Origin of the sequence: Thauera linaloolentis 47Lol = DSM 12138 (assembly GCF_000310205.1) — a bacterium.
Classification (GTDB): Bacteria; Pseudomonadota; Gammaproteobacteria; order Burkholderiales; family Rhodocyclaceae; genus Thauera; species Thauera linaloolentis.
In genome coordinates, this window is record NZ_AMXE01000016.1 from 1 (window position 1) to 56,138 (window position 56,138).

The 56,138-nt window shown below is 68.4% G+C and carries 48 protein-coding genes; 23 read left to right on the plus strand and 25 right to left on the minus strand.

Going from position 1 to position 56,138, the window contains the following annotated elements; translation table 11 throughout:
- Positions 1 to 45: 45 nt before the first annotated feature.
- The 6 genes from C666_RS06550 to C666_RS19685 all read right to left on the minus strand — a co-directional run bounded on the left by C666_RS06550 (position 46) and on the right by C666_RS19685 (position 7,589).
- The gene (locus tag C666_RS06550) at positions 46 to 351 is read right to left on the minus strand and encodes a DUF2149 domain-containing protein (protein WP_004335775.1); all 306 of its coding nucleotides are present in this window, start codon (positions 349 to 351) and stop codon (positions 46 to 48) included.
- Positions 351 to 857 carry a MotA/TolQ/ExbB proton channel family protein gene (locus tag C666_RS06555; RefSeq protein ID WP_004335777.1) on the minus strand — a complete coding sequence of 169 codons (507 nt, stop codon included), beginning with the start codon at positions 855 to 857 and terminating at the stop codon, positions 351 to 353. Before C666_RS06555 ends, C666_RS06550 begins: the two co-directional genes overlap by 1 nt.
- 22 nt (positions 858 to 879) lie before the next feature.
- On the minus strand, positions 880 to 4,776 hold the full coding sequence (gene cobN / locus C666_RS06560; RefSeq protein WP_004335779.1) for a cobaltochelatase subunit CobN: 3,897 nt from the start codon (positions 4,774 to 4,776) through the stop codon (positions 880 to 882).
- Entirely contained in the window at positions 4,776 to 6,764 is a 1,989-nt protein-coding gene (locus C666_RS06565) for a TonB-dependent receptor domain-containing protein (protein ID WP_004335781.1), read from the minus strand. The genes cobN and C666_RS06565 overlap by 1 nt, the downstream gene beginning before the upstream one ends.
- A 46-nt stretch (positions 6,765 to 6,810) precedes the next feature.
- Entirely contained in the window at positions 6,811 to 6,960 is a 150-nt protein-coding gene (ykgO, locus tag C666_RS06570) for a type B 50S ribosomal protein L36 (protein ID WP_004335783.1), read from the minus strand.
- A gap of 173 nt (positions 6,961 to 7,133) precedes the next feature.
- The gene (locus C666_RS19685; RefSeq protein WP_004335785.1) at positions 7,134 to 7,589 is read right to left on the minus strand and encodes a LysR substrate-binding domain-containing protein; all 456 of its coding nucleotides are present in this window, start codon (positions 7,587 to 7,589) and stop codon (positions 7,134 to 7,136) included.
- On the opposite strand from C666_RS19685, the gene C666_RS06580 reads away from it, so the two are divergent.
- The 4 genes from C666_RS06580 (at position 7,552) to C666_RS06595 (ending at position 11,601) form a co-directional block, all read left to right on the plus strand.
- Positions 7,552 to 8,235 (plus strand): MFS transporter, encoded by a 684-nt coding sequence (locus C666_RS06580; RefSeq protein ID WP_004335787.1) that lies wholly within the window; start codon positions 7,552 to 7,554, stop codon positions 8,233 to 8,235. The two genes, C666_RS19685 and C666_RS06580, sit on opposite strands and share 38 nt — an antisense overlap.
- A 120-nt stretch (positions 8,236 to 8,355) precedes the next feature.
- A complete protein-coding gene (locus C666_RS06585; RefSeq protein ID WP_004335789.1) occupies positions 8,356 to 8,955 on the plus strand; it encodes a nitroreductase family protein in 600 nt (199 codons plus the stop codon).
- A gap of 73 nt (positions 8,956 to 9,028) precedes the next feature.
- Positions 9,029 to 9,703 (plus strand): SAM-dependent methyltransferase, encoded by a 675-nt coding sequence (locus C666_RS06590; RefSeq protein WP_211206721.1) that lies wholly within the window; start codon positions 9,029 to 9,031, stop codon positions 9,701 to 9,703.
- A 131-nt stretch (positions 9,704 to 9,834) separates the two neighbouring features.
- Positions 9,835 to 11,601 carry an SLC13 family permease gene (locus tag C666_RS06595; RefSeq protein WP_004335792.1) on the plus strand — a complete coding sequence of 589 codons (1,767 nt, stop codon included), beginning with the start codon at positions 9,835 to 9,837 and terminating at the stop codon, positions 11,599 to 11,601.
- Positions 11,602 to 11,641: 40 nt separating this feature from the next.
- Here the strand turns inward: C666_RS06595 and C666_RS06600 are convergent, their stop codons facing one another.
- From C666_RS06600 to C666_RS06630, 7 genes are all read right to left on the minus strand, one after another.
- Positions 11,642 to 13,576, minus strand: coding sequence for a bifunctional metallophosphatase/5'-nucleotidase (locus C666_RS06600; RefSeq protein WP_004335793.1), 1,935 nt, complete (start codon positions 13,574 to 13,576; stop codon positions 11,642 to 11,644).
- A gap of 72 nt (positions 13,577 to 13,648) precedes the next feature.
- Positions 13,649 to 14,248: a hemerythrin domain-containing protein gene (locus C666_RS06605; RefSeq protein ID WP_004335795.1), complete on the minus strand. Its 600-nt coding sequence runs from the start codon at positions 14,246 to 14,248 to the stop codon at positions 13,649 to 13,651.
- Between the two features lie 23 nt (positions 14,249 to 14,271).
- Positions 14,272 to 15,051 (minus strand): ABC transporter ATP-binding protein, encoded by a 780-nt coding sequence (locus C666_RS06610; RefSeq protein WP_004335797.1) that lies wholly within the window; start codon positions 15,049 to 15,051, stop codon positions 14,272 to 14,274.
- A 38-nt stretch (positions 15,052 to 15,089) separates the two neighbouring features.
- Positions 15,090 to 16,883 (minus strand): branched-chain amino acid ABC transporter ATP-binding protein/permease, encoded by a 1,794-nt coding sequence (locus tag C666_RS06615; protein WP_004335799.1) that lies wholly within the window; start codon positions 16,881 to 16,883, stop codon positions 15,090 to 15,092.
- Positions 16,880 to 17,917 (minus strand): branched-chain amino acid ABC transporter permease, encoded by a 1,038-nt coding sequence (locus tag C666_RS06620; protein WP_004335800.1) that lies wholly within the window; start codon positions 17,915 to 17,917, stop codon positions 16,880 to 16,882. Before C666_RS06620 ends, C666_RS06615 begins: the two co-directional genes overlap by 4 nt.
- 117 nt (positions 17,918 to 18,034) lie before the next feature.
- Entirely contained in the window at positions 18,035 to 19,183 is a 1,149-nt protein-coding gene (locus tag C666_RS06625) for an ABC transporter substrate-binding protein (RefSeq protein WP_004335801.1), read from the minus strand.
- Positions 19,184 to 19,582: 399 nt separating this feature from the next.
- Positions 19,583 to 20,383, minus strand: coding sequence for an IclR family transcriptional regulator (locus tag C666_RS06630; RefSeq protein ID WP_004335802.1), 801 nt, complete (start codon positions 20,381 to 20,383; stop codon positions 19,583 to 19,585).
- A gap of 62 nt (positions 20,384 to 20,445) precedes the next feature.
- Here C666_RS06630 and paaY point away from each other — a divergent pair, with 62 nt between their 5' ends.
- On the plus strand, positions 20,446 to 21,069 hold the full coding sequence (paaY, locus tag C666_RS06635; RefSeq protein ID WP_004335803.1) for a phenylacetic acid degradation protein PaaY: 624 nt from the start codon (positions 20,446 to 20,448) through the stop codon (positions 21,067 to 21,069).
- A 33-nt stretch (positions 21,070 to 21,102) separates the two neighbouring features.
- Here the strand turns inward: paaY and paaX are convergent, their stop codons facing one another.
- Positions 21,103 to 22,116 carry a phenylacetic acid degradation operon negative regulatory protein PaaX gene (gene paaX / locus C666_RS06640; protein WP_004335804.1) on the minus strand — a complete coding sequence of 338 codons (1,014 nt, stop codon included), beginning with the start codon at positions 22,114 to 22,116 and terminating at the stop codon, positions 21,103 to 21,105.
- A 413-nt stretch (positions 22,117 to 22,529) separates the two neighbouring features.
- On the opposite strand from paaX, the gene paaN reads away from it, so the two are divergent.
- From paaN to C666_RS06700, 12 genes are all read left to right on the plus strand, one after another.
- Positions 22,530 to 24,197, plus strand: coding sequence for a phenylacetic acid degradation protein PaaN (gene paaN, locus C666_RS06645; RefSeq protein WP_004335805.1), 1,668 nt, complete (start codon positions 22,530 to 22,532; stop codon positions 24,195 to 24,197).
- A gap of 130 nt (positions 24,198 to 24,327) precedes the next feature.
- A complete protein-coding gene (gene paaG / locus C666_RS06650) occupies positions 24,328 to 25,125 on the plus strand; it encodes a 2-(1,2-epoxy-1,2-dihydrophenyl)acetyl-CoA isomerase PaaG (protein WP_004335806.1) in 798 nt (265 codons plus the stop codon).
- Positions 25,122 to 26,696, plus strand: a complete 1,575-nt coding sequence (locus C666_RS06655) for a 3-hydroxyacyl-CoA dehydrogenase (RefSeq protein WP_004335807.1) — start codon at positions 25,122 to 25,124, stop codon at positions 26,694 to 26,696. Before paaG ends, C666_RS06655 begins: the two co-directional genes overlap by 4 nt.
- Positions 26,689 to 27,159 (plus strand): hydroxyphenylacetyl-CoA thioesterase PaaI, encoded by a 471-nt coding sequence (paaI, locus tag C666_RS06660; RefSeq protein ID WP_004335809.1) that lies wholly within the window; start codon positions 26,689 to 26,691, stop codon positions 27,157 to 27,159. The genes C666_RS06655 and paaI overlap by 8 nt, the downstream gene beginning before the upstream one ends.
- 43 nt (positions 27,160 to 27,202) lie before the next feature.
- Positions 27,203 to 28,528 carry a phenylacetate--CoA ligase PaaK gene (gene paaK / locus C666_RS06665; protein ID WP_004335811.1) on the plus strand — a complete coding sequence of 442 codons (1,326 nt, stop codon included), beginning with the start codon at positions 27,203 to 27,205 and terminating at the stop codon, positions 28,526 to 28,528.
- 26 nt (positions 28,529 to 28,554) lie between these two features.
- Positions 28,555 to 29,760, plus strand: coding sequence for a 3-oxoadipyl-CoA thiolase (pcaF, locus tag C666_RS06670; RefSeq protein ID WP_004335813.1), 1,206 nt, complete (start codon positions 28,555 to 28,557; stop codon positions 29,758 to 29,760).
- A gap of 14 nt (positions 29,761 to 29,774) precedes the next feature.
- The gene (locus C666_RS06675; protein ID WP_004335815.1) at positions 29,775 to 30,563 is read left to right on the plus strand and encodes an enoyl-CoA hydratase-related protein; all 789 of its coding nucleotides are present in this window, start codon (positions 29,775 to 29,777) and stop codon (positions 30,561 to 30,563) included.
- A 110-nt stretch (positions 30,564 to 30,673) separates the two neighbouring features.
- Positions 30,674 to 31,693: a 1,2-phenylacetyl-CoA epoxidase subunit PaaA gene (gene paaA, locus C666_RS06680; protein ID WP_004335817.1), complete on the plus strand. Its 1,020-nt coding sequence runs from the start codon at positions 30,674 to 30,676 to the stop codon at positions 31,691 to 31,693.
- On the plus strand, positions 31,690 to 31,986 hold the full coding sequence (gene paaB / locus C666_RS06685) for a 1,2-phenylacetyl-CoA epoxidase subunit PaaB (RefSeq protein ID WP_004335819.1): 297 nt from the start codon (positions 31,690 to 31,692) through the stop codon (positions 31,984 to 31,986). Before paaA ends, paaB begins: the two co-directional genes overlap by 4 nt.
- Entirely contained in the window at positions 31,986 to 32,771 is a 786-nt protein-coding gene (paaC, locus tag C666_RS06690; protein ID WP_004335821.1) for a 1,2-phenylacetyl-CoA epoxidase subunit PaaC, read from the plus strand. Before paaB ends, paaC begins: the two co-directional genes overlap by 1 nt.
- An 11-nt stretch (positions 32,772 to 32,782) precedes the next feature.
- Positions 32,783 to 33,280 (plus strand): 1,2-phenylacetyl-CoA epoxidase subunit PaaD, encoded by a 498-nt coding sequence (gene paaD / locus C666_RS06695; protein WP_004335823.1) that lies wholly within the window; start codon positions 32,783 to 32,785, stop codon positions 33,278 to 33,280.
- Positions 33,281 to 33,312: 32 nt separating this feature from the next.
- Positions 33,313 to 34,410 (plus strand): 2Fe-2S iron-sulfur cluster-binding protein, encoded by a 1,098-nt coding sequence (locus C666_RS06700; protein WP_004335825.1) that lies wholly within the window; start codon positions 33,313 to 33,315, stop codon positions 34,408 to 34,410.
- Positions 34,411 to 34,449: 39 nt separating this feature from the next.
- Here the strand turns inward: C666_RS06700 and C666_RS06705 are convergent, their stop codons facing one another.
- Positions 34,450 to 35,679 carry a multidrug effflux MFS transporter gene (locus C666_RS06705; protein WP_004335828.1) on the minus strand — a complete coding sequence of 410 codons (1,230 nt, stop codon included), beginning with the start codon at positions 35,677 to 35,679 and terminating at the stop codon, positions 34,450 to 34,452.
- Positions 35,680 to 35,825: 146 nt separating this feature from the next.
- Here C666_RS06705 and C666_RS06710 point away from each other — a divergent pair, with 146 nt between their 5' ends.
- The 4 genes from C666_RS06710 (at position 35,826) to sstT (ending at position 41,426) form a co-directional block, all read left to right on the plus strand.
- On the plus strand, positions 35,826 to 36,422 hold the full coding sequence (locus tag C666_RS06710; protein ID WP_004335831.1) for a TetR/AcrR family transcriptional regulator: 597 nt from the start codon (positions 35,826 to 35,828) through the stop codon (positions 36,420 to 36,422).
- Between the two features lie 35 nt (positions 36,423 to 36,457).
- Positions 36,458 to 37,054: a cytochrome b gene (locus tag C666_RS06715; protein WP_004335833.1), complete on the plus strand. Its 597-nt coding sequence runs from the start codon at positions 36,458 to 36,460 to the stop codon at positions 37,052 to 37,054.
- A 340-nt stretch (positions 37,055 to 37,394) separates the two neighbouring features.
- On the plus strand, positions 37,395 to 40,034 hold the full coding sequence (locus C666_RS06720; RefSeq protein ID WP_004335834.1) for a bifunctional acetate--CoA ligase family protein/GNAT family N-acetyltransferase: 2,640 nt from the start codon (positions 37,395 to 37,397) through the stop codon (positions 40,032 to 40,034).
- Positions 40,035 to 40,196: 162 nt separating this feature from the next.
- On the plus strand, positions 40,197 to 41,426 hold the full coding sequence (sstT, locus tag C666_RS06725) for a serine/threonine transporter SstT (protein WP_004335836.1): 1,230 nt from the start codon (positions 40,197 to 40,199) through the stop codon (positions 41,424 to 41,426).
- Here sstT and C666_RS20385 read toward each other — a convergent pair.
- The 9 genes from C666_RS20385 to C666_RS06765 form a co-directional block, all read right to left on the minus strand.
- On the minus strand, positions 41,358 to 41,705 hold the full coding sequence (locus C666_RS20385; protein WP_154666130.1) for a hypothetical protein: 348 nt from the start codon (positions 41,703 to 41,705) through the stop codon (positions 41,358 to 41,360). The genes sstT and C666_RS20385 overlap by 69 nt on opposite strands.
- A gap of 45 nt (positions 41,706 to 41,750) precedes the next feature.
- Positions 41,751 to 42,335 carry an acyloxyacyl hydrolase gene (locus C666_RS06730; protein ID WP_004335838.1) on the minus strand — a complete coding sequence of 195 codons (585 nt, stop codon included), beginning with the start codon at positions 42,333 to 42,335 and terminating at the stop codon, positions 41,751 to 41,753.
- A 42-nt stretch (positions 42,336 to 42,377) separates the two neighbouring features.
- Positions 42,378 to 43,559 (minus strand): acetyl-CoA C-acetyltransferase, encoded by a 1,182-nt coding sequence (locus C666_RS06735; RefSeq protein WP_004335840.1) that lies wholly within the window; start codon positions 43,557 to 43,559, stop codon positions 42,378 to 42,380.
- 101 nt (positions 43,560 to 43,660) lie between these two features.
- On the minus strand, positions 43,661 to 44,131 hold the full coding sequence (locus C666_RS06740; RefSeq protein WP_004335843.1) for a hypothetical protein: 471 nt from the start codon (positions 44,129 to 44,131) through the stop codon (positions 43,661 to 43,663).
- A gap of 47 nt (positions 44,132 to 44,178) precedes the next feature.
- On the minus strand, positions 44,179 to 45,303 hold the full coding sequence (locus tag C666_RS06745) for an ABC transporter permease (protein WP_004335845.1): 1,125 nt from the start codon (positions 45,301 to 45,303) through the stop codon (positions 44,179 to 44,181).
- A gap of 1 nt (position 45,304) precedes the next feature.
- Positions 45,305 to 48,079: a ribosome-associated ATPase/putative transporter RbbA gene (gene rbbA, locus C666_RS06750; protein ID WP_004335847.1), complete on the minus strand. Its 2,775-nt coding sequence runs from the start codon at positions 48,077 to 48,079 to the stop codon at positions 45,305 to 45,307.
- Positions 48,080 to 48,082: 3 nt separating this feature from the next.
- Positions 48,083 to 49,168, minus strand: coding sequence for an HlyD family secretion protein (locus tag C666_RS06755; protein WP_004335849.1), 1,086 nt, complete (start codon positions 49,166 to 49,168; stop codon positions 48,083 to 48,085).
- A 10-nt stretch (positions 49,169 to 49,178) separates the two neighbouring features.
- Positions 49,179 to 50,702, minus strand: a complete 1,524-nt coding sequence (locus tag C666_RS06760) for an efflux transporter outer membrane subunit (RefSeq protein ID WP_245603891.1) — start codon at positions 50,700 to 50,702, stop codon at positions 49,179 to 49,181.
- Position 50,703: 1 nt separating this feature from the next.
- Positions 50,704 to 52,443, minus strand: a complete 1,740-nt coding sequence (locus C666_RS06765) for a PHA/PHB synthase family protein (RefSeq protein ID WP_004335853.1) — start codon at positions 52,441 to 52,443, stop codon at positions 50,704 to 50,706.
- Between the two features lie 241 nt (positions 52,444 to 52,684).
- On the opposite strand from C666_RS06765, the gene C666_RS06770 reads away from it, so the two are divergent.
- Complete coding sequence (locus C666_RS06770; RefSeq protein WP_004335856.1) at positions 52,685 to 53,338, plus strand: TetR/AcrR family transcriptional regulator; 654 nt, start codon at positions 52,685 to 52,687, stop codon at positions 53,336 to 53,338.
- A 26-nt stretch (positions 53,339 to 53,364) separates the two neighbouring features.
- Here C666_RS06770 and C666_RS06775 read toward each other — a convergent pair whose 3' ends face one another.
- Positions 53,365 to 54,720 carry an IS5 family transposase gene (locus C666_RS06775; RefSeq protein WP_004335858.1) on the minus strand — a complete coding sequence of 452 codons (1,356 nt, stop codon included), beginning with the start codon at positions 54,718 to 54,720 and terminating at the stop codon, positions 53,365 to 53,367.
- Between the two features lie 358 nt (positions 54,721 to 55,078).
- Here C666_RS06775 and C666_RS06780 point away from each other — a divergent pair, with 358 nt between their 5' ends.
- Entirely contained in the window at positions 55,079 to 56,116 is a 1,038-nt protein-coding gene (locus tag C666_RS06780; protein WP_004335859.1) for an RHS repeat domain-containing protein, read from the plus strand.
- Positions 56,117 to 56,138 lie beyond the last annotated feature (22 nt).

Sequence of the window (56,138 nt, forward strand, 5' to 3'; positions counted from 1 at the left end):
GGCCCCCGCCGCTCCCCGCCATGCCCCCGAGCGCCAGGCGCGGGCTCAGTTCTCCGGCACGTAGATCATGCGCCCGTCGTCGAGACGGTAGGTGACCCCCGCCCGCGCGCCCTGCCCCTGGCCGACCTCGCCGCTGGATTCGTAGCGCGTCAGTTCCTGCCCATCCTTGATGGTGATGCGCATGTCGGCTTCGCCCGGATTCTCGACGACCACGACCTTGTTCTGGGAAAAGGGGTTGAGCGGGTTCTGCGCGATGACCACCATCAGCATGCCGATGATGACCAGGAACAGGTCGATCAGGTTCACCACCGACAGCATCGGGTCGGTATCGTCCTCGTCGAGAAATCGCATCAGGCTTGCCCTCCGCCGCGCTGGCGTTCCAGTTCGCGCAGGTCCTGCAACAGCCAGCGCCGGCGGATGGTGAGGATGAAGAAGCAGATGCTCGCCGCCAGCAGCGCCAGGATCACCGCCGAGAAGGCGGCGACCATGTTCTGGCCCACGGCGGCGGCATCGTTGCCGCCCAGCGCCAGCAGCGCGGGCCCCATCGGGATCATGGTGGCGATCAGGCCGAGCATGGGCGCGGTGCGCGAGACGATGCGCAACCATTCCAGCCGGCGCATGATCCACAGCTCCAGGTCATCGCTCGCCAGCGGGAGCCGTCCGGCATCCGCCCGCCGCGCGTGGGCGAACAGCGCACGCGGATGCGTGTTGCGCCGGCGCTGCCAGCCCTCGACCGAGAAGGCGCCGAGCATCACCAGTGCATAGCCCAGCGCGACGGCGATCAGCAGCATCACCGGCGCCAGAAACACGCGCGAGACGGCATAGAGCAGGGTTTCGATTTCAGCGAATACGGTCATGGGGTTTTTCCGGGCCGATGCGTCATGCGGCCATTCTCGAAAGGCGGCGCGTGCCGGCGGCCTGCCACAAGCCGCCGGCGCAGACCAGAAACAGCATCAGGGCCAGCGCCCATCTCTGCCGGATGTCGTCCTGCGCGGGAGGCTCGACCGGCTCCAGTACCGGCCCCTGCACGGTTTCCAGGGAGCCATCGTCCGCTACCGGGGCCTCTGCGCGGGCGGGCGCGGCCTCCGTGTCCGGAGCGGGTGCCGCATCCAGCCCGAAGCCCTGCGCCAGATCGGCGATGAAGCGGCGCGTGGGCGCGGCACCGGTGTCCACACCGAACTGCCGTTGCAGCGCCTGCCAGCGCTGCGCCAGTTCGCGGCGGGTCTGGCCGGAGGCATCCCAATACCCCTTGCGGATGGCTTCGGCCATGCGTTCCAGGATCTGCGCCTGCGCGGTGGGGTTGTGCCGCTCGAACCATTCGCGCGTGCCCAGTTCGCGGATGTCGGTGACATAGGTGTCGAACAGCGCCTGCCACTGGTCGTCGCGTACCGTGGAAGCATCCATGGCCTGCCAGCCGAACAAGTTGTTGGTGGCGTCGAGCACCTGCAGCGTGCCGGCATAGCCCTCCTGCTGCATCGCGGCGATCCAGTGCGGATTGAGATAGCGCGTACGCATCTCGTCGGCGAGAAAGCGCGCCAGCCCGATGGTCCGCGCGTCGTGGCTGCGCAGGTCGGAAACGAGCAGTTGCGGCGCCTGGCCGTCCAGGTGCCGGACGGCCGCCGACAGGCCGCCGAGAAACTCGAACGGATGATCGGTGGACAGCACGCCATGCACGTTCGACGAGCGCGACATGATTGCCACCTGCGTGCCGCGCAACTGCTCGGCCAGCAGATTGGCCTGCGCCGGCGCCGTGCCCCAGCCCTGGCGGCCATAGGCGTGGCTGCTGCTGGCGAGGAATTGCCGGGCCAACGCAGCATCGTCGTCCCATTCGGTGGAGCGCAGCGCCAGATCGGGCACGCCGGTGCCGTACTCGCCCGGCGCGTTGCCGAAAATGCGGTAGCGCGCCGCCGCGGCGGCGTCCTCGGCCGGCATGCCTTCCTGCTGCAGGGCCGCGGCGATGCGGCGGTTGTTGGCGGCGATGGGGTTGGCGGGTTCGTCCAGTCCGGCCAGGCGCACCAGCGCGTCGTCGAGCAGGCGCATGAAGCCGTCGAACTGGTCGCGGTATACGCCGGTGACCTGCACCACCACGTCACTGCGCGGCCGGCCCAGTTCTTTGGCTGGAATGATCTCCAGCGCGGTGACGCGCCCGCCGGCATCCCACACCGGGCGCAGGCCCAGCGCATGCAGGATCTGGGCCTCGGTCACGCCCAGGTGGCGGATCGCTTCGGACGACCACAGGCTGAAGGCGAGCTTCTCCGGCCAGGCGCCGCCATTGCCGTCGCGAAAGGCCTGCACGAGCTGTCCGTAAGCGGCCGCGGCGGCGTCATACGCGGCGCGTGCGGGAATCTTGTCCGCCTCGAAGGCATACAGGTTGCGGCCGCTGTGCACCTCCGGGCTGCGGATCGGATCACCGCCGGCGCCAGGCTGCACGAAACGGCCGGCCAGCCCGGCCAGCAGCGCCTCATTCTCCTGCGTGTCGCGCAGGCGGCGGTCCAACTCGCGGGCGCGCCCGGCAAACGCGGCCAGCGCGGCGGGCAGGGGGTGGCCGGCATCGGGCTCCAGCATGCGGCGCACCGCGAGATAGGCCGGGTTGTCGCGCAAGGCGGCGTGGTCGGCCACGAACAGCGCTTCCCGATCAGCGCCCAGCGCGGCGTAGAAGGGTTCGCCAAGCTGCTGCATGATGGTGCTGGCGCGATGCTCGGCGCCGGCTGGCTGGCCGAAGGTGTGCAGGCCCAGGGGCATGGCGCTGCGGGCCAGTTCGTGCAGTTGGTCGTGCACCGCCTGCAGGAAGCCGCCGAAATCCTGCGCGGCCCGCTGCGGCGTCCAGCCCAGGTCCTCGTGCAGATGGGCGGCCGCCGCCGCCGCGCGGATCCGGGCCCCCACCTGCTCGCGCACCATGCCCTCATCGAGTTGCTGGTATTCGTGGATCAGGTGGTGCAGGTCGCGCAATTGGTCGTAAAGGCCGGCCGGGGCGAAAGGCGGCGTCTGGTGGCTGACGGTCACCGCGCGGCCGCGTCGCTTGGCCTGGATGGCCTCGCCGACATTGTCCTGGATGTAGGGGTAGAACACCGGCAGGCTACCCAGCGCCAACCAGGGGTAGTCACTGGCGGACAGCCCGCGGTCCTTGCCCGGCAGCCATTCCTGCGTGCCGTGGGTGCCCAGATGGATCAGCGCATGCGGCTTGTAATGCTGCTGCAGATACAGGTACGACGCCATGTAGAGGTGGTCGGGGACGCTGGCGATGTCGTGGTAGTGGCCGCCCGTTTCGGCGTGGCGCGGCATTTGCGGCATCACCAGCAACTGGCCGACCTGCCAGCGCGGGATGACGAAGTAGCGCCGACCGTCCACCTCGCGCACCGCCCGGTGCCGCCCGGGTTCGCCCGCGCGGCGCAATTCGGCCTGGCGTTGGGCGGGCAGCCCAGCCAACCAGCGTTCGTAGTCGGCCAGCGGATAGAGCGCGGCCATGTCCTCGGCCAGCAGGGCATCCAGTGGCACGCGGCCATGCACGGCGCCCAGCATGCGCTGCCCGGCATCGATGACCTGCTGCTCGGCGAGCGCCTCGCCCACCGCGTGGCCCTGCGCCGCCAGTGCGGCCTGGATCGAGACGATGCTGCGCGGGACGTTCAGGTTCGACGCGCCGAGATTCTTCTCGCCGGCCGGGTAGTTCCAGAACATCAGCGCCAGCTTCTTGCCGGCCGGCGGGGTACGGCGCAACGCGACCAGGCTTTGCAGCTTGGCGATCAGGGCATCGGCCTGTTCGGGCAGCAGGTCTTCGACGCCCGCGGTGGCCGCCGACAGCACCAGCGGGTCGCTGATGCCCCAGCCCTCGGGGCCGGCCAGGAACACCGCCGTGGTACGCGCCGCCACGCCGCTCGCGGCCGCGGGCCAGTCGGCGGCCTCGCCTTCGCGAAAGCGCAGGGTCTGGAGCACGGGGACGTCGAGCGCGAGGAAATCTCGCCTGCGGGCCTCGCCGTTCTGCATGTGGGACAGGTTGACCAGCGCATCCACCCGCCCGCCGCCCAGGACGCCCGCGAGGCCGTCCGGCGCGGCCGCGTCGGACCAGAGGGCGATCGGCTGCAGGCCCGCCGCCTCGCTGCGGGCGATCAGTTCGTCGATCTCGCGGGTGAGCATGTCGGCCACGACGCCCGGATGGATCAGGAAGGCGACACGGCCGTCCGGGCGGCCGGCATTCGCCGCCGGGCGCGCGGCATGCCAGGCGAGGTAGGCCTCGAGGCGCTCGAAGACACGCGGCGCTTGCGGATGGTAGAAACCGGTGGACGGCAGGCGCTGCGGCGCTTCGAGCAGGCTGGGCGCGGGCGGGACGCCTTCGTGCGCCGCCCGTGCCAGGGCGAAGAAGCGGCGGAAGTTGCCTTCGCCGCCGGCGGCGTAGAGCTCGGCCAGTGCGGCGCCGTAGCGGGGCGGCAGGCGCTCCCAGGCGGGACGGCCGCCGCCGACCGTCAGACGCGGCACGACCGCCGCCCCGGGCACCTGTTCCAGCCGCTGCGCCACCATTGCGCGGTCGTTCGGCCGCGGTACGTCCAGCACGACCAGCGCAGTCGATGCGAGCGCCGCCCGCAAACCGTCCGCGCCGGCCTTGTCGACGTCCAGATGCCGCAGGGCCACGCCTTCCTGCGTGGCGAAGGCCTGAAGACGCTGGAACTTCTCTGCCGAGACGAAGCCGTTGTGCAGCACCTGCACCACCGGGGCCGCCAACACCGGCAGCGGGCCGGCCAGCAAGCAGTACAGCCACCACCACGCGAAACGAAGACGCGGCATCAGAACTTCGCCGTCAGCCCGGCAAAGTAGCGCCGCCCTTCGTCGGCGCGGCCGTGGAGATCGGCGTCGTCGTTGGCGAGGCGCTCGTCCGTCAGGTTCTCGATGCCGGCATGCAGCGCCAGCGAACGCCCCAGCTCATGATCCACATACCAGTGCAGCAGGGTGTAGCCGGGCCGGTCGCGCTCGGCGGCCGAGCGATACTGCGCACCGGTGTACTCGGCCTGCAGGCGGGTGGCCAGCCGATCCATCGCCATCCAGGACACGGTGGCGCTGGCGCGGTGGCGGGAACGGTCGGCCAGGCGCCCGCCGTTCGTGCGGTCGCGCGCATCCAGGTAAGTGTAGCTGGCATCCACCCGCCACTGCCGCGACAGGTCCGCCCCGGCGCTCAGCTCCACACCCCGCAAGCGCACCCTGGCGACGTTCTCGTATTCCAGGCAGACGCGCCGTGGCTCGAAGCAGGTGGGCTGGCGCTGGGTTTCGATCAGGTTGCGCACGTCGTTGTGGAACACGGTGGCGCTGGCCGACCAGGCGCCCCGGTCGTATGCGGCCCCCAGCTCGAAAGAGCGGTTGGTCTCGGGCTTCAGGTCGGGGTTGCCACGAATGATGCCGCGTCCGCCCATCGCCGCGCGGGATTCGAATTCCGGCGACAGCTGCTTCAGCGTCGGCGCCTTGAACCCCCTGCCCGCGCCGGCCTTGAAGGTCAGCGCCTCGGACGGATGGAACAGCAGGTAGGCGCGGGGGCTGGTTTCCCAGCCGTAGTCCTCGTGGCGGTCGAAGCGGCCGCCCAGCACCAGCTCCCACCGCTCCCCCAACAGGATCTCGTCCTGCGCGAAAAGCGCATGATGAGTCTGGGACTTCCTCCCCGAGCGGGTGACATTGGGGTCTTCGAGGCTTTCGCGGCGCAGCTCCGCACCCAGGGTCAGCGCATGGGATGCACCGGCCCTGAAACCCAGCCTGCCGTCGAGCACGGTGTCGGTGAAACGGTTCGGGGCGGTCGAGTCGGCGCCGTCGCTGCGGCGGGCGCTCCGGTCCAGCGTGCTGCGGTACAGCCTCACCCGGCTGCTGCCCCAGTCCCATTCGCCGGCATGCGAGAGCGAGTAGCGGCGGCGCTGGACTTCGTTTTCGGCCTTGTAGAACGGGCTGGCGGTGCTGCTGCGCAGGCCCTCCTGGTCTTCGTTGCCCGCGCTCGCCGACAGGTCGATGCGCTGGCGGACGTCCGGCGTCCAGCTCAGCCCGACATGGCCGGTGGTGGCGCGCTGCCGGTCGAGCGCGGTCAACGCCGCATCGCCCGCGTCGCGCAGCGCGTCGCGGTAGCGGTATTCGCCCCACACGTTCAGCCCCAGGCGGCCCGGCACCAAGGGGCCGCCCAGATAGAAGCCGCCTTTGTACTGGTTGCCGTCCAGGCCATGGTCATTGATCAGCGCATAGCCGCTGGCCGACCCTTGCCAGCGGTCGGTGGCCGAGCGGGTGATGACGTTGACCACGCCGCCGAGGGCCTCCGAGCCGTAAAGGGACGACATCGGCCCGCGCACCACTTCCACCCGCTCGATGGCCTCGGCGGACACCCAGCCGAGCTCGAAATCCGAGTGGGCGATGGCGGAGGCGGAGGAGTTGATGCGCTGCCCGTCGACCAGCATCAGCGTGTGCTCGGAGCTCATGCCGCGAATCGACACCCCCCGCCGCCCCAGGCCGACACTGTCCAGGCCGATGCCGACGGCACCCCGCACGGCATCGGCAAGATCATTCACGGGCCGGCGGCGCAGGCTTTCGCCGTCGATGACGGAGACGCTGGCCGGCGCATCGGCTTCGCTACGCGCCGAGGCGGTGGCCGTCACGACGATGGACGGCAGCGGCGCCATCTCGCGCTGCTCGCCGCGTCCCGGGACATGCTGCCCCGCATCCTGCGCGCAGGCCGCGCCACCCACGAGCGCCAACGCGATCAGCCCGGCATGGGCGGCATCACGCCGCGCGTTCATCTTCTTCCACATCCCTTGTTCCATCGATGCGACCCGGCCGGCCCGGCCTGGCCCTGGTTCAGCCTTTGCGCTTGTTCTTCGCCCCGCCCTGGCGCGCCTTGAAGCGCGGATTGCTCTTGCAGATGACGTAGATGCGGCCGCGGCGGCGGACGATCTGGCAATCGCGATGGCGGTTCTTGGCTTCCTTGAGGGATGAGAGCACTTGCATGGCAACGACCTCCTGCTAACGGTTTGGATTCAACAGCACGGCGACACGGCGACCTCCCGTCCGGAAATGCGCTGAATCAGCGCCGAATGAGCCCCGTTTAGTTCTGTTATAACATAACAATTCCGGAGTTTCAAAACCGCCACGCCGCGCGAAGCGTGCCCCTGGCGGGCCGCTCAGCCGGCGTCCTGCCCGCCCTGCGCCCAGGGAAGGCCTGCAAAGTGCTCGGCGAGATAGTCGATCAGGGCCTGGACGCGGGCCGGCCGCCGCCGCCCAGGCGGCGTCACGATGTGCAGGGCGATGGGTTCGACCTGCCAGTCATCCGTGGCCGTCTCCAGCCTCCCCGCCTGGATGTCCTGCCAGGCCAGGAACTCCGGCTGCAGCGCCAGACCCAGCCCGGCCAGCAGGGCGGGAGCCAGGGCTTCGGCGTTGTTGACCCGGAGCGGCGTGTTCATCGCCTGGGTGAATTCGCCATGGCGCGCATGGCGGAAACGCCAGCTCGCGCCGCTGCGCGAGTACGCGTACCGCAGGGCGCGATGTTCGGCCAGCTCGCGCGGATGGCGCGGGCGGCCATGGCGCTCGAAATAGCCCGGCGTGGTCGGCCTGGGCGCGATTGCCGGCGCGGTGATCATGCCCCACTTACGCAAGCGCCTCGACGCCGACGGTCTGCTGCTGGCCGGCGCGGCCGGGCTGGTGGGCGTCGGCCTGGCGGCGCACCGGATCAAGCTGCCCGCCGGCGAAGCCGACCTGGTGCCTTCGAACCATTGGCCCGAGCCGCTGATCGCCCTGCCCGTCGACAACGACCGCGGCCCGGTGCTGATCCAGATCGAGTACCGCATCGCGCCGCAGGACCGCACCGAGTTCCTCAAGGCGCTGGCCCGGCTGTCGGCCGAGCCGCGGCGCGACGGCGCCTATGCCTGGGGAATCGCGGAGGATTCCGCCGACCCCGCCCTGATGCTCGAATGGTTCCAGGTCGAATCCTGGGCCGAGCATCTGCGCCAGCACAAGCGGGTCTCCAGGGCCGACGCCGATGCGCAGGAAGACGTGTGCGCTTCCACCAAGGCCAGCAGCGCCCGGTGGTGCACCATTTCCTGGCCTTCACCCGTCCGCATGAAGGCCTGGCATGAGGGCGACTCATGGAACGCACCGCGCCGGCACCACCTTGCTTCATGGCCGGCAGCGTTCTGCCAGATGGCGCGCACCGAAGCGTTCCGACCGGGAATCGAAAGCTTGCATTTCGTTTTTTTCCGTTCCCGCAAGCGCATCGGGCTTTTATGATTGGGGCAGCATGGCCCTTCAGCAGAGCCCGCACTGCTTCGATGGCCCGTATCGCCATGCGGCAAGAGCCGCTGGCTTCGAGTTTTGTTTGAACCCACCCCTACAACAGGAGTCATCCGCATGAGCAATGCCTACATCAATGCCATCAAAAGCCGCCGCAGCCAGTATGCACTGGGCAAGGAACTGCCCCTGCCGCAGCAGGAAGTCACCGCGCTGATCCAAGAGGCGATCAAGCTGTCGCCGTCCTCGTTCAACTCGCAGAGCTCGCGTGCCGTGATCCTGTTCGGCTCCCAGAGCGACCAGTTCTGGAGCATCGTGAAGGAAGAGCTGCGCAAGATCGTGCCCGCCGAAGCCTTCGCCGCGACCGGGACCAAGATCGACGGCTTCGCTGCCGGCGCCGGCACCGTCCTGTTCTACGAAGACCAGAACGTCATCGCCGAGCTGCAGAAGCAGTTCGCGGCCTATGCCGACAACTTCCCGGTCTGGTCCGAGCAGGCCAGCGGCATCGCGCAGTTCTCCGTGTGGAGCGCGCTGGCCAATGCCGGCATCGGCGCCAGCCTTCAGCACTACAATCCCTTGCCCGACGCGGCGGCCGCGTCCGAATGGAATCTTCCGGCGAGCTGGAAGCTGCGCGCGCAAATGCCTTTCGGCGCCAACAAGGGCGGCTTCGGCGAAAAGTCCTTCATCGACGACGCACAGCGGTTCCGCGTGTTCGCGTAACGACGGACGCGGGCAAAGCGCTGCCATCTCCCGCAGCCCTGCGCCGGACGGCTTCGACGCAGGGCTGCGGGAGATGGCACACTACGGCGGCACCGGCGCCTGGCACCGTGCCGGACGGATACCGTGCAACCCGAAAGGAAAGAAGATGTGGGATCAGCGCTACGCCAGTGACGAATACGTCTACGGAACCGAACCGAACGGCTTTCTCGCCGAGCATGCCGCCCTGCTGGACGGCCCGGTGCTGAACCTGGCCGAGGGCGAAGGGCGCAACGCGGTCTTTCTCGCATCGCGCGGCCTGGACGTGCTCGGCGTCGACGGCTCCGCGGTCGGGCTGGCCAAGGCGCACAAGCTGGCCGCATCGAAAGGGGTGTCGATCCGTACCGAAACCGCCGACCTGACGGCCTACAGTCCACCGCCGGGGGCCTTCGGCGCAGTCGTCTCCATCTTCGCCCACCTGCCCGGCGCGGCGCGCAAGCGGCTGCACCACCGGGTGGAACAGGCACTCAGGCCGGGCGGCGTGATCCTGCTCGAAGGCTACGGCAAGGCGCAGCTCGAGCGCGACACCGGTGGCCCCAAGGACATCGACATGCTGCTGTCGCGCGCGGACGTCGAGGCGGACTTCCTCGGCTGCGACATCATCCTGTCGCGCGAAACCGAGCGCGACATCGTCGAAGGCAGGCTGCACACCGGGCTGGCCAGCGTGGTGCAGTTCATCGCCAGAAAACGGCCCGGCCCGCCGGCGCGCTGACGCACGGAGGCGTTGCCACCCGGCCCCCGCGGGCCGCCGCCCCGCCACCGGAATCGGGTAAGCTTGCCTTCGCATCGCCGGCCGCCGGCCATCGCCGCGCGGCCTGGCGTCCAGCCTGGGGAGGGCCCGTCATGACGACCGAAATCGTGGTGGTTCTCGGTATTGCCCTGGCGGCGATCGGGCTGTTCGCCACGGAAAGGCTGCGCATGGATGCGGTTGCCCTGCTGGTGCTCGGCAGCCTGGCGCTCTCCGGCCTGGTCGACGCGGGACAGGCGCTCGGCGGCTTCAGCAATCCGGCCACGGTGACGGTGGCCGCCATGTTCGTGCTCGCGGCCGGGCTGCAGAACAGCGGCGCGCTGTCGGGCATCGGCAGCCTGCTGGGGCGGGCGAAATCGCCGCTGCAGTTCCTGGCGATCCTGTTCGCGGTACTGGCGGTGATCGCCCCTTTCGTCAACAACACGGCGGTGGTGGCGGTATTCATGCCGATCGTGATGACCGCGACGGCCAGCGTCGGCATGTCGGCCTCGAAGGCGCTGATTCCCCTCTCCTACGTGTCGCAGATGGCGGGAGTGTGCACGCTGGTGGGCACCTCCACCAACCTGCTGGTCAACGCCATGGCCAAGGACCTGGGCCACCCCGGCTTCGGCATGTTCGAGTTCACCCCGCTGGGCCTGATCTGCATGGGCGCAGGCTGCCTCTACCTGCTCACGCTCGGGCGCTGGCTGCTGCCGGATACGCGCGGGGCGGAACTGGTCGAGCACTACCAACTGGGCAAGTACATCACCGAGCTTCGGGTGATGCCCGATTCGTCCCTGATCGGCACGTCGGTGGGCGAGGCCAAGCTGGGCGAGACGTTCGGCGTGTTCGTGCTGGAACTGCTGCGGGGCGACGAAAAGGTCTGGTCGCCGAGGGCGCAGACGCTGCAGGAAGGCGACGTGCTGCTGGCGCGCGGCGACTGGTCACAGCTCGACGAACTGCGCCAGAAGGCCGGTCTGGAGGTCGACCCGCAGTTCCGGCTCGGGCGGCGCGCCTTCGAGGAGGCGGAACAGGTGCTGACCGAGGTGATGGTCGCGCCCCGCTCGCGCGTGGTCGGCAGCACCCTGGCGACGCTGGCGCCGCGCTGGCAGCACGACGCGACGGTGCTGGGCATCCACCGCCGCGGACAGGTCCTGCGCGACACGCTGCGCGACGTGCGCCTGCGCGTCGGCGACATCCTGCTGATGATCACGCCCGAAGCGGAAATGGCCGCCCTGCGCAAGGACAAGAACGTGATCGTGCTGTCCGAGCGCGACGCGCAAAGGCCGCGCGGCTGGCGGGCGCCGTTCGCGCTGGCGACGATGGTCCTCGTCATCGGCACCTCGGCCCTGGGCTGGGCGCCGATCGCCGTCACTTCGCTGATGGGAGCGGTCGCGATGACCCTGGCCGGCTGCCTGGACGCGGACGACGTCTACGACGCCATCGACTGGCGCATCATCATCCTGATGGCCGGCCTGCTGCCGCTCGGCGTGGCGATGAGCGAAACCGGCGCGGCGGCCTTCCTGGTCGAGAACACCCTCGGCCTGGTGCGCGAATTCGGACCGCTGGTGGTCCTGGCGGTGCTGTACCTGATGGCGCTGCTGCTGACCGAATTCATGAGCAACGCAGCCGCGGCGGTACTGCTCACGCCCATCGGCCTGTCCACCGCGCGGATGATGGACGTGGACGCCACCCCTTTCCTGATCGCGGTGACCTTCGCCGCCTCCACCAGCTTTGCCACGCCGGTCGGCTACCAGACCAACACCATGGTGTATGGCGCGGGGGGCTACCGCTTCATCGACTTCGTCAAGGCCGGGTTGCCGCTGAACCTGATCTTCTGGGTGCTGGGGGTGATCTTCATCCCCGTGTTCTGGCCGTTCTAGGCGCCGGCCATGCGGGCCGGCGCCTAGAACGCACGCTTCCTCAGCGCACCGGGCCGATGAAGCCCTGCGTGCTGTACCAGTCGTCCGGCACCGCCTGCAGCATGGGCAGGCCGGTCGCGGGATCGCGCGCCAGATTGTCGATGTAGCTTTGCAGCACGTCGGCGTCCAGCACGCCGATGTCCAGCCTGCGCTCGGCGGGAACATCCTTGAGCGTGGCGTAGCCGTCACCGCCGGTGGCATTGAAGCTCAGCACGAACAAGCGGTAGCTGCGCGACATGTCGAGCGGCTCCCACGCCTGCGCCGCCTGGTTGTAAACCTCCAGCGCGCTGGCCCGCTGGCCGTAGGGCTGGTTGGCATCGACATGCCAGCGCAAGCCGCCGGCATACGGATAGGGGCCGGAGCTGCCGCCTTCCTTGAACACCGCGTGCAGGCCGTCCTCGATCATCGCCTTGGCCTCGGCGCCCGTCACGTCGAGACGCCACAGCATGTTGCCGAAGGGCAGCACCTCGATCACGTTGGCCGCGGTGACCACGCCCTGCAGGGGCACGCGCACACCGCCGCCGCTCTGCAGCGTGATATCGGCGCCGCCGTATTCGGCATTGGCGACTTCGAGGTAGGCGTTGGCGACCAGTTGCTGGATGTCGCCGCCGCGTTCGCTGACCTTGCCGGCGGCGTTGCACTCGGCGCTGGAACGGCCGTAGTCGACCGAGCCCGGGCCGCCGGGCACGCGCCGCGAGCACAGCTCGACCGGCGACAGCGCGACCTGCTTGGCCTTGAAGACGTCGACTTCTTCCTTGTAGGGCTGCAGGGTTTCCTGCGCCTGCGTGTCGGCCGCGGTGACGCGCAGGAAGCCGCTGGCCGCGATGTCGGCCAGGATGGCCTGGCGCTCGGCGTCAGTGGCCGCCTGGCGGTTGATGACGAAGGCGTCGCCGATCAGCACGTGCGGCGTGCCGGCGCAGTCCGTCACCTTGCCGCCGGCATCGAAGCTGACCTTCAGCTCGCCCACCACCTGCGAATACTCCCAGGCCTGCACCAGGCAGGCCGGGTCGCCGTCCTTGTTGGCCACGGCTTCCGCATAGGCGCCGGCGGGGCTGCCGACGCTGTAGTCCTCGAGGGCGTCCGGCCCGAGCAGGTCGTGCGAGTCGCCGCCCACCACCACATCCACGCCGCTGAGGCTGGCGATCAGCTTGCGGTCGTTGGTGTAGCCGATGTGGCTGAGCACGATGATCTTGTCGACGCCGTCGGCCTTGAGCGCGTCGATGGCGCGCTGCGCCGCCGTGGCTTCATCCTCGAACAGGGTATCGGCGTCGGGGCTGGACGCTTCCTTGGTCTTGCCGGCGATGGTGAGGCCGACCACGCCGATCCGCTGTCCGCCACGCTCCAGCACCACCGAGGGCTTCACCAGCCCCGGCGCGCGGCTGGCGTTCAACGCGGAGCCCGCGCCGAACTGCACGTTGGCGCTGAGCACCGGCGTCTGGCAGGCGCCGGCATGCAGGCGGTCGATGAAGTTCTTGAGCTCGCTGTCGCCCTTGTCGAACTCGTGGTTGCCGAGCGTGAAGGCATCGAAGCAGACGGTGTTCATCAGCGCCGCGTCGGCCTCGCCGATTTCCCCCGCGCGGTTGAAGTACAGCGTGCCGGTCAGGGCGTCGCCGGCGTGCAGCTTGAGCACGTTGGGGCGGTCCTTGGCCAGTTCGTCGAAGGCCGTCTTGACGCGCGCGAAGCCGCCGGCCGGGACATCGACGCTGCTTCGTTCCTCGCCCACGCCGGTGCGCAGCTTGAGCGTCTTGGTCTTTTCGTCGAGGTTGGAATGGTGGTCGTTGATGTGCAGGATGGTCAGTTCGAGCGGCTGGCCGTCGTCGTCGCTACCACCACCACCGCCGCCAAGGCAGGCGGACAACAGGCCGGCGGACAGCAGTGCGATGCACAGGCGCCTGACGGGCACGGCCGGTACGAAATGGTGGACTCTGTTCAGCATGTGCGCTCTCCATTGGGCAGGATGCGCGCACTGTAAGCAAGCCAGATGGCAGCCAGATGACGCCGCGGCGCTTCAATCGTCCTTGTACGGCCCCGCACCCAGCCCGATCGGCGCCGGCGCGGCGGCAACGAGCTTGGAGAAGATGCGGGCGAAGTCTTCCTGCCCGCTGGCGTTGCGGGTGCCGCCCATCGGGTCGCGGCTGGCGGCGAAGCCGGCATCGGCGCGCGCCCAGTCCTCGGCGGTGAGATGCTTGATCAGCAGCGGGATGACTTCGCGCTCCTCGGTCATCATGTGGTTGCGGTAGAACTCGGCGTATTCGTCGAAGGCATCGCCGAAGGCCGCACAGCCGCCGGCCTCGCCCGCGCGGTAGCGCGCCAGCGCGGCTTCGAGCTTCTTGATGCGGGCGTCGGCCTCGGCATGCTCCCGCTCCAGATGGGCCAGCACTTCGGCGCCCTCCGGGGTACGCTCCTTCAGCGGCCCGAAGAGGAATTCGTCCTCCTTCGGATGGTGGCGCTTCTCCGGGTAGGCGTCGAGGTATTCGACCATTGCCTGCAGCAGCTTGTGGTCCGGTTCGAGCCGGCCTTCGCCGATCTCCTTGATCATGTACCGGATGGCATGGATGATCGCCGCCAGCGACTGGTGCTCATCCATCAATATACGCATCGCTTCCATCGGAATCTCCTTGGCCGGACGGCTCAGGTCGACAGCATGTCCTGGTGTTTGCCGAAGCCCAGATAGGCTTCTATGACGCGCGGGTCGTCGGCGAGCAGGTGGGCGGGGCCTTCCATCGCCACCTGGCCGGTCTCGAGCACGTAGGCGTAGTCGGCGACCTGCAGCGCGGCACGCGCGTTCTGCTCGACCAGCAGGATCGACACGCCGCGCCGGCGCAGCTCGGCGATGATGCGGAAGATCTCGCGCACGATCAGCGGCGCCAGCCCCAGGCTGGGCTCGTCGAGCATCAGCAGCTTGGGCTTGGCCATCAGCGCGCGGCCCACCGCGAGCATCTGGCGCTCGCCGCCGGACATGGTGCCGGCGGCCTGGTCGCGGCGCTCCTTCAGGCGCGGGAACAGCGCATAGACTTCTTCCAGCGTCTGCGCGTGGTCGCGCTTGCCCATGCGATAGCGCTGGAAGGCGCCGAGGACGAGGTTGTCCTCGACGCTCATCTCGCCGAACAGCTCGCGCTTCTCGGGCACCAGGTTCATGCCGCGCGCGACCATGCGCTCGACTTCGGGCACGACTTCGAGCGTGCCGTCGAAGGCGACCCTGCCCTTGGAGCCGAGCACGCCCATGATCGCCGACAGCATCGTCGTCTTGCCCGCGCCGTTGGGGCCGATCACGGTCACGATCTGGCCTTCGCCCACGGTCAGGCTGGCATTGGTGAGCGCCTCGACCTTGCCGTAGGACACGCACAGGTCCTTCACTTCCAGCACCGGCTGCGCGGCGCCGGCATTGCTGTGCACGGTCTCCGTCGTCATCGTTTCGCTCCTTTGCCCTGTGCTCATGGCTGCCGTACTCATTCCACACCGCCCAGGTAGGCTTCGAGCACCGCCGGGTTTTTCTGGATTTCGTCGGGCAGGCCTTCGGCGATCTTCTGGCCGAACTCCATCACCACGACGCGATCGACCAGGCCCATGACGAAGTCCATGTCGTGCTCGACGATCAGCGTCGCCATGCCCTCGGAACGCAGCTTGCGCAGCAGTTCGCCGAGCGCCTGCTTTTCCTTCAGGCGCAGGCCGGCGGCGGGCTCGTCGAGCAGCAGCAGGCAGGGGTCGGCGCACAGCGCGCGGGCGATCTCGAGGATGCGCTGCTGGCCGAGCGCGAGGCTGCCCGCTTCCTCGTACATGAAGTCCTTGAGGCCGACGCGTTCGATCTGCCAGGCCGCTTCCTTCAGGATGCGCGCTTCCTCGGCGCGGTCCAGGCGCCAGGCCGAACTGAGCACGCCCTTGCCGCTGCGCAGGTGGGCGCCGATGGCGACGTTCTCCAGCACGCTCATCGTCGGCAGCAGCTTGACGTGCTGGAAGCTGCGGCTCATGCCCATGCGGGCGATCTCGCGCGAGTCGTGGCCGGCCACCGGCTTGCCGAGGAACAGCACCTCGCCCGAGGTCGGCGTGTCGACGCCCGAGATCTGGTTGAACATCGTGCTCTTGCCGGCGCCGTTGGGGCCGATCAGGGCGAGGATCTCGCCCGCGCGCACTTCCAGGCTCATGTCGTTGTTGGCCACCAGGCCGCCGAACTTGCGCGTCACGTTCTTCGCCACCAGGATCGGCTCGCCCGCGGCCGGCAGCGTGCGGCGCGGCAGCGGCGCGGCGGCGTCGTCGATCTTCTTGCGCACCGCCGGCACCGGCACCAGCTTCTTCAGGATCGGCCACAGGCCTTCGCGCGCCCGGTGCAGCACCAGCACCATCAGGATGCCGAACACGATCATCTCGAAGTTGCCGCTGGCGCCGAGCAACTGCGGCAGCCAGTCCTGCAGCCACTGCTTGAGCACGGTGATGACGCCCGCGCCGACGATCGCGCCCCAGACGTAGCCGGCGCCGCCGAGCACCGCCATGAACAGGTACTCGATGCCGATGTGCACGCCGAACGGCGTCGGATTGACGAAGCGCTGCATGTGCGCGTACAGCCAGCCCGCGGCACAGGCGTGCAGCGCGGCGATGATGAAGATGATCATGCGCGCGCGCGAGGTATCCACGCCCATCGCCTCGGCCATCACCCGCCCGCCCTTCAGCGCACGGATGGCGCGGCCTTCGCGCGAATCGAGCAGGTTGTGCGTGGTCAGCATCGCCACCAGCAGGAAGGCCCAGATCAGGTAGTAGATCTCGCCGCCCTCGTCCAGCGTCCAGCCGAACAACTCGATCGGCGGAATGCCGGTGATGCCGGTGTGCCCGCCCAGGCTTTCCATGGTGCCGAACAGGAAGTACAGGCTGATGCCCCAGGCGATCGTGCCCAGCGGCAGGAAGTGGCCCGACAACTTCAGCGTCAGCGAGCCCAGGACCAGCGCCACGGTGGCGGTGATCAGCAGCCCGGCGACCAGCGTCAGCCACGGCGAGGCGCCCACCCACGCCAGCCAGCCCGGCAGTTCGGCGGCGGTGGTCAGCGCCGCGGTGGTGTAGGCGCCGAGGCCGACGAAGGCCGCCTGGCCGAAGCTGGTCAGCCCGCCCACGCCGGTCAGCAGCACTAGCCCGAGGGCGACCATCGCATACAGGCCGATGTAGTTCAGCAAGGTAATGTAGTAAGGGGACAGCACGGCCGGCAGCACCAGCAGCACGGCCAGGAAGCCCCCCAGCAGCAGACGGTCGGCGCTCATTCTTCTTCCTCCACGTGGTGCGTGCTCAGCGACCGCCACAACAGCACGGGAATGATCAGGGTGAAGACGATGACTTCCTTGTAGGCGCTGGCCCAGAACGAGGCGAAGGCTTCGAGCAGCCCCACCGCCAGCGCACCCAGTGCGGCCAGCGGGTAGCTGGCCAGGCCGCCGATGATGGCGGCGACGAAGCCCTTGAGCGCGATCAGGAAGCCGGTGTCGTAGTAGATGGTGGTGATCGGCGCGATCAGCACGCCCGACAGCGCGCCGATGAAGGCCGCCAGCAGGAAGGTGAGCTTGCCCGCCAGCGCCGGCGAGATGCCCATCAGCTGGGCGCCGACGCGGTTGATCGCGGTCGCGCGCAGCGCCTTGCCGTACAGCGTGCGCTCGAAGAACTGGTACAGCGCCACGATCAGCAGCGCCGACACCACCAGTACCCACAGCGTCTGGCCGGTGATCAGCAAGGGGCCGAGATCGAAGCTGGCTTCGCTGAAGGCGGGCGTGCGCTGGCCTTCGGCGCCGAAGAACAGCAGGCCGAGGCCGACCATGGCGATGTGCAGCGCCACCGACACGATCAGCAGGATCAGCACCGGCGCCGAGGCGATCGGCTGGTACATCAGGCGGTACATCATCGGCCCCATCGGCACGACGATGGCCAGCGTCAGCACGACGTGTGCGAACAAGGGCAGCGAGGCCACCGGCACCACGGCGAACAGCCCCGCCAGCGCCAGCGGATAGGCCAGGTTCCAGCCTGCCACGCCCAGCGCCTTGCGCGCCTGGCCGGACCGCAGCGCGGCGGCGCCGTCGAACAGGGTGACGAGCACGCCCATCGCCAGCAGCAGCCACACCGTGGCCGGCACGCTTCCGCCCTGCATCATCGCCAGCGTCAGCGCGCCATAGGCGACGAACTCGCCCTGCTGGATGAAGATCACCCGCGTGACCGCGAACACCAGCACCAGGGCCAGCGCCAGCAGCGCATAGATCGCGCCGTTGGTGATGCCGTCCTGGCCCAGGATCAGTGCAATTGAAATATCCATGGATAGGCTCCACCGGCCGCCGTCGGCGGCCAGTCGGGTTGGAAACGCCGTGCCCGCCGGGCGGCACGGGAAGGGGTGTGCGCATCGGCGCACCCCGCGTCCCGGGACTTGCGTGGCTTACTTGAGCAGCGACCAGGTACCGTTTCGGATCTCGATCATCACGCGCGAACGCTCGTCGAGGCCGAGGTGGTCGTCGGCGCTCATGCTGTAGATGCCGGTGGCGCCGGCTACTTCCTTGACGCTTTCGAGCGCGTCGCGCAGCGCGGCGCGGAACTCGGCGGTGCCCGGCTTGGCGGCCTTCAGCGCGTTCGGCGCAGCGGCCTCCAGCAGCACGCCGGCATCCCAGGCGTAGGCGCCGAAGCTCGACACCGTACCGGCGCCATTGGCGGCCTCGTACTTCTCGACATAGGCCAGCGCGCTGGCCCTGACCGGGTTGCTGTCGGGCAGGCTGCGCGCCATCTGCACCGGGCCGACCGGCAGCAGCGTGCCTTCGCAGTCCTTGCCACAGATGCGCAGGAAGTCATTGTTGGCGACGCCGTGGGTCTGGTACACCGGCCCCTTGTAGCCGCGCTCGCGCAGCGTCTTCTGCGGCAGCGCGGCGGGCGTGCCCGAACCGGCGATGAACACCGCGTCCGGCTTGGCCGACATCAGCTTCAACGCCTGGCCGGTGACCGAGGTATCTGCGGGGTTGAAGCGCTCGTTGGCGACGATGCGGATGCCGGCGCCTTCGGCGAGCTGCTTGAACTGCTCGTGCCAGCCTTCGCCATAGGCATTGGCGAAGCCGATGAAGGACACCGTCTTCACCTTGTTGGCGCTCATGTGCTCGATGATCGCCGAGGCCATCTGCTTGTCGTTCTGCGGGGTCTTGAAGATCCAGCGCTTCTTGTCATCCATCGGCGCGACGATGCGCGCCGAGGCCGCCATCGAGATCATCGGCGTCTGCGTCTCGGCGGCGACGTCGATCATCGCCAGCGAGGCCGGGCTGGTGGTCGAGCCGACCAGCACGTCGACCTTGTCCTCGGCCACCAGCTTGCGCGCGTTCTTGACCGCGGTGGTGGTGTCGGAGGCGTCGTCCAGCACGATGTAGCGCACCGGCTCGCCGCCGATGGTGGCCGGCAGCAGCGACACGGTGTTGCGCTCGGGAATGCCCAGAGAGGCCGCGGGGCCGGTCGCCGACAGCACGACACCGACCTTGATCTCGGCCTGGGCGGCGGTGGCGGCGAACGCGAGGCCGATGGTGGCCAGCAGGGTGCGACGTAGTTTCATGGTTTCTCCTCCGTTGTTGATGTAATCAGCCGGCCGGGCCCGATGGCCTCGTCCCGCCGCCCGGCCTGCAACACAGGGGCCGGCACACCTCGACCGCTTCAGCATGGCGCACACGAGGCCCCAATAAATTCTGAATAACGGAAGAGATTTCGTTTATTAGAAATGATACAAAACATCGCGTCAAGCTGAAATTTTGTATCGCTTGCCGCCTGCGCCACACGGCGGCGGCACGCACACGCGCCCGCACCGAACGGACGGAGGAAGGCCGACGCCGAACGGGCGGATACAGCGGGAGAAGGGAAAGCGGCAAAAGCAGCGGCACGCCCCGCCGGGGGAATGCGGCGCGGGCGGCGGCAAAGGACCAGGCACCCCGGGGGCCGGCCCCGGCGGCATGCCGGGTCAGTCCTGTGCCGGCGAGACGCCGAGCCGCCGCGAAAGATCGTCGGCCGCGCGCCGCAGCGCGGCGAGCGTGGCGCCGCCGGGCGACAGGTCCATCGAGCCTTCGACGCCGACGATGGCGATCGCCATCGTGATTTCGTTCTTGAAGTTGAACACCGGCGCGGCCGCCGCTTCGACGCCACGCGCGAAGTAGTCGCCGGTGAGGATCGCCAGCCCCGCGTCGCGCACCTGCGCCAGCAGCGCGCGCGCGTCGTCCATGCTGCGCACGCCGGCCGGCGTCCTGCCGCTGTCGAGCTCGCGCCCGATCAGCGCCTCGGTCTGGCGCTCGGGCAGCCAGGCGGCGAACACCCGCCCGCCGGCGGAGCGCAGCAGGCTGAGACTGGTGCCGGTGACGACATTGACGGTGATTGGGCGGCGCGGGCGCTCCCAGCGCACCACCACGGGCCCGCCCTCGCTCCACACCGACAGCGCCACCGTCTCGTTGGTGAGGTCGCGCAGGTCGTTGATCGCCAACAGGCCGAGCCGGATGCGGTCCACGCGGTCGAGCGCCACCAGGCCGAGGTTCAGCGCGAAGGGGCCGAGGTCGTAGCGCGAGGTCAGGCGGTCCTGCTCGACCAGGCCGCTGCGGATCAGGCTGACGAGGTAGCGGTGCGCCTTCGACGGCGGCATGCCGGCCGCCTGGGCGATGTCCTTGAGCATCATCGAGCGCCGTCCGGTGGCCATCGCGCGCAGGATGCTCATGCCCACCTCGAGCGATTGAACGCCGTGCTTCCCTTCGAGTTCGTCGTTCGCCGTACTCATCGCACTGTTCCTTATTGAAGAAATTGTTTATTTATATGTAACACAAACACAGGAGAGTACGCGTGATCAAGCCCGAACTGAAGGTTTACGCCATCGACGGCATCGTCCCCGTGGTCGACCCGAGCGCCTACGTCCACCCCTCGGCGATCCTGATCGGCGACGTCATCGTCGGCCCCGGCTGCTATGTCGGCCCCGGCGCCAGCCTGCGCGGCGATTTCGGCCGCCTGATCCTCGAACGCGGCGCGAACCTGCAGGACACCTGCGTCATGCACGGTTTTCCGGGCACCGACACGGTGGTGGAAGAAGACGGCCACATCGGCCACGGCGCCGTGCTGCACGGCTGCCGCATCCGGCGCAACGCGCTGATCGGCATGAACGCGGTGATCATGGACAACGTGGTGATCGGCGAGGAGGCCATCGTCGCCGCGTCGGCCTTCATCAAGGCCGGCGTCGAGATTCCGCCGCGCGTGCTCGTCGCCGGCGTACCGGCCAAGGTCATCCGCCCCCTGAGCGAGGACGAGATCCGCTGGAAGGGCCAGGGCACGGCCACCTACCAGGATCTGACGCGCCGCTGCCTGGAAAGCCTGTACGAAACCACGCCGCTGGCGGCGGTCGAGCCCGGGCGCAAGCGCATCGTGATGCCGGACGTCGTGCCGCTGGTCGAGGCCAAGAAACGCGAAGGCTGAGCCTCCACGCTGCCTGGGAAAGGCGCGCGCCGCTCAGCCCGGCAGGCCGAGCAGGTCGGTATCGCGGAAGCGTTCGTGCAGGCGCGCCGAAGCCTCGGGCACCGAACCATCGGCCAGCTGGAAGCAGGCATCGAGATGGCGCTCGGAGGCGGCCAGCAGGCGACGGTACAGTTCGCGGCACAGCAGGCGCGCCTTCTGCCCCGGCCAGTCGGGCGGCAGCAGCACGTCGGGCAGGGCGGGATCACGCAGCAGGAGGCGGCGATAGTCGTGGATCAACAGCACGCGCAGCAGGAAGGCGGTTTCGTCCGCAAGCTCGAAGCCGCCGTCGCGCAGCGACCCCAGCACCGGCTGGTAACGCGCGACGAAGGCGCGGTACATGTCCGCCAGGTGCTCGAGATCCCAGGCCGAATGCACCATCGCCGCGTCGCTCGCCGCCGTGCCGAGTGTCGCATCGGCCGCCATCAGGGGTTTCAGGCGGTCGAGCAGACCGCCCAGGCCCTCGGCCACGAGGGCGTCGAAGGCGGCGATGAGGTCGACGCTCGGGTGCACGAAGCAATCGTTGTTGAGCGAGCCGAAGCCATGCCAGACCAGCGCCTTGCGCAGGCGTTCGCGGTCCTTCGCGGCAAGCTCGCCGACGGTGACGATCAGGCGCCAGCGCCGGTCCCAGTGCGGCGTGGCCGCCGCATAGATCAGGCGCGAGGCTTCGTCGATGCGCTGCTCGCCCGACGGCGTCAGCAGGTAGTCGGTACGCCGCCCGGAACGCTCGCTCGCCAGCCACTCGTCGCGCACCAGGCGGAACACCGCCGTGCGCACCAGCCGCTCATTGAGCCCGAGCGGCTGCAGCAGGCGGATCAGGCTGCCGAGCCAGACGCGGCCGCCGCGCGGCACGACCGCATCCCCGAACACCGAAATGATCAGCGACCCCGCGTGCACACGGTCTTGACGACGAAAATCGTCGAGCAGCTGTTGCAGGGGACTGGACACGGCGTAGCGGAAGTCGTTGGCGTTCAAGGCCGCGAAGTCTAGCGGCTTCAGTGGCTTGCGCATAGATGGCATATCTCCGGCCAGCGCTTGCCAGGCCCCTGCTTCACGGCCCTTCATGCCGGCCCCCGCGCCGAAGCGCCGCGCCGGGCCAGCAGGGGCTGGAACCCCGGCTCCGGCACCGCCGGCTGCGCAATGGCTCGCCATAAAACGATACAAATAATAAAAATATTAGTACTTTTACGTATCATTTTTTGCGCTTCCGAACTTCATCCAAAAATTTTATAAATGACATAAAGATCGAATTTCAAGCCAATAAATACACTCAATATCATGTTAACAAACATATTTTGATCTGTGGAACACATTTTGAATAGAAGAAACAACGCCACATCAACACCTTTTCAACGATACGATTTCTTGACCTTCAATAATCAAATTTGTATCGTTTATAAAACAACCCGCCCGGAGAGAGACGCATGAGCCACCCCCTTCTTGAAAAGCACCGCGACACCCTGGACAGCGCCCTGAACGCGATCGCGACGCGTGGCTACTGGACGCCTTTCCCGGAAATGCCCAGCCCCAAGCTCTATGGCGAAACCGCGCCCGACGACGGCAAGCGCGCCTTCGAGTCCCACCTGGGCAAGCCCTTCGAACTGGAGCAGCCCGGCCAGGCCGGCTGGCTCGGCAAGGAAGCCTCACCCTATGGCGCCGCGCTCGGCGTCAGCTACCCGGTGTGCGAACCCAAAGCCCTGATCGCTGCCGGCACCGAAGCCATGAAGGGCTGGCAGGCCATCGGCGCCGCCGGCCGCACCGGCGTCTGTCTCGAGATTCTCGCCCGCCTCAACGCCCAGAGCTTCGAGATCGCCCATGCGGTGATGATGACCACCGGCCAGGGCTGGATGATGGCCTTCCAGGCCGGCGGCCCGCACGCGCAGGACCGCGGCCTGGAGGCCGTCGCCTACGCCTGGCGCGAGCAAAGCTTCGTGCCGGCCGAGTCCAACTGGGAGAAGCCGCAGGGCAAGAACCCGCCGCTGGCCATGAAGAAGCACTACCAGATCGTCGGCCGCGGCGTCGGCCTGGTAATCGGCTGCGGCACCTTCCCGACCTGGAACACCTACCCCGGCCTGTTCGCCGCGCTCGCCACCGGCAACGCGGTCATCGTCAAGCCGCACAGCAACGCCATCCTGCCGGCGGCGATCACCGTGCGCACGATCCGCGCCGTGCTCGCCGAAAACGGCCTCTCGCCCGACCTCGTCACGCTGTGCGTCGCCCCCCAGCGCGCCGCCACGCAGGCGCTGGCCACCCATCCGGCGGTGAAGTCCATCGACTTCACCGGCAGCAACGTGTTCGGCCAGTGGCTGATCGACAACTGCCGCCAGGCCCAGGTGTATGCCGAGCTGGCCGGCGTCAACAACATCGTCATCGACTCCACCGACGCCTACAAGGCGATGCTGGGCAACCTCGCGTTCACGCTGTCGCTGTACTCCGGGCAGATGTGCACCACCTCGCAGGCGATCTTCGTGCCGGCCGGCGGCATCGACACCGACGACGGCCACAAATCCTACGACGAGGTCTGCGCCGACTTGGCGAAGTCGGTCGAGCGCTTCCTGGCCAAACCCGAAGTCGCCCACGCCGTGCTCGGCGCGATCCAGTCCGCCGACACCGCCGAGCGCATCGACATCGCCAACGGCGGCGAACTCGGCCGCGTCGTGCTCGCCTCGCAGCGCCTCGACAACCCCGACTTCCCCGCCGCCACGGTGCGCACCCCGGTGCTGCTGGCCTGCGACGCCGGCGACGAGAAGGCCTACATGGAAGAGCGCTTCGGCCCGATCAGCTTCATCGTCAAGGTCGCCGACACCGCCGCCGCGATCGCCCTGTCCGAGCGTGTCGTCAGCACCCACGGCGCACTCACCGTCGGCCTCTATTCGACGAGGCAGGACGTCATCGACGCCATGACCGAAGCCACCTGGCGCAGCAAGGTCGCGCTGTCGATCAACCTCACCAGCGGCGTGTTCGTGAACCAGTCGGCGGCCTTCTCCGACTACCACGGCACCGGCGGCAACCCGGCAGCCAACGCCGCGTACTCGGATTCGGCCTTCGTCGCCAACCGCTTCCGTGTCGTCCAGCGCCGCTACCACGTTTGAACGCATGCATGAATCTACTGCGCCCGCCCAGGCCGGTCCTGCGATGCTCGCCGTACATGAGTACGGCTGCGCTTCTCGAACCGGCCAGAACGGGCTCGCTACGATTTCTGCACGCGTTCCGGAGAGATGAATGAAGTTCGACAACATCCTGTTCGAGATCACCGACGGCATCGCCCGCCTGACGCTGAACCGCCCGGACAAGCTCAACAGCTTCACCGGCGCCATGCACGCCGAGCTGCGCGATGCGCTCGACGCCATCCAGGCCGACGCCGCGGTGCGCGTGCTGGTCATCACCGGCGCCGGCCGCGCCTTCTGCGCCGGCCAGGACCTGGCCGACCCCGACATGGCGGCGCTGCCCGACGGCCGCCTGCCGGACATCGGCAACGTCGTCGAACGCAACTACAAGCCGCTGGTGGTGCGCCTGCAGAACCTGCGCGTGCCGACCATCGCCGCGGTCAACGGCATCGCCGCCGGCGCCGGCGCCAGCGTGGCGCTGGCCTGCGACCTGGTGCTGGCAGCGCGCTCAGCCTCCTTCCTGCAGGCCTTCAGCAAGATCGGCCTGGTGCCCGACACCGGCGGCACCTGGTTGCTGCCGCAACGCGTCGGCATGGCGCGCGCGATGGGCCTGGCCCTGCTCGCCGACAAGCTGCCCGCCGACAAGGCCGTCGACTGGGGCCTGATCTGGGCCGCCTACGACGACGCCGAATTCGCCGCCAGGGTCGATGCGCTGGCCGCACAGCTCGCCGCGATGCCGACCAAGGCGCTGGTGCGCACCCGCCAGGCCATGCACGCCGCACCGGGCCACACGTTGGAACAGCAACTGTCCTTCGAAGGCGGCTTCATGCGCGAGCTCGGCTGGAGCCGCGACTACGCCGAGGGCATCGCCGCCTTCATGGAAAAGCGCGCGCCGCGCTTCACCGGGGAATGAGCGTGACGGACACCCAACACACCCCGCCGCGCGCCACCGCGCTCGATGCCTCTGCCGTCGTCGCCGTGGTCGGCGCCGGCGCCATGGGCGCGGGCATCGCCCAGATCGCGGCGGTGGCCGGCCATGCCGTGACGCTGCTCGACAGCCGCGCAGGCGCCGCCGCCGCGGCCATCGACGGCATCCGCGCGCAGTACCGCAAGCTGGCCGACAAGGGCCGCATGACGGCCGAGGCCGCCGAGGCCGCCGGCCGGCGCCTGAGCGCCGCCGCCGGGCTCGCCGAACTGGCCGGCGCAGCGCTGGTGGTCGAGGCCATCGTCGAGAACCTGGAGGCGAAGCAAGCGCTGTACCGCGAACTGGAAGGCATCGTCAGCGACGGCTGTATCTTCGGCACGAACACCTCGTCGATCTCGGTGACCGCGATCGGCGCGGCGCTGAAGCGCCCCGAGCGCCTCGCCGGCCTGCACTTCTTCAACCCCGCGCCGCTGATGGCGCTGGTCGAGGTCGTGTCCGGCCTCGCCACCGACAGGACGGTGGCCGACACCCTGTTCGCCACCGCCGCGGCCTGGGGCAAGACGCCGGTGCATGCGCGCTCCACGCCGGGCTTCATCGTCAACCGCGTCGCCCGCCCCTATTACGCCGAGGCGCTGCGCGTGCTCAACGAAGGCGGCGCCGACTGCGCCACCCTGGATGCGCTGATGCGCGACTGCGGCGGCTTCCGCATGGGGCCGTTCGAGCTGATGGACATGATCGGCCACGACGTCAATTTCGCCGTCACCCGCTCGGTGTGGAACGCCTTCTACAACGACCCGCGCTTCACGCCCTCGCTGATCCAGCAGGAACTGGTCGATGCCGGCTTTTACGGCCGCAAGAACGGACGCGGCTTCTTCGACTACCGCGACGGCGCCGTCCGCCCCGCGCCGCGCGAAGCGGTGGCGCAGGCCACGCCGACCGACATCGTGCTGCACGGCCAGTCGGCCGCCGCGCACGCGCTGGCCGACCGCCTGTTCGAGCGCGGCATCGCCTGCACCTGGAGCGACGGCAAGGACGGCCAAGGTGACGACGGCCGCATTGCCGAAGCCGGCGGCGCGGTGCTGTTCGTCACCGACGGCCGCAGCGCCACCCAGCGCGCCGCCGACCTGGGCATCGCCAACGTGGTGCTGATCGACGCCGCGCTCGACCACGCCAGCGCGACGCGCATCGCCGTCGGCGCCGCGATCAACGCCTGGGCGCCGGCCATCGGCGCCGCCATCGGCCTGCTGCAGGCGGCCGGCTTCGCAGTCTCGCGCCTGAACGACATCCCCGGCCTGATGGTGATGCGCACCATCGCCATGCTCGCCAACGAGGCTGCGGATGCGGTCAATCAGGGCGTGTGCGACGCGCGCGGCGCCGACGCGGCGATGCGCCTGGGCGTCAATTACCCGCGCGGGCCGCTCGAATGGGCCGACCGCATCGGCCTGCCGGCGGTGCGCGACGTGCTCGCTAACCTCGCCCGCTTCTATGGCGAAGACCGCTACCGCGTCTCGCCGCTGATCCAGCAACACGTCTTCGCCGGAAAGAACATCCATGACTGAAGCCCGCTCCCTCCCCACCGATCCGCAGGCGCTCGCCGAAGCCGTCGCTGCCGCCATGTGGTCGCGCGACCGCGCCGCCCAGGCGCTCGGCATGCGCATCGACAGCGTCGGCCCCGGCCGCGCCACGCTGAGCATGCCGGTGCGCGGCGACATGGTGAACGGCCACCACATCTGCCACGGCGGGCTGATCTTCACGCTCGCCGACACCGCCTTCGCCTACGCCTGCAACGCCTACAACCGCAACACCGTCGCCTCGGCCTGCAGCATCGATTTCATCGCCCCCGGCAAGGAAGGCGACACGCTGAGCGCCGAAGCCGTGGAGCGCACGCTGTCGGGCCGCACCGGCGTCTATGACATCACCGTGCGCGACGGCGCCGGCGGCATCGTCGCCCTGTTCCGCGGCAAGAGCCACCGCATCGCCGGCGACGTCATCCCCAACCCCGGCGGCGAACGGCAGTCCTGAGCCGGGACACGCCACAAGACAGAGAAAGAGAGGAGAGAACACCATGCCCGTGAAAAGCCCCCGCCCCGGCGATCTCGACCCCATCGAAACCGCCAGCCGCGACGAGATCGGCGCGCTGCAGCTGCAGCGCCTGCAGTGGTCGGTGCGCCACACCTACGACAACGTCGAACCCTACCGCCGCAAGTGCGAGGAACAGGGCGTGCATCCGGACGACCTGAAGTCGCTCGCGGACCTCGCCAGATTCCCTTTCATGACCAAGGCCGACCTGCGCGACAACTACCCCTTCGGCCTGTTCGCCGTGCCGCGCGACAAGGTCGCCCGCCTGCACGCGTCGAGCGGCACCACCGGCAAGTCGGTGGTGGTGGGCTACACCCGCAACGACATCGACAACTGGGCCGAGGTCGTCGCCCGCTCGCTGCGCGCGGCCGGTGTGCGCGCCGGCGACATGGTGCACAACGCCTACGGCTACGGCATGTTCACCGGCGGCCTCGGCGCCCACTACGGCATCGAGCGCGCCGGCTGCACCGCGGTGCCGATGTCCGGCGGACAGACCGAGAAGCAGGTCCAGCAGATCATGGACTTCCGCCCCGACGCGATCATGGTCACGCCGTCCTACTCACTGGTGATCGCCGAGGAATTCGAGCGCCTGAAAATCGCGCCGGAGGACATCTCGCTGAAGGTCGGCATCTTCGGCGCCGAGCCGTGGGGCGAGGGCATGCGCGGCGAGATCGAGAACAAGCTCGGCATCGACGCCATCGACATCTACGGCCTGACCGAGGTCATGGGCCCGGGCGTGGCCTGCGAATGCATCGAGACCAAGGACGGCCCGGTAATCTGGGAAGACCACTTCTACCCCGAGATCATCGACCCCGAAACCGGCGCAGTACTGCCCGACGGCGAGGAAGGCGAACTGGTGTTCACCTCGCTGACCAAGGAAGCCTTCCCGGTCATCCGCTACCGCACGCGCGACCTCACCCGCCTGCTGCCGCCCACCGCGCGCGCCTTCCGCCGCATCGGCAAGATCACCGGCCGTTCGGACGACATGCTGATCGTGCGCGGCGTGAACGTGTTCCCGACCCAGATCGAGGAGCAGATCCTGCGCGACAAGCGCCTGTCCGGCAACTACCAGATCGTGCTGACCCGCGACGGCCACCTCGACAACGTCGAAGTGCGCTGCGAAGTCCAGCGCGAACTGTCGGGCACGCTCAGCCGCAACGACGTCGAAACCATCGCCCGCACGCTGCAGCAGCACATCAAGACCATCATCGGCATCACCACCAAGGTGAACGTGATGGAATTCGACACCATCCCGCGCACGCTGACCGGCAAGGCCCGCCGCGTCATCGACCAGCGTCCGAAGCAACTGTGAGGAGCGCCGCGATGACGCAAACCCAAGTGACCCAAGCCTACATCTGCGACGCCATCCGCACCCCCATCGGCCGCTACGGCGGCACGCTGGCGGCGGTGCGCGCCGACGACCTCGGCGCCGTGCCGCTGAGGGCGCTGATGGCGCGCAACCCGGACGTCGACTGGAGCGCGGTGGACGACATCATCTACGGCTGCGCCAACCAGGCCGGCGAGGACAACCGCAACGTCGCGCGCATGTCCGGCCTGCTCGCCGGGCTGCCGGTCGAGGTGCCCGGCACCACCGTCAACCGCCTGTGCGGCTCGGGCATGGACGCGGTCGGCCTGGCCGCGCGCTCGATCAAGGCCGGCGAGACCGGGCTGATGATCGCCGGCGGCGTCGAGAGCATGTCACGCGCGCCCTTCGTCATGGGCAAGGCCGAAAGCGCCTTCTCGCGCAGCGCCGCGATCCACGACACCACCATCGGCTGGCGCTTCATCAACCCGCTGATGAAGAAGCTGTACGACACCCACTCGATGCCGCAGACGGCGGACAACGTCGCCGCGGACTTCGGCATCTCACGCGCCGACCAGGACGCCTTCGCGCTGCGCTCGCAGCAGCGCTGGGCCGCCGCGCACGCCGCCGGCCGCTTCACGAACGAACTGGTGCCGGTCGAAATCCTGCGCAAGAAGGGCGAGCCCGTCGTGTTCGACACCGACGAGCATCCCCGCCCCGACACCACGCTGGAAACGCTGTCCAAGCTGAAAGGCGTCAACGGCCCCGAGCTGAGCGTCACCGCCGGCAACGCCTCGGGCGTCAATGACGGCGCCTGCGCGTTGCTGCTGGCCTCGCAAGCCGCCGCCGCGCGCCACGGCCTGAAGCCGCGCGCCCGCGTCGTCGGCATGGCCACCGCCGGCGTCGCGCCGCGCATCATGGGCTTCGGCCCGGCGCCGGCGGTGCGCAAGGTGCTGGCGCAGACGGGCCTGACGCTGGCGCAGATGGACGTCATCGAGCTCAACGAGGCCTTTGCCGCGCAGGCGCTCGCCGTGCTGCGCGAGCTCGGCCTCGCCGACGACGAAGCCCGCGTCAACCCCAACGGCGGCGCCATCGCCATGGGCCACCCGCTGGGCATGAGCGGCGCGCGCCTGGTGAGCACCGCGCTGTGCGAGCTGGAACGCCGCAATGGCCGCTACGCGCTGTGCACGATGTGCATCGGCGTCGGCCAGGGCATCGCCCTCATCATCGAGCGCGTGTGACGCGGGGCCAGGCCATGAGCTACGACACCCTCGACATCGAACGGCGCGGCGCCATCGCCACGATCTGGATGGACCGCCCCGACGTGTTCAACGCCTTCAACGAACAGTTGATCGCCGAACTCGACGACGCCTGCCGCGCGCTCGACACCGACGCAGCGGTGCGCGTGGTCGTCCTCGGCGGCCGCGGCCGGCACTTTTCCGCCGGCGCCGACCTCCACTGGATGCGCCGCGCCGCCGACAGCAGCGAACAGGACAACCTCGCCGACTCGCGCCGCTTCGCCGCCATGCTGCGCCGCCTGGCGAACCTGTCCAAGCCGACCATCGCCCGCGTGCAGGGCGCCGCGCTCGGCGGCGGCACCGGGCTGGCCGCCGCCTGCGACATGGCGATCGCCGCCGACGATGCCAGCTTCGCGACCTCGGAAGCGCGCTTCGGCATCATCCCCGCGGTGATCAGCCCCTATGTACTGCGCGCGATCGGCCCGCGCCACGCGCTGCGCTACTTCCAGAGCGCCGAACGCTTCGGCGCCGCCGAGGCGAAGGCGATCGGCCTGGTCGGCGAAGTCGTCGCCCTCGACCAGCTCGACGCCGCCGTCGGCCGCCTGGCGCAGGCACTGCTGGCCTGCGGGCCGCAGGCCCAGTTCGCCGCCAAGGAACTGATCGCCGCCATCGGCGGGCGCCGCATCGACGACGCCGTCGGCGAGGAAACCGCCACCCGCATTGCCCGCCAGCGCGCCACCGCCGAAGCCCGCGAAGGTTTCGCGGCCTTCTTCGAGAAGCGCCCGCCGGCATGGACGGCGACATGAATCTCCGCCGCGCAGCGTGCGTGGCGGGTGTTTGAGGAGGAGACGGGCCGGTTCAGCGGTCCGCGTTCTGCTCCGGCCTGTCCGGAGCGGTGTTTGCCAGGAGGAAACACATGTATACCCAAGCAATGGACATTCCGGACGAATCCGGAAACCCCGGCGGCAAGAAACTCAGCGTCGTGTCCGCGCCGCAGAGCGAGCAGGAAGCCGCGTTCGAGGCCCGCATCGACGCCGACGGCCGCATCGAGCCGCAGGACTGGATGCCCGAGGCCTACCGCAAGACCCTGGTGCGCCAGATCAGCCAGCACGCCCACAGCGAAGTCGTCGGCATGCTGCCCGAAGGCAACTGGATCTCGCGCGCGCCCAGCCTGAAGCGCAAGGCGATCCTGATCGCCAAGGTGCAAGACGAGGGCGGCCACGGCCTCTACCTGTATTCCGCCGCCGAAACCCTGGGCACCGGCCGCGACGAGATGATCGCCGGGCTGCTCTCCGGCCGCGCCAAGTACAGCTCGATCTTCAACTACCCGACGCTGAACTGGGCCGACGTCGGCGTGATCGGCTGGCTGGTCGACGGCGCCGCGATCATGAACCAGATCCCGCTGTGCCGCTGCTCCTACGGCCCCTATGCGCGCGCCATGATCCGCGTGTGCAAGGAAGAATCCTTCCACCAGCGCCAGGGCTACGAAGCCCTGCTGGTGATGATGAAGGGCACCGAGGCGCAGCGCCGCATGGTGCAGGACGCGGTCGACCGCCTGTGGTGGAAGTGCCTGGCGATGTTCGGGCCGCCGGACGCCGACAGCCCGCACAGCGCGCAAGGCATGCGCTGGGGCATCAAGCGCGTCAGCAACGACGAATTGCGCCAGAAGTTCATCGACGCCACCGTGCCGCAGGCCAAGGTGCTGGGCGTGACCCTGCCCGACCCCGATCTGAAGTGGAACGAGGCCCGCGGCCACCACGACTACGGCCAGATCGACTGGCAGGAATTCTGGAACACCGTCGAAGGCAACGGCCCCTGCAACAAGGAACGCCTGGCCACCCGGGTCAAGGCACACGAGGACGGCCGCTGGGTCCGCGAAGCGGCCCTGGCCCACGCACGCAAACAACAAGCACGCGCAAGCAAGGAGGCAGCATGAACACCCCCGCACTGAAGGATTGGCCGCTCTGGGAAGTCTTCGTCCGCAGCAAGCAGGGCCTCGAACACAAGCACTGTGGCAGCCTGCACGCGGCCGACGCGGCCCAGGCACTGCACATGGCGCGCGACGTCTACACCCGCCGCCAGGAAGGCGTCAGCATCTGGGTCGTGCCCTCGGTCTCGATCACCGCCAGCAACCCCGACGACAAGGGCGAGCTGTTCGACCCCGCCGCCGACAAGATCTACCGCCATCCGACCTTCTACGAAATCCCGGACGAAGTGGGGCACATGTGATGAGCACGGCACCCAACGACTACCTGCTGCACCTGGCGGACAACGCGGTCGTGCTCGGCCAGCGCGACGCCGAGTGGTGCGGCCACGGCCCGATCCTGGAAGAAGACCTCGCGCTCGCCAATGTCAGCCTCGACCTGATCGGCCAGGCCCGCCTGCTGTACCAGCTCGCCGCCGCGCGCAGCGGCGGCGGCGCCACCGAGGATTCGCTGGCCTACTTCCGCGACGACACCGCATTCCGCAACTACACCCTGCTGGAGCTGCCCAACCACGGTGCGCTGGTCGGCTATGCCGCGTCGGACCGCGACTACGCCACCACCATCGTGCGCAACTTCCTGTACAGCGCGCTGATGGTGCTGCTGTGGGACGCGCTGCAGAAGTCGCCCGACGCCGACCTGGCCGCGATCGCCGCCAAGTCGCTGAAGGAAGCGCGCTACCACCTGCACCATGCCGCCGACTGGGTGGTGAAGTTCGGCGACGGCACGGAGGAATCGCACGCCCGCGCCCAGGCCGCGCTCGACCACCTGTTCCCCTACACGGAAGAGTTCTGGACGCCGAGCGCCGCCGAGGATGCCGCCATCGCCAGCGGCGCGGCGGTCGACGTGCGCACGCTGCGCGCGGCCTGGGACGCCATCGTCGCCGACACTCTGGCCGAAGCCACGCTGAAGCGGCCCGAAGTGCGCGGCTACGTGCCGGAAGGCAAGCAGGGACGCCACTCCGAACACCTGAGCTACCTGCTGGGCGAGATGCAGGGCCTGGCCCGCGCCCACCCGGACGGCACCTGGTAAGGCGGACGGCCATGCACGCCACGATCGACGACATCTGGTCCGCCCTCGACCACCTGACCGACCCGGAGATCCCGGTGGTCACGCTGCGCGAGCTGGGCATCCTGCGCGACATCCGCGAAACCGCCGACGGCATCGAGGTGGTCATCACCCCGACCTACAGCGGCTGCCCGGCGATGGGCCAGATCGAGGACGACGTGCGTGCGAGCCTGCGGCAGGCCGGCATCGAGGCGCGCGTGGTGACGCAGCTCGCGCCGGCCTGGACCACCGACTGGATGAGCGACGAAGCCAAGGCCAAGCTGCGCGCCTACGGCATCGCGCCGCCGCACACCACCCCCAGCGACACCAGCGTGATCAGGTTCGTGCGCCGCGCCGACACCCGGCCGGTGGCCTGTCCGCAGTGCGGCTCGACCAACACCACCCTGAGCTCGCAGTTCGGCTCCACCGCATGCAAGGCGCTGTACAAGTGCCTCGACTGCCAGGAGCCCTTCGACTACTTCAAGCCCTACTGACTTCAACCTTACTCATGCCGGAGCCAAACGCCATGTCAGCACTCCGTTTCCAAGAACTCGCCGTCAAGCGCGTGAGCCCCGAGGCCGCCGGCGCCGTGGCGATCACCTTCGACATCCCCGCCGCCGAGCGCGAGCGCTTCGCCTTCGAGCCGGGCCAGTTCCTGACCCTGCGCGCCACCATCGACGGCCAGGACGTGCGCCGCAACTACTCGATCAGCAGCCCGCGCAGCCGCCTCGCCCGGGACGGCGAAGTCGAGATCGGCATCCGTCCGGTCGAGGGCGGCCTGTTCTCCAACTGGGCCGCGCGGGCCATCAAGGCCGGCGACACCCTCAAGGTGATGCCGCCGGACGGCCGCTTCGTGATCAGGAAGAAGCGCGCCCTGCACCGCGTCGGCTTCGCCGCCGGCTCGGGCATCACGCCGATCCTGTCGATCGCCGCGAGCACGCTCGAAGAGCAGCCGGACGCCAAGTTCACGCTGATCTACGGCAACCGCCGGATGTCCACGGTGATGTTCAACGAGGCCCTGCAGGACCTCAAGGACCGCTACCGCGACCGCCTGACCATGATCCACGTGCTGTCGCGCCAGGCGCAGGAAGTCGATCTGCTGCAAGGCCGCATCGACGGCGACAAGGTACGCGCCATCATCGCCGCGCTGCTGCCGGTGGGCAGCATGGACGAGGTCTTCATCTGCGGCCCCGACGCCATGATCACCGACACCGAAAGCGCGCTGGTCGAGGCCGGCGTGCCCGCCGACCGCATCCGCACCGAGCGCTTCACTGCCAACCTGCCCGCCGGCGCCCAGCCGGTCGGCACCTCCAGCAGCGCCGAGGCCGCCGCCACCGCAACCAAGGACATCACGATGACCCTGGTCCTCGACGGCAAGGAGCACGAGATCGCCATCGGCCCCGACGAGCACCTGCTCGACGCCGCGCTCAACGCCGGCCTCGACCTGCCCTTCTCGTGCAAGGCCGGCGTCTGTTGCACCTGCCGCGCCAAGGTGCAGGAAGGCGAAGTCGTCATGGACAAGAACTTCACGCTCGAAGCGCCCGAGGTCGCACAGGGCTTCGTGCTGAGCTGCCAGGCCCGCGCCACCACCAAGCAATTGCGGATCAGCTTCGACGAACGCTGAACGATCGCGCGCGCACTGCGCGCTGCAGTTTGCTCCACCTCACTCCACGGCCGTTTCGACGGCCGTTTTTTTGGGAACCACGCGGCGAACACTGACGAGAGCAAGTGCCATCGCCGCCAGTGCAGCCACCAGCAGGAAACCCAGCCACGCATGTGCGCCAACCGGGGCCAGAGCACCGGCCAGCGGCGTGGCAAGCGAACCCAATATGTGCGTGCCGGCCCCCAGCAGCGCGGCGGTCGCGCCCAGCGCCCGCTCCTGCGAGGCCATCGCAATCGACATCAGTGGCGGTTCGGCCATGCCCAGGCCGAACATCGCGATGAACAACCCCGGGACGATGCCGTAAAGCCCGGCACCCGCCAGCGCGGCCAGCAAGGCCAATGCCGCGCCGCTGCCCATGATGGCGACCCCGAGCAGCGCCAGCAGCCCCGCCGGGCGTGTGCGGGCCAGGCGGCTGCTCCCCATGGCGCCCAGCATCATCGCGGCGCCGGTGCCGCCAAACACAAAGCCGAAGACGTCCGAACGCAAGCCGTAGCCGGTCTGGTACACATAGGACGCACCACCGACATAGCCGAACAGAAAGAAAAACACGGCGCTCAAGGCCAGAGCCGGAACGATGAACCGAGGATCGGCCAGCAGATGCCAGTAGGTGCGGAACACACCATCCAGCTTGAGTGGCACGCGCTTTTCTTCGATCAGTGTTTCCGGCAGGTTGACGCTCGAGTTCGCCAAAGCCAGCGCACCGACGATGGCCAGCGCCAGCATCACCGCGCGCCAGCCGAATTGCATGTCGATGACCCCACCGACCGCCGGCGCGAGGATCGGGGCGGCGCCCTGGATGGTCACGAGCAGGGCGAAGAGTTGAGTGGCACGGGCACCGCTGGCGAGGTCGCGCACCGAACTCATCGCCGTGACCAGCACCAGCGCGGCGGACAACCCCTGGAAAAAGCGGGCGGACAGCATCGTGTCCATCGACGTGCTGACGGCCGCCCACAACGAGGCCAGGATGAACACCAGCAGGCCCGCCATCAGCGGACGCCGGCGCCCCAGCGCGTCGATCACCGGCCCGAACACGAGTTGCCCCGCGCCCATCGCCAGCAGGAACACCGTCAACGTCAACTGCATGGTGGCGTAGTCGGTATTCAGGTCTTGTGTCATCCGGGGCATGGCCGCCAGATACATGTCGATGGCCGAAGGCCCCAGGATGGTGATGAGGGCCAGGGATGCGGCGGTTTTCATCCCGGCCGCTTGCTGTTGGGTATCCATGGTCATGAACGACGCTCGCCTGCACGATGCACTTCCAGCACATGAGAGGAAATTCACATACGCTGCGCATGTCTCTTTTAATCATAATTGACATACATTTCGTACGTCAATTAACATCCGCGGCGTATGTTATTTCGACAAAGGAAGCCGTGATGCAGCCGCAACGCCGTACCCGCGCTGAAATGATTGAAGAAACCCGCGCCAAACTGGTGGCGGCGGCCCGAATCGCATTCGCCAGCCAAGGCTTCGCCCACACTTCGATGGACGACTTCACCGCTGCGGCCGGCCTGACGCGGGGGGCGCTCTATCACCACTTCGGCAACAAGGAAGGGCTGTTGCTGGCAGTCATCGAGCAGATCGAGGCCGAGGTTGGAGATCACCTGCAAGCCGTCTCGGACGCGGCCCCCTCCCCCTGGGAAGGCTTCCGCCGCCGCTGTCGCACCTACCTGGAACTGGCGCTTGAGCCGGAGATCCGCCGGATCATCCTGCAGGACGCGCGCGCCATCTTCGGCGACGTTCCGCAAGCCGCGCAGTCAGTGGGCATCGCCGCGCTGCAGACCTCGCTCGACGGACTGATTGCCGAAGGCGTCGTCGCTCCGCTGCATACCAACGTGACGGCCCGAATGATCTACGGCGCAGTCACGGAAGCCTCCTTCTGGATCGCCGAACCGGAGGGCGACCAGGAAGCGCGTCTGGAGCAGGCACTCGAAGGCCTGGAACGCCTGTTGGGCGGCCTGCTCATCCACTGACCGCCCGCGTCCATCACTTTCCCGGGAGATACACCATGCAATGGCGCAATACGGCAGGCCGTTTCGGCATCTTCGCCAAGTTCTTTCATTGGACGAGCGCAGCCGCGTTCATCGCGGCCTACATCGTCGTCTACTACGTGATCTGGTTCATGGACGACACCTCGCCGGAATCCTGGCCGGTGCTCAACATCCATTGGGCGCTGGGCCTGCTGGTCGGCTTCCTGGTGCTGCCACGGCTGCTGTGGCGGCTGCTCGACGTGCAGCCCGCAGACCCGCCCGGTTCGGCGCTGGAGCACCGGCTCGCGCACGCGGCGCACTGGGGGCTGTACGGCCTGCTGATCGTGATGCCGCTGACCGGTTATCTCGGTACCGGCGCGCCCACCGATTTCGGGCCGTTCAGCGTGACCGCGTTCAACGAGACCGCCGCGTTCTCCTCGATCAGCCATGCCTTCGACTTAAGTTGGGAAGCCTTCGAGGAGCCGGTCGATGCCGTCCATCACTTCCTCGGCAAATGGGTGGCCTGGGTCGTCGTTGGCCTGCATGTGGCTGCGGCGCTGTTCCATCATCGGGTGCGCCGCGACGACGTGCTGGTGCGCATGCTGCCGTGGTCGCGCCCATCGAAGACCACATGACGGCAGACGGATACGCCGGCCCACACTGGGCCTTGCGGCGCTGATCGATCTCCGGCGGGCAGGCCCTGTCGCCGACATGAGGGCCTCCCACAGCAGGCGCGAAGCACGGATGGGAACGCCCCATTCATTGGCTGGATACGGTGCTGAACTACCGCCTGATACTCAGCAAGCCGACGATGCGTTCTCCCGCCCCGTCGACATGTCGCGGGAGATTGCGCCAGTCCTCGCTGCCTTGCCGGGTCCGGCAGCACAAACGGGGCAAGCGCTCGATATGATACAAATCATTTAATTTATTGCTTATGATTGGTATCAAATAAGCCTCATCCCCGCCACGCCGACCATGACCAGCCCACACGCTCTCAGTACCGCCTTCGATCCAGGCTCGATCGCCGTCATCGGCGCTTCCGACACGCCCGGCTCGGTGGGCCGGATCATCTTTCGCAACCTGCTCGACGGCGGCTACCGCGGCACGCTGCACGCCGTCAATCCGAAATACGACAGTCTCCAGGGCCACCCCTGCCTGCGCGCGATCGAGGACATCGGCCGCCCGGTCGACCTGGCCATCATCGCCACGCCGGCGCGCATGCTGCACAACGTCATCGCGCAGTGCGGACGCGGCGGCGTGCGCAATGCCGTCATCGTCGGCGCCGCCGGGCACACGCTCGAACGCCGCATCGTCGAGACCGCGCGCGAAACCGGGCTGCGCCTGCTCGGCCCGGGCAGCCTGGGCATCGCGCGGCCGGGCAGTGGGCTCAATGCCGCGCTCACGCGCATCGCCGTCAAGCCGGGCGAAATCGCGCTGGTGTCCCAATCCGGCGCGATGTGCTCGGTGGTACTCGACTGGGCGCTGACCAACGACGTCGGCTTTTCGTCGGTGATCTCGCTCGGCGGCACCGTAGATATCGACTTCGGCGAAACCCTGGAGTACCTGATCCACGATTCCCGCACGCGCTACATCCTGCTGTACGTGGATCGGGTGCACGACGCCCGCCACTTCATGAGCGCGCTGCGCTCGGCCGCGCGCATCAAGCCGATCATCCTGCTCAAGGCAGGCCGTCACGGCGACGGCCTGCACGCGGCCGGCACCGACCGCGTGTTCGACGCCGCCATGCGTCGCGCCGGCGTGGTGCGCGTGCAGAACATCGACCAGCTCTTCTTCGCCACCAAGGCGCTGTCCTGCGGCTTTCAGCCACGCGAGGACAGCCTGGCCATCGTCTCCAACGGCAGCGGCCCGGCCGACCTCGCCGCCGACCGCGCCAAGGATCTGGGCACCGAGCTGGTCGGCCTCGGCTCGCCCACCATCGCCGCGCTCGAACGCCTGGGCGGACGCGAGCGCCGCTGCCACAATCCGCTGGACCTTGGCGGTGACGCCGGCCCGCTGCTGTACCGCGACGCCATCCTAGCGCTGGCCGACGACCCGGCGGTGTCCAACCTGCTGGTGATCCTGTCGCCGCACGCGCTGGTCGAGCCGGTCGAAGTGGCGCAGGAGATCATCGACCTCGCCGCCCAGTTGCGGCTCAAGCTGTGCTGCTGCTGGATGGGCGGCGGACAGGTGGCCGAGGCGCGCGCGCTGCTCGCACAGGCCGGCCTGCCGGTGTTCAGTTCGCCCGAGGCGGCCATCGAACTGTTCCACAACATCTCGCGCTTCCACCGCAGCCAGGCCCTGCTGCTGCAGACCGCGGGCGGCGCCAGCGCCACCGCCTGCCGCCGCACCGGCGGTGCCCGCGTGCTGGTCGAGGCGCTGCTCAACCAGCGCCGCCATACCCTGTCGGCGATGGAGTCGAAGGCGCTGCTGCGCAGCTTCGGCATTCCGGTCACGCCCACCACGGTCGCGCGCGACGCCACCGAGGCCTTGTTCGTCGCCGAGCAGACCGGCTTTCCGGTAGCGATGAAGGTGGACGCCGCCGACATCGCCAGCAAGTCCGACGCGGGCGGGGTGCGCCTGAACCTCAACACCGCCGAATCGGTGTGGAGCGCCTACCACGACATCGTCGATACGATACGCCTGCGCCACCCCGAGGCACGCATCAACGGCGTCTCGATCGAGCCCTACCTGTACCGCCCGCAGGCGCGCGAGTTCAACATCCGCATCGACCGCGACGCCACTTTCGGCCCGGTCATCAGCCTGGGGCCGCAGGACGCCCCGGCGCTGCGCGCCTTCGCCCTGCCGCCGCTCAACGCGGTGCTGGCGCGCGACCTCATCGACTCGGCGATACCGGCCGAGCCCCAGGGGCCGCAGGGCAAGGCCGACGTGCCCGACCGCAGCGCGGTGGAGGCGGTGCTGGTATCGGTGTCCGACCTCGCCTGTGAACTGCCCTGGGTGCGCGAGCTGGAAATCGGCCCGCTGATCGTCGACGCCGACGGCGCCATCGCCGCCGACGCCCGCGTCGCCATCGACCAGGGCCTGCCCGCCGGCAGCGACCGCTACGCCCACATGGCGATCCACCCCTATCCGCTGCACCTGGTGCAGGACTGGCAGAGCGGCGACGGCCGCAGCATCCGCGCCCGTCCGGTGCGCCCCGAGGACGCCGGGCTGCTGCTCGCCTTCTTCGACACGCTCAGTGCCGAGACCCGCTACCTGCGCTTCATGGAAACAATCGAGGAACTCAGCCCGGCGATGGTCGCGCGCTTCACGCAGATCGACTACGACCGCGAGATGGCGCTGATCGCCACCCTCACCGACGAAGCCGGCGCCGAGCAGATGATCGGCAGCGCCCGCTACGCCCTCGCCGCCGACGGCGAGTCGGTCGAGTTCGCCCTGATCGTCGGCGACGGCTGGCAGCGCCACGGCCTGGGCCGCCGCCTGCTGGGCGCCCTCATCGAGGTCGCCCGCGCGCGGCGCTACCGCAGCATCTTCGGCGACGTGCTCGGCAACAATGCCAAGATGCTGCGCCTGATGCACAGCCTCGGCTTCCTGGTGCAGCCCCACCCGGAAGAGAACACGCTCAGGCGGGTGGTGAAGATGCTGCGCGGGAAATAGGCAGGGCAAGGTCCGACGGCGACGCTCCGGGCAGCGTGATCACGGCGGACTTGCCGTCGGCGCCCGCGAGTGTTGAAGTCCACGCTTTGTGCATTGCACACTGAGCGGTCCGGCCTGCCCCGGGGCAAGGGACCGGCCGCGCCCACGAGGAAACTCCCCCACATGAGCACAGCAGAACCCACCCTCTTCCAGCGCCTGGCGCGCCTGAGCCTGGTCGCCCAGATCGCGATCGGGCTCGTCCTCGGCATCGCGCTGGCCCTCGTCTCGCCGGCCGGCGCACAGGCCGTCTCGATGCTCGGCGACATCTTCATCTCCGCGCTGAAGGCGGTGGCGCCGGTGCTGGTGCTGGTGCTGGTGATCGCGTCGATCGCCAACCACAGGCAGGGCCAGCCGACCTACCTCAAGCCGGTGCTGATGCTCTACCTGATCGGCACGCTGGGCGCGGCGGCGATCGCGGTGATCGCCAGCTTCGCCTTTCCGACCACGCTCGTCCTGAACACGCCGCCGATCGAGGGGGCGCCGCCGGGCGGCATCCTGGGCGTGTTGAAGAACCTGCTGCTGAGCGTGGTCACCAACCCGGTCAAGGCGCTGCAGGAGGCCAACTTCATCGGTGTGCTGGCGTGGGCGGTCGCGCTCGGCATCGCGCTGCGGCATGCGGCGCCGGGCACGCGCACCATGCTCAACGACGTGTCCGACGCGATATCGGCCATCGTGCGCCTGGTGATCCGCTTCGCGCCGCTGGGCATTTTCGGCCTGGTGGCGTCGACGCTGGCTGAATCCGGCTTCGGCGTGCTGCTCGACTACGGCCGCCTGCTGCTGGTGATCGTGGGCAGCATGCTGTTCGTCGCCCTCGTGTTCAATCCGCTGCTCGCCTACTGGAAGATGCGCCGCAACCCCTATCCGCTGGTGTTCACCTGCCTGCGCGAGAGCGGGGTCACGGCTTTCTTCACCCGCAGCTCGGCAGCCAACATCCCGGTGAACATGGAGCTGTGCAAGCGCCTGGGCCTGCACGAGGACACCTACTCGATCGCAATCCCGCTCGGCGCCACGATCAACATGGCCGGCGCGGCCGTCACCATCACGGTGATGACGCTGGCCGCCACGCACACGCTGGGCATCCACGTCGATCTCCCCACCGCGCTGCTGCTGTGCATCGTCGCCTCGCTGGCCGCCTGCGGCGTGTCGGGCGTGGCGGGCGGATCGCTGCTGCTGATCCCGATGGCCTGCGCGCTGTTCGGCATGGACACCGACGTGGCGATGCAGGTCGTGGGCATCGGCTTCATCATCAGCGTGGTGCAGGATTCGGTGGAGACCGCGCTCAATTCATCCACCGACATCGTATTCACCGCCGCCGTGTGCGCGGCCGAGAGCGGCGAGCCACTGAAGCTGTGAATGGCGCGCCCGGATGCGGCCAATGCAGGCCGACCGGCTCCACTGACACGCCTCGGCATCAAACGGCAAACATGATGGAGCCGCCTGTGCAACGGTGGAGGCAGGGCCGCTCGCTCCGTGCAGGCGGGTGACGCGCAGTGCCGCCTCCAGCGTGGCGCCGATGAAGCCGAGCAGGTCGAACAGCAGGCTGGCGCCAGCGGTATCCAGCGCGCCGACAGTCAGCATCGGCGCTGGCGGCACGGTGGTATCCGCTGCGCGGATGAAGGGCGTTTCATTCATGGACGGGGGGCGGCGCGTCAATGGTGGCTATCCGGGGCGCCATCGTCAGAACCGGCAGGCAAAGCGCAGACGGACGATGTTCTCCCCCGGATTGGGTTTCTTGATGCCGGCATTGGAGATGTGCTGGGCGCGCAGAGAGATTTCATAGGCATGTTTTCCTCCGAAGCGATAGCCCAGTCCGACTGCTTCGGTGAACTGGAACGCCGTGCTGAACTTGTCTGCTCCGGACCGATACAAGCGGTCGAAAATGCTGATGCCGAGGCCCAAGTCGACGAACCATGGCGCATCCGGCCCGCCGACGGGATGGCGCCACACGCCCATGCCGGTCAGTTGAGTGAAATGGTGACGTCCGCTCCGCACATGATCGGTCCGCCAATGGGCCAGCGATACGTCCCAATGCAAGGACAAGGGGCCGGCCGTGCGCGGAATCGAGGAAAGCAGCGCGCTGGGAATCAGCATGCCCAGCGCCGCCGTATGGGCCGGATCGTCGTCCCCCGTGGTTCCCGCATCCACGTAGAAGCGGTGACCGAGATCCGCCAAGGTCTGGGCTGCGGTGGCGGCCGGGAACAAGACGTTCATGGCAACACAAAGGATCAGGCCAGGAAACGCGCAGGTCTTGGAACGGAGCATGGAATCGAGTCTCTTCTGATGGGGGTTGCCGCAGCGTCCGGGTCAGGCCATTTTCACGGCCAGCGCCACGCCCTGGCCGCCGCCGATGCACAGCGTCGCCAGGCCCTTGCGGGCACCGCGGCGGCGCAGTTCGTGGATCAGGGTGACCAGGATGCGCGCACCGGAGGCGCCAATGGGGTGGCCCAGGGCGATGGCGCCGCCATTGACGTTGACCCGGGCCGGGTCCCAGCCCAACTCATGGGCCACCGCCAGGGACTGGGCGGCAAACGCTTCGTTGGCCTCGATCAGGTCCACCTCGTCCAGCGTCCACCCCGCTTTTGCCAGGGCTCGACGGGTGGCCGGCACCGGACCGATGCCCATCACCGCCGGATCCACGGCGGCGCAGGCATGGGCCTTGATCCAGCCCAGCACCGGCAGGCCCAGCTCCCGGGCCTTCTCGGCGCTCGCCAGCAACAGCAGCGCGGCTCCGTCGTTGAGCGTCGAGGCGTTGCCGGCGGTCACCGTGCCGTCCTGCTCGAAGGCCGGCTTGAGCCGGGCCAGGGTTTCCAGGGAGGTGCCGGGGCGCGGTTGCTCGTCGGTGTCGAACACCATCGGATTACCTCGCCTCTGCGGCAAGGTGATCGGTGTGATCTCACCCTTGAAGCGGCCCACCGCGATGGCCGCGGCGGCCTTGTCCTGCGACGCCACGGCAAAGGCGTCCTGCTGCTCGCGGGTGAACCCGTAGCGTTCGGCCAGATTCTCGGCAGTGATGCCCATGTGATAGTCGTTGAAAGCGTCCCACAGACCATCACGGATCAGGCTGTCCTCCAGCTGCACATGGCCCAGACGGAGACCGGTGCGCGCACCGGGCAGCACATACGGGGCCTGGCTCATGCTCTCCTGGCCGCCGGCAAGGATCAGCCCGGCATCGCCGCTGCGGATGGCCTGAGCGGCCAGTTGCACGGCCTTGAGACCGGAGCCGCAGACCTTGTTCAGAGTGAACGCCGGCACCGTGCACGGCAGTCCGGCCTGAAGCGCCGCCTGCCGGGCCGGATTCTGGCCGCCGCCGGCGGTAATGACCTGGCCGAGGATGACTTCGTCGACACACTCCGGTGCGACGCCGGTGCTCTTGAGCACGCTGCGGATCAGCGCTGCGCCGAGGGCGGGAGCGGGGAGCCCGGATAAACTGCCCTGGAAAGCCCCGATCGCGGTGCGGGTGGCGGTCAGGATGGCGATGTCGCGCATGGTCTGGTCTCGTGCTCGATGATGTAAGAAGCGGGCCGCAAGCAGCTTGCCTGCGCGGCCCGCCATGCCGCCGGCCACCGGCCGTCGGCGCATGATGCCGTTCAGTTGCCGCGGTTCGCGCCGCCTTTGGTCACTGCGGCCTTGTCCTTTCGCACTGGGAGGGTCCATGCCACGCCCCACTGCTTCAGCAGGTCCTGGAAGGGCTGCGGGAGGGCGCCCACCTCGCCGACGGCCTCGGTGACCGCTTTCTGCCAATTCTCCAGGGCCTGCTGCAGGCCGGCGGTAAAGGCGGCCTGGCGCTCGATGGCAGCCTGGTTCAAGGCCTGGACATCGCCGCTGCGCTGCTGGAACAGGCGCCAGAAGGCCTCGCCGGGCAAGGTGGTCAGTGCCTGCCAGTTGGCGGAATTCAGTAGCCCTTCGATCTCGGTGGTGGCCTCGGACACCCCTTCTTCGTTGGAGCGCTGGACGGCTTCCAGCCATTCGCGCCCGGCGTCCTGCAACAGGCGGGTGATGCGCAACTGCAGTTCGATATTGGCCTTGTACAGGTCCAGGGACGGTAGGTTGGTATTCATTTCGGTTTCCTCTCCGGTTTGCAGCGAAGCCCCTCGCGGGGCGGGGATCAGGCCATCTGTCCGATGGTCTTGCGAAAGCGTCGGAACGACAGGATGAACAGCACGGTGCCGATCACCGCCAGTGCCAGGAAGGGCTTCCAGACCGCATCCAGGCCCGCGCCGCGGAACAGGATGGACTGGCCGATTTCGACGAAATGCGTGGTCGGCGCGATCAGCATCAGGTTCTGCACGACCTCCGGCATGCTCTCGCGCGGGGTGGCGCCGCCGGAGAGCATGTTCATCGGCATCAGCGTCAGCATCAGCAGCAGGCCGAACTGCGGCATGGTGCGCGCCAGCGTCGCCATGTAGATGCCCAGCGAGGTCATGGCGAACAGGCACAGCACGACGCCGACGAGGAACAGGGGGATCGAGCCCTCGATCGGCACCTGCAGCAGGCCGCGGATGACGAAGTTCAGCGACAGCCCGGTCGCGAGCAGCACGACCAGGCTCATCGACCAGATCTTGGAGATCATGATCTCGCCGGGGGTGACGGGCATGACGAGAAGATGCTCGATGGTGCCGTGCTCGCGCTCGCGGATCAGCGCCGCGCCGGTCAGGATGATCGACAGCATCGCAACGGTGTTGATGATCTCGGCGATGCCGCCGAACCAGGATTTTTCCAGCGTGGGATTGAAGCGCGCGCGCAGGGCCAGTTCCACGGGCAGCGCCTGCGCGGCCCGGTGGCGCTGCACGAACTCCGAAATCTCGCCCATTGCCATCTGCTGGATGTAGCCGTTGCCGGTGAAGGCCTGGCTCATGCGCGTGGCGTCGATGTTGAGCTGGATCTCCGGGTTGCGCCCGGCCAGCACGTCGCGCTGGAAATCCGGCGGGATGTTCAGCGCGAAGGTGAAGTCGCCGCGGTCCATGCCCGCATCCATCTCGCCCACGGTGATCATCCTGGGGTGCTGGAACTCGGGCGGGTAGAAGGCCGAGGCGATGCGCGCCGACAGCGGCGACTGGTCCTCGTCGACGATGGCGATGGCCGCGTTGTGCAGGGTCTCGGGCAGGGCCGTGGCGGCGGTATAGACCGAAACCGTGAACACGTACAGGATCAGCAACAGCATCATCGGGTCGCGCCACAGGCTCCACAGCTCCTTGCGGCCGAGGCGAAGAATGTTCTTGAGCTTGCGCATGTCAGCGCTCCTGCTTCTTGAGCAGCGCGATCGCCGCGCCGAGGATCACGGGCACCGCCGCGAGCAGTGGCAGCATCGTGCCGTGCAGATCGGCGAATTCCAGCGCCTTGCTGAACACTCCGCGGCTGATGGTGAACATGTGGGTGGCCGGATAGATCTCGCCCATCACCCGGCCGGCGCCCTCCATCGAGGACACCGGGTTGATGAGCCCGGCCAGTTGCATCGCCGGCAGCATGGTGCCGATCATGGCGATGAACATCGCCGCGATCTGGCTGCGGGTGATGGTGGACGCCAGCAGCCCCATGCCGGTCGAGACCACGCAGAAGACCGCCATCGCCAAGGTCAGCGCCAGGTAGCTGCCGGTGACCGGCACGCCGAAAACGGTGACCGCCATCAGGCTCATGCAGAAGAAATTGACCATCGCCAGCAGCACATAGGGCAGTTGCTTGCCGAGCAGAAATTCCGTGCGCGTGACCGGCGTGACGTACAGGTTGATGATCGAGCCCAGTTCCTTCTCGCGCACCACCGCGAGCGCGGTGAGCATGGCCGGCAGCATCAGCAGCAGCAGCGGCATGACCGCCGGCACCATGGCCCTGAGGCTTTCGATGTCCGGGTTGTAGCGGTAGCGGCTTTCGATCGTGGCCGGGCCGCCGGCGCCGGTGCCGAACTGCTCGCCGGCCTTCTCCTGCAGCCAATGCTGGTGGATGCCCTGCACGTAGCCCTGCACGGTCTCGGCGCGCTGCGGCATCGAGCCGTCGATCCAGGCGCCGACCTCGACCTGGCGCCCACGCAGCAGATTGCGGCCGAAGCCGGACGGAATCTCGATGGCGAGCGCGATCTCGCCGCGGCGCATGCGCCGGTCGAGGTCTTCGTAGTCGGCCAGCGGCGGCTGCTCGATGAAATAGCGCGAACCGGCGAGGCTCAGCGAATAGTTCTGGCTGAGGGTCGTCTGGTCGCGGTCGAGCACCGCGTAGCGCAGGTCCTCGACGTCCATCGTGATGCCGAAGCCCATCACCAGCATCAGCAGCAGCGAACCCGCCAGGGCCAGGGTCGCGCGCACCGGGTCGCGCTGCAGCTCCAGCGTCTCGCGCCAGCAGTAGCTGAACAGTCGCTGCAGGCTGAAGGCACGGTGCCCGGCCGGGTGGGCTTGCTGCGGGATGTCCGCGGTGCCATGCGCCACGGGCGCGGCCTGCGCGAGGTCCTGCTCCGCGGCCGCTTCGGCCTGGGCCTCGCCGCCGGCCTCGACCAGGTAGCCGATGAAGGCTTCTTCCAGGCTCCGCGCGCCGCGCTTTTCGACCAGGCGCGCCGGCGCATCGCTGTCGAGCACCTTGCCCGCGTGCATCATCGACATGCGGTCGCAGCGCTCGGCCTCGTTCATGAAATGCGTGGAGATGAAGATCGTGACCTTGTCGCGGCGCGACAGCTCCACCAGCAGGTGCCAGAAGTTGTCGCGCGCCACCGGGTCCACGCCCGAGGTCGGTTCGTCGAGGATCAACAGCTCGGGCTTGTGCACCATGGCCACGGCCAGCGACAGGCGCTGGCGCATGCCCAGCGGAATGGCGTCGGGCAGCCGCTCGAGGACCTGGCGCAGGCCGAAGCGCTCGACCATCTCGTCCACGCGGCCGGCGACGGCTTCGTCCGGCACGTGGAAGAGCTGCGCATGCAGCTCCAGGTTCTGCCGCACGGTCAGTTCGCCGTACAGCGAGAAGGCCTGCGACATGTAGCCCACCCGCCGGCGAGTGTCGATGTCCTTGGGGTTGACCTCGTGGCCGAACAGCCAGGCCTGCCCCTCGCTGGCGGGCAGCAAGCCGGTGAGCATCTTCATCGTGGTCGACTTGCCGCAGCCGTTGGAGCCGAGGAAGCCGAAGATCTCGCCGCGGCGGATGCGGAAGCTGACATGGTCGACGGCGGTGAAATCGCCGAAGCGCATGGTCAGGCCGCGCGCCTCGATCGCGATGTCGTCCGCGTGGGTTTCCAGCGGCGGAATCACCACCGGCGTGTGGCCGCGGGTCTTGTCCTCGGGCAGCAGGCGGATGAAGGCCTCTTCCAGGCTGGCGCTGCGGGTACGGGCCAGGATGTCGGGGGGCGTGCCGGTGGCCAGCACGCGGCCGTCGTCCATCGCCACCAGCCAGTCGAAGCGCTGGGCCTCGTCCATGTAGGCGGTGGCGACGATCACGCTCATGCCGGAGCGCTCGCCGCGGATGCGGTCGATCAGGTCCCAGAACTGCGCGCGGGCGAGCGGATCGACACCGGTGGTGGGCTCGTCGAGGAGCAGGAAGTCCGGGTCGTGGATCAGCGCGCAGCACAGGCCGAGCTTCTGCTTCATGCCGCCCGACAGCTTGCCGGCGGGGCGGTCGAGGAAGGCATGCAGGCCGGTGCTGCGCGTGAGGTCGTCGATGCGCCGGCGCCGCTCGGCCGCGCCGTGGCCGAACAGGCGGGCGAAGAACTGCAGGTTTTCCTCGACCGACAGCGTCGGGTACAGGTTCTTGCCCAGGCCCTGGGGCATGTAGGCGATGCGCGGGCACACGGCGTCGCGATGGCGCTTGTCGGCCATGTCGCCGCCCAGCACCTCGATGCGCCCGTCCTGGATCGCGCGCGCGCCGGCGAGCAAGGACATCAGGCTGGACTTGCCGACGCCATCCGGGCCGATCAGGCCGACCATGCAGCCGGCCGGCACCTCGAGATCCAGCGCATCCAGCGCCCGCATGTTGCCGTAGTGCAGCGTGAGCTGGCGGACGCGCGCGGCGGCGGGCCCGGGCGCCTGTGCCGACGCCATGCGTTACTCCGCCAGCCGGGTGGCCAGCGCGGCCGGCCAGGCCGCGTCGGCGTCGAGCCTGACCCAGGCCACGCCCGGCAGGCCGGTCTTGACCTGCTCCAGGTGCTGGCGCAGCAGTTCCGGCGCGATCTGGGCCTTGACGCGGAACATCAGCTTCTGCCGCTCGGAGGCGGTTTCCACGGTCTTGGGGGTGAACTGGGCCTGGCTGGCGACGAAGGACACCGTGGCCGGGATCGGCGTGCCGGGCGCCGCGTCGAGCACGATGCGCACTTCGGTGCCCAGGGCGACGCGGCCGGCGATTTCGTTGGGCAGGAAGAAGGTCATGTACACGTCGGACAGGTCGATGACGTTGAGCACGCGTCCCCCGGCGGCCAGCACCTCGCCGGGCTGGGCGACGCGGAACTGCACGCGGCCGTCGCGCGGGCTCTTGAGCTCGCCGTCGCGGATGTCGGCGTCGATGCGCGCGACCGTGGCCGCGGCGGCCTCGACCGCCGACCGGGCGCCGACGAGTTGGGCGCCGGCGGCATGGATCGCGGCCTGCGCCGCCTTGGCCTGCGCGGTGGCGGCCGCTACCGCGGACTGCGCGCCGCGCACGGTGGCGCGGTCGTCGTCGAGTTCCTGGATCGAGGCAGCGCCTTCCTGCGACAGGGTTTCCGAGCGCGCCAGCCGCCGCCGCGCCGCATCGAGGTCGGATTCGCGCTGGGCGACCACGGCCTGGGCGGCGGCGGCGTCGCTCTCGCGCAGGGCCACCTGCGCCTGCGCGGCGGCCACGTTGTGTTCGGCCTGGCGCAAGGCGGCGACCGCTTCATCGCGCTGGGCATTCAGGGTATCCAGCTGCATCGTCGCCAGCGGCTGGCCGGCGGTGACGAAATCGCCCTCCTTCGCCAGGATGCCGCCGATACGTCCGGCCAGCTTGGTGGAGATGTCGATCTCGGTGGCCTCGATGCGCCCGTTGCCGCTGACGAAACCCTCGCCCGGACCGGTGTCCGGGCGTTGCGTCCAGCCGACGGCCGCGACGACACCGATGGCGACAGCGGCGATCGCGATGCCGTTCTTCTTGACGAAGGAAGTCGGAGAAGCTTTGCTCATGGAAGGACTCTCAAGGGATGAGGCGGGCATCGGCCGTGGCGGGGCCGGGTTCCGGGCGGATGGCGGCAACGGGCTCGGCCGGCTCCGCACCGCCGCCCAGCGCGCTGTACAGGGCAACCTGGCTGGACAGCAGCGCGCGGCGCGTGCCGACCAGTTGCTGCTCGGCATCGAGCAGGTCGCGCTGCGCATCCAGCACTTCCAGGTAGGCCGACGAGCCGTTGTCGTAGCGAAGCTGGGCCAGCCGGGCGCGCTCGGCCTGGGCATCGCGCGCGACGCGTGCGACCTCCACTTGCGCAGACACCCAGCGGTGGGCGGCCAACGCATCGGCCACCTCGCGGAAAGCCGCCTGGATTGTCTGCTCATATTCGGCCACGGCGATGTCGCGGCGGACCTCAGAAAGTGCCAGGTTGGCCCGGCGCCGGCCGCCGTCGAAAATCGGCAATGAGATCGTCGGCACGAAGGACCAGGCGCGGCTACCGGATTCGAACAGGCCGTCGAGTTCGGCGCTGGCGGTGCCGTAGGAGGCGGTGAGCGCGATGCGCGGCAGGAAAGCCGCGCGGGCGGCGCCGATGTTGGCGTTGCTTGCGCGCAGGCGATGCTCGGCGGCGATGATGTCCGGACGCTGGGTCAACAGCCCGGAGGGCAGCCCGGGCGACAGTTGGACCAGGACGGTGGTTTCATCGAAAGGCGCTTTCTGCGCCAGCGGCCCCGGGTCGCCGCCGACCAGCACGCGCAGGGCGTTGATCTGCTGCTCGCGCTGCTGGGCCAGTTGGGCGTGCAGCATCTGTGCCTGCGTGAGCAGGGTCTGCACCTGCGTGACCTCCAGCCTGGAGGTGGAGCCGACCTCGTAGCGGCGCTGGAAGATGCGGTAGGACGCCTCGCGGGCGGCCACGCTCTTGCGCGCGATCTCCACCCGCTCGTCGAGTTCGCGCAGCCCGAGGTAGCCGTCCGCGACTTGGCCGATCAACGCGACGTGGACCGCCTGGCGCGCGGCATCGGTCGCCAGCCAGCCTTCCAGTGCCGAAGCCTCCAGGCTGCGCACCCGGCCCCACAGGTCCAGCTCCCAGCTGCTGAGCCCGAACTCGGCGCGGTATTCGCCGCCGACCAGCGCGTCGCCGGTGGTGTTGAGGTCTCCCGGCACGCGCGAGCGTGCGCCCTGCGCGCCCACCGCGATGCCCGGGAAACGATCGCTGCGCTGGATGCGGAAGGCCGCGCGGGCTTCGTCGACCCGCAGTGCGGCCGTGCGCAGGTCGCGGTTGTTCGCCAGCGCCGTCTCGATCAGTTGCTGCAGCAGCGGATCGGTGAAATAGCTGCGCCAGGCCAGGTCGAGGCGGCCCGCCTCCAGTGCCCCCTCGGCCCTGTCTCCGGCCGGATAGGACGCCGGCACGGGCAAAGGCGGCGTTTCGTGGGGCGGCGCCAGGGTGGCGCAGCCGGCGAGCACCAGCACGGCGAGGCCGGCTGCCGCGGCGCGCGATGCCGCGCCGCCACGGCCGCACCGCAGGCAGGCACCCGCCTTCCATTGCATCCGGCGCATGTCATTTCCCCCGCACGTATTCGCCCGGCGCGTCGCCGAGCACCCGGCGCCCCCGGCCGGGGAGGCCCATGCGCGGCGGCTCGCCCGGCTCACCCGAGCGCTGGCGCAGCCAGTCGGCCCACGCCGGCCACCAGGAGCCCTGCTGCACCGGCACCGCGGCCTGCCATTCGTCCGGCGCGATGTAGCCGCCGCCCGCCGGGCGGGTGTGCAGTTGATACTGGCGCCGCGGTCGCCCGGGCTCGCTGACGATGCCCGCGTTGTGGCCACCGGTGGTCAGCACGAAGGTGATCTCGGTCGGCGACAAATAGTGCAGCTTGTAGACCGAACGCCAGGGCGCCACGTGATCGGCGACGGTGCCGACGCTGAACACCGGCAGCCTGATGTCGCCCAGGGAGACCGACCGCCCGCCCACCGGATGGCGGCCTTCGCTCAGATCGTCGTCGAGGAACAGCCGGCGCAGGTACTGGGCATGCATCTTCGCCGGCATGCGGGTGGCGTCGGCGTTCCAGGCCATCAGGTCGTTCATCGGCCGGCGCTCGCCGAGCAGGTATTCGCCGACCAGGCGCGACCACAGCAGGTCGTAGGAACGCAGCATCATGAAGGCGCCGCCCATCTGCTCGGCGAACAGGTAGCCGGTGTCGGCCATTTGCGCCTCCAGCAGGGCGATCTGGCTCTCGTCGATGAACAGGGCGAGTTCGCCGGGTTCGGTGAAATCGGTCTGCGCGGTGAACAAGCTCAGCGAGGCCAGGCGGTCGTCGCCGTCGCGGGCCATGGCCGCCGCGGCGATGGCGAGCAGCGTCCCGCCCAGGCAGTAGCCGGTGGCGTGGACCTTGCGCCCCGGCACGATCGCGGCCACCGCATCGAGCGCGGCGTGGAAACCGAGGTTCAGGTAATCGTCCATGCCCAGGTCGCGGTCGTCCGCGTCCGGGTTCTTCCACGAGATGCAAAACACCGTGTATCCCTGCTCCACCAGATAGCGGACCAGCGAGTTGTGCGGCGACAGGTCGAGGATGTAGTACTTCATGATCCAGGCCGGCACGATCAGGATCGGCTCGGGGTGCACCTTGCCGGTCGCCGGCGCGTACTGGATCAGCTCGATCAACCGGTTCTTCAGCACCACCTTGCCCGGCGTGACGGCCACGTCGCGCCCCACGACGAACTCCCCGGGACCGGTTTGCCGCTGGTGGGGGCTGAGATCGTCCCGCAGGTAATCGAAGCCCCGCAGCAGGTTGGCACCGCGCTCTTCCGCGGTGCGCCGCAGCACGACGGGGTTGGCAAGAGGCAGGTTGCCTGGCGAGAACATGTCCAGCCACTGCCGCGCGGCAAAGGCCACGGCATGCTCATGGTGCGGATCGACGCCCCATACGCCGCGGGTGGCTTCGTCCCACCAGCGCTCGTGCATCAGGAAGGACTGGTGCAGCACGTTGAACGGCCAACGCTGCCACGCGGGGTCCCGAAAGCGCCGGTCCTCCAATGGCGGCGCGACGCCCGCGTCCGCATCTTCGTGGAGGCCGGCCAGGCATTCGTGCAGATAGGCCTGCATCTGCCCGGCCTGCTCGATCGCCAGCCGCGCCAGCTCCAGGCACTTGCCGGGGCTGGCCGCCAGGTGGGTGGCCCAGTCCATCCAGGCAAGCAGCACGGAGTGCGGCGAAATCGACAGGCATGCGCGTGACAACGCGGCATGGACGCTATCGTCCAGGGCCTTCCACGGCAGCATCGCATCGGCTTTTGCGTCAGGCATTTTTCCTGGCTCCTTCGTTGCCCTGCAATTTCACGGATGAAACGGTATTTAGAACAATCATTCTATAGTTTGATTGGATATTATCAGAAACAACCGATCGGATGGTTGTTTTTTTAACTGCGGCGAGAGGCCATGCCGGATCCGCGTCGGTCCGGGCGGTGCACGCACCCGCCGCGTAGCGAGCGGCTACAATGGCCCCCTACCGATGCGCTTTTGCGCAGCCCCAGCAAGAGGAGCCGCCTTGACCACCGGCACGCGCCAGAAAATCCAGAAAACCGAAACCCAGCGGCGGCGCTATCTGCCGTCGACCGAGCGCAAGCGGGAAATCCTCGATGCCGCGCTCATCGAGTTCTCCAGCCACGGCTATACCGCCGCCACGATCGAACGCATCGCCGCGCGCGCGGGCCTGTCCAAAGCCGGCATCTATGCCCACTACAAGAGCAAGGACGAGGTGTTCGAAGATCTGCTGGAGACGGCACTGACACCGTCCGTACAAGCCGACGGCGTGCTGCCGCCGGACGTGGGCGCGCCACTGCCGGTGGTCGTGACGGCTTACGTGGACCGGATGTATGACCAGCTCGACGAACCGATCGTCATGGCAACGTTCCAGTTGCTCATCACCGAAAGCCGACGCACGCCGGAGCTGATCCGGCGCTGGTACGACAAGATGCTGGAGCCGCGCCGGCTCAAGGACCAGGCCGACGTGGACGAATACGTCAGGAGCGGCATCATGCGGCGCAGCGCCTTGACCGACCACTTCATCCTGGCGGCCGCGCCGCTCGTGATGTGGATCGTGATGCGCATGCTGCACCAGGACAATGATCTGCCGATGTCCCTGGAGCAGGCCCGCGAGGCACACAAGCAATTGCTGCTGGACGTGCTCCAGCCAAGGTAACGAGTCCGCCCTGAACAATTCAATTCTCAGCCGCGGGCCGGTCGGTGATTGCATGGAGCGGCGAGCAGTGCCGCGATGACCGCCTGCAACGACAGCCCGAATCGGGCGCAATAAAGCCGCAGCGCGGCCAGGATCAGGCGCAGATTGTGCCCGGCGCCGCACATCACCGCGTGCAGCGCATCGCCCAGCGCGCCCTTGAGCGGATTGCGGCCCAACCTGCCGTCCATCTTCATGTGCCCGATGGCCGGTTCGATGGCGCTGCGCCGCTTGATCATGGCTTTCAGCGTCTTGGTGACGCCGCGTCTTTGTCCCGAGCGCAGGATGCGTACGCCTTCGATCTCCACGCCACGGTAGCCCTTGTCGACGATGGCCGTGGCCGGTGGCCTGTCCGTGCCGGTGAGGATGCCCACCTGTTCCAGTGTCTCGACCAGCGTGTGGCCGTCGTAGGGGTTGCCCGGCATGGAGCGCATGCCCACCACCAGGCCTTCCTTCAACGTGGTGGCGATGCTGACCTTCACGCCGAACTCGTAGGGTGTCCTGGCTTTGCCTTTGCTGATGCACTCCACTTCGGGCGCGTGCAGGGCGTACAGCTTGTTCTTGTCCTTCGTGCGCTGAGTGAGGATGCGACCGGTGCGTTGCAGCAGGTCCTGGACCTTAGCCTGGGCCGCTTCGGGCAGTACGTGCAGTTGGCGCTGCACCTCGCGATGCACCCGCCCGACGCGGGTACGCAGCGTGCGCACCGCCTTGCGCATGCGCTTGAACTGTTTGGCATGCGCGTAGCGCCCGATCTGTGCAGCCAGCCGCGGGGCCACCCGGTTGTAGTTCTGGCGCAGCCGCAGTCCGTTGTCCTCAGCCGCCTTGACCAGGTGCTGGCGGCTCTTGTCCAGCAACCGGCTGTCGGTCGGATGGGCGATGGCCTTGGGCATGACGGTGGTGTCCACGATCACCTGCTGCGTGCTGGCCTTGTGGATCACGCCGCCACGCCGGGCGGCATCGATGCTGGCCGCCAGCAGTGTCTCCACGCCTTCTTCTCCGACGCGCTTTCTCCAGCGCGTCAGGCTGGACGGGTCGATGGGCAGTTCGGTCTGCAGGTAAGTCTCGCCGCAGAAGAACTGCCAGTACGGGTTCTCCACCCAGGTATTGACCACGGCCTCGTCGGAGGCATCGAAGGTGTGTTGCAGGTACAGCAGGCCAGCCACCAGGCGCGGCGGCAAGGCTGGCCGGCCACGGCCGGAAGTGAACGACATCGCGAACGTGCGCTCGATCTCCGCCCAGTCGATCAATGCGGCCAGCCTGACCAGTGGGTGCTGCATGTTGATCTGCTCGTCCAGCCTGGGACGGAACAGTTCGGCCGTTTGCGGCTGCGAAGGCTTCGGGCCCATCGGACTCCTCGGAGCAATTTGCAAGAAAACAGGGACTGGCAAAACCATACCTTGCAAATCCTGCGCCCATCAATCCGAAGAATCGCGAATCAGATCAACAGATTGGAAGTTGTTCAGGGCGGACTAACGAGCCCCCTGCGGCACGACAGAAAACAAGAAATCGGAGTAGGGGCGGCCGACTTGTATGACCGTCCGCCTCCCACACCACCAGGCATATAGGTCCTCATCCATTCGGATATTTCGGACAGGTTGCGTCCGCCCGAGCCGCGCCAGAAGGCATAGCCCAGAAACTTGCGATGCGAGGCCAGCGCGAAGATCGTCTCGCCTTCGTTGATCTTCAGATAAAGCGCTTGGGCGCGTGACCCAGCAGCGCTTTGGCAACGGCGTCGTCACCAGCCAGAGCTTCTACGGCCCCAGCGGCCGCCCCCAGAGCATTCTTGCCGGCACGGGCAATAGCGTGCAGAACCTGCACTACCAGTACGACAGCCTGGGCAATCTGACCAGCCGTACCGACGTCCATCAGGGCGTGCTCGAGGCCTTCACCTACGATGCGCTCAACCGGCTGACCAGCAACACTGTGAACGCCACCTTGCTCGGCCCTGCCCAGAGCACCCACTACGCCTACGACGACCTGGGCAACCTCACCTGCAAGAGCGACCTGGGCACGTGCTCCAGCGCCAGCCCCAACATGACCTACGGAGCCACGGTCACCGCAGGGGGCACAACCCGCAGCCTGCCCCATGCCCTGGCCCGTGTCACCGGCACCGTGCGCGGCGCGGCCAATCCGAGCTACAGCTACGACGCCAACGGCAACATGGTCTCCGGCGGCGGGCTCACCTATCTCTACACCAGCTTCAACATGCCCCAGGCCATTGCCGCGGCCACCTACAGCGCCGGCTTCCAGTACGGGCCCGAGCACCAGCGCGTCATGCAGGTCACCACCACCTCGACCGTGGTCTATCTGCACCCGGACCAGAGCAATGGCCTGCACTACGAGAAGGAACTGCGCGGATCCACGGTCACCCACAAGCACTACATTGCCGGCGTGGCCGTGGTCACGCTCACCGGTTCGAACTGGGCGACCCAGTACCTGCACCGCGACCACCTGGGCTCGGTCACCGCAATCACCAACCAGGCCGGCGCAGTGATCGAACGTCTGGCCTACGACCCCTGGGGCAAGCGCCGCTTCCCCAACGGCGCGGCAGATCCGGGCGGCACCCTCCGCGGCAATCCGGCCATCGCGTCCGTGACCGATCGCGGCTTCACCAACCACGAACACCTGGACGGGCTGGGGCTTGTCCACATGAACGGGCGCATCTTCGATCCGGTGCTGGCGCGCTTTACTGACCTGCCCCCACTGGCCGTACCAGTGATTACTGACAAAGCCCGGGGTTGAAGGGTACTGCGTTGTTGGCCTG

Bases quoted from the DNA above. Each gene is read 5' to 3' on its own strand.
- C666_RS06550 (WP_004335775.1), bottom strand. From the start codon at position 351: ATGCGATTTCTCGACGAGGACGATACCGACCCGATGCTGTCGGTGGTG.
- C666_RS06555 (WP_004335777.1), bottom strand. From the start codon at position 857: ATGACCGTATTCGCTGAAATCGAAACCCTGCTCTATGCCGTCTCGCGC.
- cobN (WP_004335779.1), bottom strand. From the start codon at position 4,776: ATGCCGCGTCTTCGTTTCGCGTGGTGGTGGCTGTACTGCTTGCTGGCC.
- C666_RS06565 (WP_004335781.1), bottom strand. From the start codon at position 6,764: ATGTGGAAGAAGATGAACGCGCGGCGTGATGCCGCCCATGCCGGGCTG.
- ykgO (WP_004335783.1), bottom strand. From the start codon at position 6,960: ATGCAAGTGCTCTCATCCCTCAAGGAAGCCAAGAACCGCCATCGCGAT.
- C666_RS19685 (WP_004335785.1), bottom strand. From the start codon at position 7,589: ATGATCACCGCGCCGGCAATCGCGCCCAGGCCGACCACGCCGGGCTAT.
- C666_RS06585 (WP_004335789.1), top strand. From the start codon at position 8,356: ATGAGCAATGCCTACATCAATGCCATCAAAAGCCGCCGCAGCCAGTAT.
- C666_RS06590 (WP_211206721.1), top strand. From the start codon at position 9,029: ATGGCACACTACGGCGGCACCGGCGCCTGGCACCGTGCCGGACGGATA.
- C666_RS06595 (WP_004335792.1), top strand. From the start codon at position 9,835: ATGACGACCGAAATCGTGGTGGTTCTCGGTATTGCCCTGGCGGCGATC.
- C666_RS06600 (WP_004335793.1), bottom strand. From the start codon at position 13,576: ATGCTGAACAGAGTCCACCATTTCGTACCGGCCGTGCCCGTCAGGCGC.
- C666_RS06605 (WP_004335795.1), bottom strand. From the start codon at position 14,248: ATGGAAGCGATGCGTATATTGATGGATGAGCACCAGTCGCTGGCGGCG.
- C666_RS06610 (WP_004335797.1), bottom strand. From the start codon at position 15,051: ATGACGACGGAGACCGTGCACAGCAATGCCGGCGCCGCGCAGCCGGTG.
- C666_RS06615 (WP_004335799.1), bottom strand. From the start codon at position 16,883: ATGAGCGCCGACCGTCTGCTGCTGGGGGGCTTCCTGGCCGTGCTGCTG.
- C666_RS06620 (WP_004335800.1), bottom strand. From the start codon at position 17,917: ATGGATATTTCAATTGCACTGATCCTGGGCCAGGACGGCATCACCAAC.
- C666_RS06625 (WP_004335801.1), bottom strand. From the start codon at position 19,183: ATGAAACTACGTCGCACCCTGCTGGCCACCATCGGCCTCGCGTTCGCC.
- C666_RS06630 (WP_004335802.1), bottom strand. From the start codon at position 20,383: ATGAGTACGGCGAACGACGAACTCGAAGGGAAGCACGGCGTTCAATCG.
- paaX (WP_004335804.1), bottom strand. From the start codon at position 22,116: ATGCGCAAGCCACTGAAGCCGCTAGACTTCGCGGCCTTGAACGCCAAC.
- paaN (WP_004335805.1), top strand. From the start codon at position 22,530: ATGAGCCACCCCCTTCTTGAAAAGCACCGCGACACCCTGGACAGCGCC.
- paaG (WP_004335806.1), top strand. From the start codon at position 24,328: ATGAAGTTCGACAACATCCTGTTCGAGATCACCGACGGCATCGCCCGC.
- C666_RS06655 (WP_004335807.1), top strand. From the start codon at position 25,122: ATGAGCGTGACGGACACCCAACACACCCCGCCGCGCGCCACCGCGCTC.
- paaI (WP_004335809.1), top strand. From the start codon at position 26,689: ATGACTGAAGCCCGCTCCCTCCCCACCGATCCGCAGGCGCTCGCCGAA.
- paaK (WP_004335811.1), top strand. From the start codon at position 27,203: ATGCCCGTGAAAAGCCCCCGCCCCGGCGATCTCGACCCCATCGAAACC.
- C666_RS06675 (WP_004335815.1), top strand. From the start codon at position 29,775: ATGAGCTACGACACCCTCGACATCGAACGGCGCGGCGCCATCGCCACG.
- paaA (WP_004335817.1), top strand. From the start codon at position 30,674: ATGTATACCCAAGCAATGGACATTCCGGACGAATCCGGAAACCCCGGC.
- paaB (WP_004335819.1), top strand. From the start codon at position 31,690: ATGAACACCCCCGCACTGAAGGATTGGCCGCTCTGGGAAGTCTTCGTC.
- paaC (WP_004335821.1), top strand. From the start codon at position 31,986: ATGAGCACGGCACCCAACGACTACCTGCTGCACCTGGCGGACAACGCG.
- paaD (WP_004335823.1), top strand. From the start codon at position 32,783: ATGCACGCCACGATCGACGACATCTGGTCCGCCCTCGACCACCTGACC.
- C666_RS06700 (WP_004335825.1), top strand. From the start codon at position 33,313: ATGTCAGCACTCCGTTTCCAAGAACTCGCCGTCAAGCGCGTGAGCCCC.
- C666_RS06705 (WP_004335828.1), bottom strand. From the start codon at position 35,679: ATGACCATGGATACCCAACAGCAAGCGGCCGGGATGAAAACCGCCGCA.
- C666_RS06710 (WP_004335831.1), top strand. From the start codon at position 35,826: ATGCAGCCGCAACGCCGTACCCGCGCTGAAATGATTGAAGAAACCCGC.
- C666_RS06715 (WP_004335833.1), top strand. From the start codon at position 36,458: ATGCAATGGCGCAATACGGCAGGCCGTTTCGGCATCTTCGCCAAGTTC.
- C666_RS06720 (WP_004335834.1), top strand. From the start codon at position 37,395: ATGACCAGCCCACACGCTCTCAGTACCGCCTTCGATCCAGGCTCGATC.
- sstT (WP_004335836.1), top strand. From the start codon at position 40,197: ATGAGCACAGCAGAACCCACCCTCTTCCAGCGCCTGGCGCGCCTGAGC.
- C666_RS20385 (WP_154666130.1), bottom strand. From the start codon at position 41,705: ATGAATGAAACGCCCTTCATCCGCGCAGCGGATACCACCGTGCCGCCA.
- C666_RS06730 (WP_004335838.1), bottom strand. From the start codon at position 42,335: ATGCTCCGTTCCAAGACCTGCGCGTTTCCTGGCCTGATCCTTTGTGTT.
- C666_RS06735 (WP_004335840.1), bottom strand. From the start codon at position 43,559: ATGCGCGACATCGCCATCCTGACCGCCACCCGCACCGCGATCGGGGCT.
- C666_RS06740 (WP_004335843.1), bottom strand. From the start codon at position 44,131: ATGAATACCAACCTACCGTCCCTGGACCTGTACAAGGCCAATATCGAA.
- C666_RS06745 (WP_004335845.1), bottom strand. From the start codon at position 45,303: ATGCGCAAGCTCAAGAACATTCTTCGCCTCGGCCGCAAGGAGCTGTGG.
- rbbA (WP_004335847.1), bottom strand. From the start codon at position 48,079: ATGGCGTCGGCACAGGCGCCCGGGCCCGCCGCCGCGCGCGTCCGCCAG.
- C666_RS06755 (WP_004335849.1), bottom strand. From the start codon at position 49,168: ATGAGCAAAGCTTCTCCGACTTCCTTCGTCAAGAAGAACGGCATCGCG.
- C666_RS06760 (WP_245603891.1), bottom strand. From the start codon at position 50,702: ATGCGCCGGATGCAATGGAAGGCGGGTGCCTGCCTGCGGTGCGGCCGT.
- C666_RS06765 (WP_004335853.1), bottom strand. From the start codon at position 52,443: ATGCCTGACGCAAAAGCCGATGCGATGCTGCCGTGGAAGGCCCTGGAC.
- C666_RS06775 (WP_004335858.1), bottom strand. From the start codon at position 54,720: ATGGGCCCGAAGCCTTCGCAGCCGCAAACGGCCGAACTGTTCCGTCCC.